Source organism: Lachnoanaerobaculum saburreum DSM 3986 (assembly GCF_000185385.1).
Classification (GTDB): domain Bacteria; phylum Bacillota; class Clostridia; order Lachnospirales; family Lachnospiraceae; genus Lachnoanaerobaculum; species Lachnoanaerobaculum saburreum.
On record NZ_GL622296.1, the window covers coordinates 1,669,478 to 1,727,148 of the forward strand.

The 57,671-nt window shown below is 35.4% G+C and carries 43 protein-coding genes, 1 pseudogene and 2 CRISPR repeat arrays; of the genes and pseudogenes, 39 read left to right on the top strand and 5 right to left on the bottom strand.

Going from position 1 to position 57,671, the window contains the following annotated elements:
• From HMPREF0381_RS15995 to HMPREF0381_RS07745, 9 genes are read left to right on the top strand one after another with little or no spacing between them, the layout of a single operon-like run.
• Positions 1 to 72, top strand: a complete 72-nt coding sequence (locus HMPREF0381_RS15995) for a CRISPR-associated endoribonuclease Cas6 (protein ID WP_408610949.1) — start codon at positions 1 to 3, stop codon at positions 70 to 72.
• Between the two features lie 49 nt (positions 73 to 121).
• Complete coding sequence (locus tag HMPREF0381_RS07710; protein ID WP_008751390.1) at positions 122 to 1,678, top strand: TM1812 family CRISPR-associated protein; 1,557 nt, start codon at positions 122 to 124, stop codon at positions 1,676 to 1,678.
• A gap of 28 nt (positions 1,679 to 1,706) precedes the next feature.
• On the top strand, positions 1,707 to 3,437 hold the full coding sequence (locus HMPREF0381_RS07715; protein ID WP_008751391.1) for a hypothetical protein: 1,731 nt from the start codon (positions 1,707 to 1,709) through the stop codon (positions 3,435 to 3,437).
• Positions 3,427 to 5,718: an RAMP superfamily CRISPR-associated protein gene (locus tag HMPREF0381_RS07720; RefSeq protein WP_242824407.1), complete on the top strand. Its 2,292-nt coding sequence runs from the start codon at positions 3,427 to 3,429 to the stop codon at positions 5,716 to 5,718. The genes HMPREF0381_RS07715 and HMPREF0381_RS07720 overlap by 11 nt, the downstream gene beginning before the upstream one ends.
• Before the next feature lie 13 nt (positions 5,719 to 5,731).
• Entirely contained in the window at positions 5,732 to 7,207 is a 1,476-nt protein-coding gene (locus HMPREF0381_RS07725) for an RAMP superfamily CRISPR-associated protein (RefSeq protein ID WP_008751393.1), read from the top strand.
• Positions 7,182 to 7,718, top strand: coding sequence for a type III-D CRISPR-associated protein Csx19 (csx19, locus tag HMPREF0381_RS07730; protein WP_008751394.1), 537 nt, complete (start codon positions 7,182 to 7,184; stop codon positions 7,716 to 7,718). Before HMPREF0381_RS07725 ends, csx19 begins: the two co-directional genes overlap by 26 nt.
• 2 nt (positions 7,719 to 7,720) lie before the next feature.
• Positions 7,721 to 9,631 (top strand): TIGR03986 family type III CRISPR-associated RAMP protein, encoded by a 1,911-nt coding sequence (locus HMPREF0381_RS07735; protein WP_008751395.1) that lies wholly within the window; start codon positions 7,721 to 7,723, stop codon positions 9,629 to 9,631.
• A 35-nt stretch (positions 9,632 to 9,666) separates the two neighbouring features.
• Positions 9,667 to 11,229, top strand: coding sequence for a TM1812 family CRISPR-associated protein (locus HMPREF0381_RS07740; protein WP_242824408.1), 1,563 nt, complete (start codon positions 9,667 to 9,669; stop codon positions 11,227 to 11,229).
• Positions 11,230 to 11,242: 13 nt separating this feature from the next.
• A complete protein-coding gene (locus HMPREF0381_RS07745; protein ID WP_008751397.1) occupies positions 11,243 to 11,548 on the top strand; it encodes a type II toxin-antitoxin system RelB/DinJ family antitoxin in 306 nt (101 codons plus the stop codon).
• 96 nt (positions 11,549 to 11,644) lie between these two features.
• Positions 11,645 to 12,520: a CRISPR direct-repeat array (repeat unit 30 nt; unit sequence GTTTCCATTCCTTATAGGTAAGGTACTTAC).
• Positions 12,521 to 12,971: 451 nt separating this feature from the next.
• On the opposite strand, the gene cas1b is transcribed toward HMPREF0381_RS07745, so the two are convergent.
• The 3 genes from cas1b to HMPREF0381_RS07760 all read right to left on the bottom strand — a co-directional run bounded on the left by cas1b (position 12,972) and on the right by HMPREF0381_RS07760 (position 17,100).
• A complete protein-coding gene (gene cas1b, locus HMPREF0381_RS07750) occupies positions 12,972 to 14,891 on the bottom strand; it encodes a type I-B CRISPR-associated endonuclease Cas1b (RefSeq protein WP_008751399.1) in 1,920 nt (639 codons plus the stop codon).
• A gap of 8 nt (positions 14,892 to 14,899) precedes the next feature.
• Positions 14,900 to 15,160 carry a CRISPR-associated endonuclease Cas2 gene (gene cas2, locus HMPREF0381_RS07755; RefSeq protein ID WP_008751400.1) on the bottom strand — a complete coding sequence of 87 codons (261 nt, stop codon included), beginning with the start codon at positions 15,158 to 15,160 and terminating at the stop codon, positions 14,900 to 14,902.
• A 51-nt stretch (positions 15,161 to 15,211) separates the two neighbouring features.
• Positions 15,212 to 16,229: direct repeats of the CRISPR family, unit length 30 nt; unit sequence GTTTCCATTCCTTATAGGTAAGGTACTTAC.
• A gap of 460 nt (positions 16,230 to 16,689) precedes the next feature.
• Positions 16,690 to 17,100: a PaaI family thioesterase gene (locus HMPREF0381_RS07760; protein WP_008751402.1), complete on the bottom strand. Its 411-nt coding sequence runs from the start codon at positions 17,098 to 17,100 to the stop codon at positions 16,690 to 16,692.
• A 341-nt stretch (positions 17,101 to 17,441) separates the two neighbouring features.
• Here HMPREF0381_RS07760 and HMPREF0381_RS07765 point away from each other — a divergent pair, with 341 nt between their 5' ends.
• From HMPREF0381_RS07765 to HMPREF0381_RS07880, 24 genes are all read left to right on the top strand, one after another.
• Positions 17,442 to 19,232, top strand: coding sequence for a DNA-directed RNA polymerase subunit alpha C-terminal domain-containing protein (locus tag HMPREF0381_RS07765; RefSeq protein WP_008751403.1), 1,791 nt, complete (start codon positions 17,442 to 17,444; stop codon positions 19,230 to 19,232).
• A gap of 147 nt (positions 19,233 to 19,379) precedes the next feature.
• Positions 19,380 to 20,381 carry a rod shape-determining protein gene (mreB, locus tag HMPREF0381_RS07770; RefSeq protein ID WP_008752892.1) on the top strand — a complete coding sequence of 334 codons (1,002 nt, stop codon included), beginning with the start codon at positions 19,380 to 19,382 and terminating at the stop codon, positions 20,379 to 20,381.
• A gap of 1 nt (position 20,382) precedes the next feature.
• On the top strand, positions 20,383 to 22,617 hold the full coding sequence (gene recD2 / locus HMPREF0381_RS07775; RefSeq protein ID WP_008751405.1) for an SF1B family DNA helicase RecD2: 2,235 nt from the start codon (positions 20,383 to 20,385) through the stop codon (positions 22,615 to 22,617).
• Positions 22,592 to 23,335 carry a ComF family protein gene (locus tag HMPREF0381_RS07780; protein ID WP_008751406.1) on the top strand — a complete coding sequence of 248 codons (744 nt, stop codon included), beginning with the start codon at positions 22,592 to 22,594 and terminating at the stop codon, positions 23,333 to 23,335. The genes recD2 and HMPREF0381_RS07780 overlap by 26 nt, the downstream gene beginning before the upstream one ends.
• Positions 23,336 to 23,399: 64 nt before the next feature.
• Complete coding sequence (locus HMPREF0381_RS07785; RefSeq protein ID WP_008751407.1) at positions 23,400 to 23,993, top strand: YciI family protein; 594 nt, start codon at positions 23,400 to 23,402, stop codon at positions 23,991 to 23,993.
• A 106-nt stretch (positions 23,994 to 24,099) separates the two neighbouring features.
• A complete protein-coding gene (pyrH, locus tag HMPREF0381_RS07790; protein WP_008751408.1) occupies positions 24,100 to 24,798 on the top strand; it encodes a UMP kinase in 699 nt (232 codons plus the stop codon).
• 44 nt (positions 24,799 to 24,842) lie between these two features.
• On the top strand, positions 24,843 to 25,397 hold the full coding sequence (frr, locus tag HMPREF0381_RS07795; protein WP_008751409.1) for a ribosome recycling factor: 555 nt from the start codon (positions 24,843 to 24,845) through the stop codon (positions 25,395 to 25,397).
• A gap of 95 nt (positions 25,398 to 25,492) precedes the next feature.
• Entirely contained in the window at positions 25,493 to 26,200 is a 708-nt protein-coding gene (locus HMPREF0381_RS07800; RefSeq protein WP_008751410.1) for an isoprenyl transferase, read from the top strand.
• Positions 26,200 to 27,000 (top strand): phosphatidate cytidylyltransferase, encoded by an 801-nt coding sequence (locus tag HMPREF0381_RS07805; protein ID WP_008751411.1) that lies wholly within the window; start codon positions 26,200 to 26,202, stop codon positions 26,998 to 27,000. Before HMPREF0381_RS07800 ends, HMPREF0381_RS07805 begins: the two co-directional genes overlap by 1 nt.
• Positions 27,001 to 27,004: 4 nt before the next feature.
• Positions 27,005 to 28,144, top strand: coding sequence for a 1-deoxy-D-xylulose-5-phosphate reductoisomerase (gene dxr, locus HMPREF0381_RS07810; protein ID WP_040461287.1), 1,140 nt, complete (start codon positions 27,005 to 27,007; stop codon positions 28,142 to 28,144).
• Entirely contained in the window at positions 28,141 to 29,178 is a 1,038-nt protein-coding gene (gene rseP, locus HMPREF0381_RS07815) for an RIP metalloprotease RseP (RefSeq protein ID WP_008751413.1), read from the top strand. Before dxr ends, rseP begins: the two co-directional genes overlap by 4 nt.
• Positions 29,175 to 30,233 (top strand): flavodoxin-dependent (E)-4-hydroxy-3-methylbut-2-enyl-diphosphate synthase, encoded by a 1,059-nt coding sequence (gene ispG, locus HMPREF0381_RS07820; RefSeq protein ID WP_008751414.1) that lies wholly within the window; start codon positions 29,175 to 29,177, stop codon positions 30,231 to 30,233. Before rseP ends, ispG begins: the two co-directional genes overlap by 4 nt.
• Before the next feature lies 1 nt (position 30,234).
• Complete coding sequence (locus tag HMPREF0381_RS07825) at positions 30,235 to 34,686, top strand: PolC-type DNA polymerase III (RefSeq protein ID WP_008751415.1); 4,452 nt, start codon at positions 30,235 to 30,237, stop codon at positions 34,684 to 34,686.
• A gap of 28 nt (positions 34,687 to 34,714) precedes the next feature.
• A complete protein-coding gene (locus HMPREF0381_RS07830; protein ID WP_008751416.1) occupies positions 34,715 to 35,623 on the top strand; it encodes a hypothetical protein in 909 nt (302 codons plus the stop codon).
• Between the two features lie 327 nt (positions 35,624 to 35,950).
• Positions 35,951 to 37,057, top strand: a complete 1,107-nt coding sequence (locus HMPREF0381_RS07835) for a glycerol dehydrogenase (protein WP_008751417.1) — start codon at positions 35,951 to 35,953, stop codon at positions 37,055 to 37,057.
• 155 nt (positions 37,058 to 37,212) lie between these two features.
• Complete coding sequence (gene ung / locus HMPREF0381_RS07840) at positions 37,213 to 37,890, top strand: uracil-DNA glycosylase (protein WP_008751418.1); 678 nt, start codon at positions 37,213 to 37,215, stop codon at positions 37,888 to 37,890.
• A 25-nt stretch (positions 37,891 to 37,915) separates the two neighbouring features.
• Positions 37,916 to 38,749 (top strand): undecaprenyl-diphosphate phosphatase, encoded by an 834-nt coding sequence (locus tag HMPREF0381_RS07845; protein ID WP_008751419.1) that lies wholly within the window; start codon positions 37,916 to 37,918, stop codon positions 38,747 to 38,749.
• Positions 38,750 to 38,870: 121 nt separating this feature from the next.
• Positions 38,871 to 40,586 (top strand): ABC transporter ATP-binding protein, encoded by a 1,716-nt coding sequence (locus HMPREF0381_RS07850; RefSeq protein ID WP_040461289.1) that lies wholly within the window; start codon positions 38,871 to 38,873, stop codon positions 40,584 to 40,586.
• Between the two features lie 11 nt (positions 40,587 to 40,597).
• On the top strand, positions 40,598 to 42,328 hold the full coding sequence (locus tag HMPREF0381_RS07855) for an ABC transporter ATP-binding protein (RefSeq protein ID WP_008751421.1): 1,731 nt from the start codon (positions 40,598 to 40,600) through the stop codon (positions 42,326 to 42,328).
• 14 nt (positions 42,329 to 42,342) lie between these two features.
• Entirely contained in the window at positions 42,343 to 44,208 is a 1,866-nt protein-coding gene (locus HMPREF0381_RS07860; protein WP_008751422.1) for a TIGR03960 family B12-binding radical SAM protein, read from the top strand.
• Positions 44,198 to 44,917, top strand: coding sequence for a TIGR03936 family radical SAM-associated protein (locus HMPREF0381_RS07865; protein WP_242824447.1), 720 nt, complete (start codon positions 44,198 to 44,200; stop codon positions 44,915 to 44,917). The genes HMPREF0381_RS07860 and HMPREF0381_RS07865 overlap by 11 nt, the downstream gene beginning before the upstream one ends.
• Positions 44,892 to 45,923, top strand: coding sequence for a ribonuclease E/G (locus HMPREF0381_RS07870; protein ID WP_008751424.1), 1,032 nt, complete (start codon positions 44,892 to 44,894; stop codon positions 45,921 to 45,923). Before HMPREF0381_RS07865 ends, HMPREF0381_RS07870 begins: the two co-directional genes overlap by 26 nt.
• Before the next feature lie 100 nt (positions 45,924 to 46,023).
• On the top strand, positions 46,024 to 47,088 hold the full coding sequence (locus HMPREF0381_RS07875) for an FAD:protein FMN transferase (RefSeq protein ID WP_008751425.1): 1,065 nt from the start codon (positions 46,024 to 46,026) through the stop codon (positions 47,086 to 47,088).
• Between the two features lie 82 nt (positions 47,089 to 47,170).
• On the top strand, positions 47,171 to 47,965 hold the full coding sequence (locus tag HMPREF0381_RS07880; RefSeq protein WP_008751426.1) for an SseB family protein: 795 nt from the start codon (positions 47,171 to 47,173) through the stop codon (positions 47,963 to 47,965).
• A 115-nt stretch (positions 47,966 to 48,080) separates the two neighbouring features.
• Here the strand turns inward: HMPREF0381_RS07880 and HMPREF0381_RS07885 are convergent, their stop codons facing one another.
• Complete coding sequence (locus HMPREF0381_RS07885; RefSeq protein WP_008751427.1) at positions 48,081 to 49,442, bottom strand: citrate/2-methylcitrate synthase; 1,362 nt, start codon at positions 49,440 to 49,442, stop codon at positions 48,081 to 48,083.
• 229 nt (positions 49,443 to 49,671) lie between these two features.
• Here HMPREF0381_RS07885 and HMPREF0381_RS07890 point away from each other — a divergent pair, with 229 nt between their 5' ends.
• From HMPREF0381_RS07890 to HMPREF0381_RS07915, 6 genes are all read left to right on the top strand, one after another.
• A complete protein-coding gene (locus HMPREF0381_RS07890) occupies positions 49,672 to 50,781 on the top strand; it encodes a substrate-binding domain-containing protein (protein WP_008751428.1) in 1,110 nt (369 codons plus the stop codon).
• A 66-nt stretch (positions 50,782 to 50,847) separates the two neighbouring features.
• Positions 50,848 to 52,356 (top strand): sugar ABC transporter ATP-binding protein, encoded by a 1,509-nt coding sequence (locus HMPREF0381_RS07895; protein WP_008751429.1) that lies wholly within the window; start codon positions 50,848 to 50,850, stop codon positions 52,354 to 52,356.
• A gap of 11 nt (positions 52,357 to 52,367) precedes the next feature.
• Entirely contained in the window at positions 52,368 to 53,354 is a 987-nt protein-coding gene (locus HMPREF0381_RS07900) for a galactose/methyl galactoside ABC transporter permease MglC (protein WP_008751430.1), read from the top strand.
• Between the two features lie 124 nt (positions 53,355 to 53,478).
• Positions 53,479 to 53,655 carry a type II toxin-antitoxin system Phd/YefM family antitoxin gene (locus HMPREF0381_RS07905; protein ID WP_008751431.1) on the top strand — a complete coding sequence of 59 codons (177 nt, stop codon included), beginning with the start codon at positions 53,479 to 53,481 and terminating at the stop codon, positions 53,653 to 53,655.
• A 410-nt stretch (positions 53,656 to 54,065) separates the two neighbouring features.
• A complete protein-coding gene (locus tag HMPREF0381_RS07910) occupies positions 54,066 to 55,850 on the top strand; it encodes an FtsX-like permease family protein (RefSeq protein WP_242824410.1) in 1,785 nt (594 codons plus the stop codon).
• 9 nt (positions 55,851 to 55,859) lie between these two features.
• Complete coding sequence (locus HMPREF0381_RS07915) at positions 55,860 to 56,630, top strand: ABC transporter ATP-binding protein (RefSeq protein WP_040461292.1); 771 nt, start codon at positions 55,860 to 55,862, stop codon at positions 56,628 to 56,630.
• A 30-nt stretch (positions 56,631 to 56,660) separates the two neighbouring features.
• Here HMPREF0381_RS07915 and istA read toward each other — a convergent pair.
• A pseudogene (gene istA, locus HMPREF0381_RS15910) lies at positions 56,661 to 57,597 on the bottom strand (IS21 family transposase); the annotation flags it as partial.
• Positions 57,598 to 57,671: the final 74 nt, after the last annotated feature.

Below are 57,671 nucleotides of genomic sequence, written 5' to 3' on the forward strand. Positions count from 1 at the left end.
TTGCAGTTTTTATACGATACAGGTTTGGGGTCGAGGAACTCTCAGGGATTTGGGATGTTTGAGCAGGTCTGAGGTAAGTATGAAATTATAATATTGACAAATAATAAGGAGTAAATAATTTATGAAAAGTATTATATTGTTGGCTATGAGTATATTAAATCAAAATATGAACTTAAATAAAGAAGGTATGCAATTTTTAGTTGAAGATGATTCCGGTTTAGAAATAAAAGACTGTCGCTCACAGCTGGAACCTGTTGTTAGGTATTTTCTGAAGGATAAAGAGTGTACAGATGAGGTGGATATACTTATGCTTTGTACAAGACCAACATTAGAAGAGTTTATACCTAATGATAAATCAAAATATGTAAATAAGAAAGGTATAGAGTTGGATAAAGTCAGTGCTGTAAGCTTCTTAAAAGAACGAATAGAAGAATGTTCTGAGAAGAAATGTAAAAAAATTGTATATAAAGTTTTTCCTTTATATAGAGAAGAAGGGGAAGTACCTGTAGGATTGGATGCTGAGATAGTTTTAGATAAAAATAGTTATGAACCTGATTATCTTTACGGTATGAGAAGTGTTATTACAGAAATAAGACATGCGGTTAATGAAAATAATAAAGAGGAAAAATCAACACCTTTTTATATTGTATCACATGGTGGCTTGAGAGATGTTGTTCTTTCGTTGAATGCTATTATATCTTTGATGGATGGTGAAGGAATAAGACCCGGTAAAATATGTGGAACTAACACATCAAATCATACTATTGAGGATCAAAGGGCTTCTTTTGATATATTCCGCTTTGTTTCAGGTATGCAAGATTTTTTAAATGTTGGAAGTGTAGAAACACTACAAAATTATTACAAAGAGTCTGTTTATTTATATAGTTCAGATAAAGAAGATGCTGAAGAATTTAATAAGAAGCTTTTGGATGCAATGAATAAAGTTTCAATAGGTGTTCAATATAGTAATCCTGAAAGCTATATTTCCGGGTTAGATGATTTGAAAAAGGTATTGGATACAGATGTTGATGATAAGTTTGAAAAGACAAGTCTGGGAATTTTCAAGGATACAATTAAAAAAGATTTTGGAGTATTGCTGGATCCGGAAAAACGTACAGAAGTTGATATGGTGGAAAGGTGTATTAATAAGAAACAGTATCAGCAGGCACTTACATTTTTGGAATCTGCATTTCCTGAGTTCTATAGAAAAAATAATATTATTTCATTTTCTTCAGATCCGGGAATTAATATAGAAAAATTTAACAATTTTTTCAAAAAGCATATACACTTAAAAGACAGAGACAAATCACCTAACAAGATTATTGAAGATTTTTTTACCGAATTAGAAAAAAGAGATGAGCCTAATGGAGTGTTAAATGACAGTGACGATTGGAAGGAAAATCTGGAGGAAGAATTGAATAAACACTTGGAGTATATGGAAAAAGTAAATAGTAGTAATGACTCAGACTCCAAAATTGTAATTGGTTCAATTTATAGTTTTACAACAGATATTTTCCCTGTCTTTAAAATGCATAAAGTGTTAAAAGAGATTAGAAATATATTTAGCCATGGAAAAGTAGAGAATAGACCTAATATAACTAAACTTGATAAATATATGCGAGCTTATTTAAAAGCTTTGAGAAATCTTGTAGAAAAAAGCAAAGTAGAAAAGTTTTAAAGTAGGTTATGTTAGAAAAGGAGGAAATATGGCGGAAAATGGTTATGTACTATGTATGTATGACATACGAGGAAAGCAGGAATTTATTTATAAGAGTTCAAAATTAAAGGAGATTGTGGGAGCTTCTTTAATAATTAGAGATTTATTTGAAGATTACTTATATGATGCCGCAAAGACATGTAGAGATGAGATGAATAAGGAGTCTAAAGTTAAGGAAGAATATAAAGATAAGGATGCTATTTTTAAGTATGATCCAAATAAAGAAAAACTTGATAGATTCAGCTTCGAAAAATTTGAAGATAGGATGAACGGTAATCAGTATATCGGTGAGATTGTCTATGACGGCGGTGGAAATTTTTTGATGCTTTATAAGAATAAAGAAGCAATGAAAAATACCACAGAGATTTTTACAAAGAAAATTCTTAAAGAGATAGGAACTTTAAAAGTAGTTGCCACATATATCGGAAATATTAGAGAAGATAACTACCATAGTGATGGTACTAAGGATCCGGGAGACTATGAGAAGCTGTATCAAAAGCACAGATTTCGTGAAAGTACTGCACTTTATACACAGCCATATGGAAGTTTGCCTATAGTACAGACATCTCCGGTATCATCAATGCCTCTGACATATATGTACGATCATGCGCCGAAAGATATCAGTGCTTCCGAAAAGTCATATTTTAAATGTTCTACAGAGACTAATGCCAAGCTGAAAAAATATTGGGAAGAAGCTAAGGATCATGGTGACGAGATGGGTGAGACGATATTAGACAATATCGTGGCTGAGACCAAGGGTGAAGACAGCATGCTGGCAATATTTTATATTGACGGAAATGCTATGGGTGCAAAGGTACAGGCATGCTTACATGGAAAGAAAAATTATGACGACTGCGTAAATTTACTTAGAGAATTTTCTAAGAAAATACAGAAAACTTTTATTGATGACAGAAAGAAGGATATGTTAAAAGAAGATAAGGATAAAAAGCATTATAGAAGCAGAATCCTAATCGGAGCCGGAGATGAGATGACTATTATATGTAGAGCCGACGAATCTTATGAGATTATAAAAGAATATCTTTCAAAGATACCTTCACCATATTCATCATGTGCCGGAGCGGCTATTTTCCACAGTCATACACCATTCTCAGATGCATACCGTATTGCTGAGCAGTGTTGTGAAGATACCTGCAAAAATTATATGAAGGAAAATGGCTTGACATTGGCCAATCTTATGGACTTTGAGTACTGTCAGGGCGGAATAGGCTTTAAGTTAAGTGATATTCGCAAAGAAAATGGAGATGATGATAATTCAAGACCTTGGTTGGTGGAAAGTAATGATAAAAAAAAGACATCTTATCACTATAAACCTGTAAAAAATAAAAACTTGCCGCCTTGGGAAAAAGGAAAAGCAACAGAAGAGGCTGATAATAAAAAAATAATAGAAAAACTGAAAGAGGATAAGCTCCTTACATTGGGCGATGTTGAAGATTTTCATAAAAATCTTTCATTTCTTGGCAGAAGCAATATTAAAGGTTTGGCAATCCCTGTATCGCTTTCAGAATCAGCACTAAGAACAGAGCTTAGACGAATTATAGCTCATATGTCCAAAGATAAAAAGGAAAGCATGGGATTTAAATCAGATATTGAGAGTGTTGAGTATTTTATAAATAATAAGAAACTCCTAAAGGATCTTGTACGTATGTATGATACAGGGTATGGAAAGGCAAAAGAAGAGGAGGAAGAAAATGCAGAATAAGAAACAAGGTGAAATACATATTACACTGTACTCTGATCTATGTTCGGGAAACGGATATTCATACTATGGAACTATTGACTCCGAGGCGGAGTATGATGATTTCGGACTTCCTTTTATACCGGCAAGAAGACTGAAGGGGTGTTTAAGAGAATGTGCGAGGCTTTTAAGAGACGCGGGATTATGGGAAGAATCTACAGATCCTTTAAATTACCTGTTTGGAGTAAGCGGCGATGACTCTACAAAGGGTATCAGAATTGAGAATGCGTATATATCAGGTTATGAACATATAAAAGTGGGTTTGAAACTTCTACAAGAGAACAAAGAAATTAAAAAATATATATCACCTGATGAAGTACTGGATCTTTTTTCCGATGTAAAGGCGCAAACAAGGATGGAAAACGGTGTTGCGGATGACAATTCACTTAGATTTACAAGAACTATCCATCAATTTTCACCTTTTAATAAAGAAAACAGACTTGAGTTCATTGCAAAGGTAGAATACCCGGATGGTCAAGAAGATAAATTAAAACAGATTTGTAAGGCACTTCGTCATATAGGTATGAATAGAAATCGTGGACTTGGATGTGTAAAATGCGAGTTTAAGGCGGAGGATAAAGCAGCCGATACAAAAGATGATATTAAAATTGTTGAAAATGTGGAAATAAATAAAGATTTAAATCAAAAACTTAATTTTACTGTATTTTTTGAAAACCTTGGTCCATTGATAATCAGTGGAGATGATAAAAATACTACATTAAAGTATATTTCAGGTAAGTCTGTGTTGGGGGCTTTGGCAGGAAGCTATCTTAGTATAGAGGGTAACAGTGCAGATGATGAAGAGTTTGTTCGTTTGTTTTTAAGCGGAGATACCATATATTCAGATTTTAATATTTCAGATGGGGAACATATTTTTTATCCGGCACCTTCATTTATAAACAAGATGAAAAAAAGCAAGAAATATGTAAACAGCTTAAAGTATTCAGAGAATCAAGGTTATAGCAGTGATGACTATAATCCTGCAAACGGAAATCAACCAAAGAAATTAAAAGGCAAATATATATACCTTGAAAAATTAAATAAGTCCGGTGCTTTGAATATTTTAGATTGTGAGCCAAAGCAAAGGGTCATCTATCACCATAGAAGAGGTAATGATGCCCTGCTGTATTCACAGACTGCATTGAAAGAAGGACAAATCTTTGCAGGAAATATTATATGCGGCAGAAGGGATTATGAACTTATTTTGAACCTTTTGAGAAAAACAAATTTCAGTTTCGGAAAGTCAAAAACTGCGCAGTATGGAAAATGCCGTATTATATCGATAAATACCGACATAATCAATGATTTTAATGTAAAGAAAGATGAGTTGATATATGTTTCATTGGCCTCAAGAGGCATTTTTCAAGATAAATATGGATATACACAGGAGCCTAAGAAAGTATATAAAATTATTGGAGAGCAGCTTGGCTTATTAAATGAAAAAGCGGATGAATATATTCAAATAGGAGAGACTGATTACCCGTTCTGTTCCATACAGCCTGCAATGATATATGGTTATTTGGGTGTTTGGAATCTTAGAAAAGCTCCTATTGCAGGAATAGAATCAGGTTCTACATTTGTATATAAAGCAGCGCAAGATGTCTGTATCAAAAAATACTACGTAGGAGAACGAAATTTAGAGGGCTTCGGAAAGGTCAGTATTTATAAAGGAGATGAACTTCCATACGAATTAAAAGTGGATAATGAAGATAATAAATCTACAAAAGATAATAATGAGCTTTCTAATGTTAATGATGAGGTCAAAGAGATATTAAAACAGAGCTTATACAAAGTACTTTACCAAAATATACTTGAAGACATGCTTGTAAAAATGGATAAAGACGATTCAAAGTTTATCATGTCTCCATCTACTATAGGGCGTGTAAATCTTATGGTGAAAGAAACTTTACCTGACAGTGAATCGGTTGCAAATGAGAAATATATTGATTTTGCAAAACGTATTGTATCTATAAAGCGTGATACGGAAAGAAACGAGATCGGAAAAGTTGCAGAGAGATTCTTCGGGACAAAGCTACCTGATAAAAATGATTTAGGCAGCTTGGATATTAAAAAGATACTTGGAGCAAACACGGATAAGTATAATGAATCGGAAAAATGCAGAATATATAGCTTGTTATGCCAACTGACGGATGAGAAAAAAGTTAATTCGCATATTCTTAGTTGGTGGGGTAACTTAATGCTTGAGTTGTTGGCAGATCAAAAGTATTTGAAAAAATTTAATTAGCAGGAGCAGTGAAATGGGGAAAATTATAAAAAAACATTATTTAAAAATAACCTTTCAACTTGACTCTCCTTTATGTATCGGCAGTGGAAGAAATGATATCACAGATCAGGATATTTTACGTGATGCGAGGGGGATTCCTTATATTCCGGGAAGTGCTGTAGCCGGAGTACTTAGAGAAGCCTGTCAAGAGATTATGGATGATAAGGCGTGGAAGTATTACTTTGGATATTCATCAACTAATACAGGAAATAAAGTTAAGAGTGACGATGATATTATAGAGAGTCAAATTATATTTTATGATGCCACTTTAGTAGGAGATAATAAAGATAAGGACGGAAATCCTAAATACCGTATTTCTCAAAGGGACGGTGTTGCCCTAAATGAGTATAAAAGTGCAAAAAAACAGGCGAAATTTGACCGGGAAATTTTGGAAGGTGATTGTAAATTTCAAACTTTTATAGAGATATCCGAGGAACAATCGGATGTAAATGAAAAGGTAAAAGCGGATGAAGTACTGACAAATATTGCAAAAATCTGGAAAGAAACGGATATCAGATTCGGTGCAAAGACTACCAGGGGATTCGGTAAAATATGTAATGTAGAAATCATCGGAAAAAACTTTGATTTTACTTTGAAAGATGAAATAAGCAGTTGGCTGGACTTTGATATTTTTGAAGAAAACTCTTGGAAAAACGCTATATTATATAAGGATATGCTTAATACTTTAATGAAAGATAGTATATGGGCTCTAAAAGATAATAATAAGCTTTCATTAAAACTCAGATTGGAAGGAGGACTTTCTATAAGAAGGTACAGTACAGAGTGTAGTGATGAAGAATCTTCTCCTGATCAAGAGCAGCTGACAACTGTAAAGTTTGATAAGAACGGATCGGAAGAGGTGGCGGTTATTCCCGGTACTACTTGGGCAGGAGCTATCGGGCATAGAATGGAGGAGCTGATTGATTGCAGTAAGGTCAAAGAAGTTGAAAGAGGTAAAGGTGATATACAAAAGTATTATTACTTCGGTACTGTAAACAGTAAAGTGAAAGAGAAGTCACTTATTTATTTTAGTGAAAGCAAACTGACAGGCGGGCAGTTTAAAAAAATGTCAAGAAATGCTATCGACAGATTCCTTGGAAGTACTGCAGAAGGCGCATTGTTTACAGAGAAAATATACATAGGTGGGGAGACTACATTGGATATCAGTTTTGGAGATCCGTATAATACAGCTGTAGTATATTCAGATGATTTTATCAATGCTTTGGCAGCCACATTGACCGACCTCCATGAAGGATATTTGGCAGTCGGAGGTGCAACATCTGTGGGAAGAGGTATTTTTTCCATACTAAAAATAAACGGAGTGAAACTGAATGAATGTAAGCTTGAGGGTGAAACAAACTCTGTAGTATTTGACAAACTATATGAGACTTTGAAAGCGTTGATTGGAAAAAAGGAGACAGAGAATGGAACACATAAATGTCAAAAATAATGATATAGAAAAAGTGTTAAATGAGATAAATGAAGACTTTCCTGATGCTACAGGCAGTACATTCTTTGTTGCACAGTATACGGATAAATTTGATGTAGGTATTTGGAATAAAGATATTATTAAAAATGTGAATAAGCTGTTGGAACTTCGTGTTTTTGACAAGAACAAAGAATGGAAGCTATTTAGAAGTGATATAGGAAAAGATTTCAGCTATAGATTTCAAGGAGAAGATGATAATAAAGGAGAAGGCGTGGACTACTTTGATGAAATTCAACTTCTTGACATTGATACAAAAAGGTCATCAAAGGATTCAAGGAAAATGTGTACTATGGCTGGGGGAAAATATAACCTTCCAAAAGATATATCAGACTTGGATAGGGCAGCTATTAGGGTACGCCACTACTTTGGAGTAGACAATGAATCAGGTCAGGCGTTTATACGAGATTACCGTTTAGTTGACTTTGAAAGTGCTGATAAAAGGGACTATAGTAAGGATTTGAAAGGAGTGTAATAATGAGATATAAATTTAGTAATAACAATTATTTTATCAATCCATATACATTTGTAGAAGGAGAAGAAACAAAAAAATATGAAGGTATGACTAAAAAGGGAAGTAATACCGGAGTATTCACTTGTCGCATATATCCCAAAACTCCAATATTAGTACTGGATCCTTTTGATAAGGAGGTGTTCAGAGAAAGTATTTCTACAAGTGATAGTGGTGAAGAAATAAAAACTGAACATTATTCTTATAAATTCTTACATATAGGAGATGAGAAAAATATAAAACCTATCATCCCGGGAAGTTCTATAAGAGGTCCTCTTCGCAATATGTATGAAACACTGACAGACTCTTGTTATGCCACAGCTAGTACTGATCAATATATTACAGCCAGACCTAAAAAGGCATTTGAACCGGCACTTTTAAAAAAGAACGGAAATATATGGGAACTCTATTCAGCTACAAGATATAAATTCCAAATAGATGAATATTTTACTGCAATTGGAGAACATTTGGATTCAAAAATTTCTTCAATGACATATAAAGCTGCTGTAGGAAATTATGGTAAAGATGTTAGATTCAATCCACATACTGTAACAACAACTGTTAATAATCGAGAAATTACACAGTATTTTGCCACAGATATCGGTAGTAGTACAGCGGTGAAAGAAGGATATTACTATGTAGGAGAATATATTTCAAATAAAAAATACGAGAGTATATTTGTTAAAAAAAATGAAATAAAAAATATAACTCCAAATAGTATAAAACAAGCTTTTGATGCATTAAAGGATACTTTAAAAGTATATAGGGATGAAAAAGTCAATCAAAAGTTTGTTAAATCAATCGTAAAGTGGAATGCAGATCAACATGGAGGGTATGCAAATGTAGATTTGGATGCTTTTGAAAAAAATGGTGGAGTATTACCGATTTGGTATAAGGAAGTCAATGGGAAATATTATTTTTCTCTTGCAAGTATAGGTCGTTTTAAATACTATACGCCAATAGACAGTATTCTTAAAAAGAAAAATAAGATGCCATGTGCAGATTTAAAAAAGCTTTGCAAAGCTTGCAGTTTGTTCGGTATGGTAGGAAATGAGGAAGGACTGGGTAGCAGTATACGAATTACAGATGCTATATTTGAAGGTAATATTTCTGATTCAATTAAGGAATATAATCTTAATGAACTGCGTACACCTCACCCGTCATATTTACCTTTCTATGCCAAAACTGATAATTATTTATCCGGTTATGATGATCCTAAATGTAATATCAGAGGTAGAAAGTTTTATTGGCATTTTAAACCTGACTACAATAAATTAAAAAATCTACCTGAAGATAAAGTAGATACAAAGATGTGTGGAATAGATAAAGGTAGCTTTACTTTTAAAGTGTACTTTGAAAATATTACAGACGAACAACTTGCTGAGCTTGCAACACTTCTTTGTCTCGGGGAAAATGATAAAAACGGAAAACGTTGTTATAAGTTGGGGCATGGAAAGCCTTTGGGATTCGGAAGTGCGAAGATAGTAGTTGATAATATTCAGATAAGAGATTTTAAATCAAAAGAACATAAGTATATAATTAAATCATGTTCTAACTTAGGAAATGATATAAAGGGGTGGGATTTGTTTAGTGATAATAAATTTGATGTTCCTTTAACTAATATATATAAATCCTTAGATAATATAAGTAAGATATTGGATTTTGAATTAAACGGTAATGCGGAAGTGAAATATCCAAATGTAATAAATAAAAGCAATAAACCTGAAAGAGACCTAAAGGATAATGAGTTGTCATCAGCACAGTGGTTTTCTAAAAACTGGATGTTTGGAAGAAGGGATGCTATACCGACATATACATTGCCGGATTATAAAGATGAAAATCAGAGCTTGAAATCAGTAGAATTTCGCAATGATTAAACAAATTTTTATGATGTAATAGAGGGGGATATATTATGTCATCCACAATACTTATGGCTGTCAGCACATTTAACGGTAGAAATCACCCTAGAATGGAAAATGGAGATCAATTTCAAGGTGTAGGAAACGATGGAAAAGATATTATTATTGATGACTGTAAATCTCAAGGAGAAAGTATAGTTCGTTATTTTTTGAAGCGAATGCCTCCGGAAGATGAGGTGAATATTATAATGCTGTGCAGCAGGAAAACCTTAGAAATGGATGAAAAGAATGGGGATGATGGTAATGGCAAGATTCATAGTGCAGTATCGTATCTGAAGGAAAGAATTGATAAATCACCTGAAAAAGGAAAACATAAAATAAACTATCAGGTGATAAAACTATATAAGAATCAACTTCCAACTGAACATAGACTTCAGGAAGCAGATACTATTGATCCGTCTATTCCTTTGATACCGGCATCTAGGGAAGAGGAATGTTATTTTCCGGATGATGAATTGGGAGCTATTGCAATGGCAGCTGAGTTTATACGCAGTCAAAAGAATCAGGAAAAAAGATCTTTCAGATTATATATTGATACTCATGGAGGACTAAGGGATGTAGTAATTGCTCTAGGTGCAGTTATCTCATTGTTATCAGTGGGAGAAGCAATAAGACCAAAGATGATAATGGGTATAAATATGGCTTCAGGAAGAATAGAAGACCAAAGTGCTTCATTTAATATTTTCAGTTTTTTCTCAGGTATTAATGATTTTTTGCATTTTGGCAATGCGGATGTATTATCAGAATACTTTGACAGCAAAAATGAGTTTTCATATCTAACAGGAGCAGATCCGGCTGTACAAAAGATAGCAAAGCAAACCATAGAGCATATGAAAAAGATTTCTTTGGGTGCACAGATGTCTGATCCTAAAGCATTTATTGAGGGTTTGAAAGAACTTGGAAACGAATTTCAAACCGGTGTAAGTGAAGATGGAAAGAGTATATTGAAAGGTACATCACTGGGAATCTTTGAGCAAAAAATAAAAGATGAATATGGTGATCTGCTAAAAGCCCCAAATATTTTGGACCTTATTATCTGGTGTGTAAATAGAGGATTGATTCAACAGGCTCTTACATTTATAGAATCAATGTTGCCTTATTATTATAGAGAGAAAAAGATTTTGTATTTTGATAATGAAGAACTGAAAGGTTTTGGAGAGGATGAATACAGTGCATTTAACAGATATTTGAATAAATTTAGGTTTGAAAAGCAAGATAGAGATAAAGAACCGGCTTTTTATGTATATCAAATGGTAGAGAAGGCCGGAACAAATACAGTATCATGGGCTAAACCCGGATCTAAAACTTTACTCCATTATCGTATAGAAAATGGTTGTTTGGAAGTAAAAAGTAAATGGATTCGTAAGGATAAAACCGGGAATATCTTATTATATGATTTTATTAAAAAAGTTGTACCTCTTTTGCAAAGCCATCGTACTTTGAAGATCATTCGCAATGTATTCAATCATGGAAACCCTGATTATAGAGTTAGTCTGACAAATCTAAAAAAACTTATAATAGACTATATTTCAGATTTGAAGAAGTTAAAAAAATAGAAAGAGAGGTATTTTGAATAAGCAGGATTTAATACAGTTTAGGATTGACAGGGATTTAAAAATTGATGCTGAAGATATTTGTAATCAGCTGGGAATTGATTTATCAACAGTTCTCAGAATGTGTCTAAAACAAATGGTTGCACAAAAAGGCATACCTTTTTCAGTACATTTATCAAATCAGAGATATTTCTCTTCTGAAAATGATATAAATGATTTGAAAAGTAAGGATATAGAAAATAAATGTGAGAAAGGATTGGGAATAGACATTAGGGGAATAAACGAAGAAGTAGACAGTATCAGAAAAGAAAATAAAATATAGACAATATAAAAAGGCAGTAGTATCGAAATGGTACTACTGTCTTTTTTGTTGTTTAAAGGCAAAATAGAACCAACAGATATATCAAAATACCGGTTGGTTTTCATTCTTTATAGGTAAGGTACTTACATTCGGGAGCTTCAAAACAAAGAATCTGATATGTATAATCGTTTCAATTCCTTATAGGTAAGGTACTTACGCAGAGGCTAGAAGAAAAGATATAGAAGAGCAATTGTTTCAATTCCTTATAGGTAAGGTACTTACGAGAACTCGATAAGCATAAGAATGATAGATTTGTATCACCAGCTAATAGTTTCCATTCCTTATAGGTAAGGTACTTACCCGACAAAAGGCCGGAGATCCCAAGCAATAGACCTGAACCGAAGTTTCCATTCCTTATAGGTAAGGTACTTACTCTATAGCTGGAATAGTATTATGGATTACTTGGTGGAGGGATTTGTTTCCATTCCTTATAGGTAAGGTACTTACTCGGTTGGTAGCCGACAGCACGAGGGTGCAGCTCGTAAAAGGTTTCCATTCCTTATAGGTAAGGTACTTACATATTTTGAAAATATCAAAGCCAAGCTTAATTATAAGCACGTTTCCATTCCTTATAGGTAAGGTACTTACACAGTTATTAGAGAATACGAATCTGAGGGAATCGCAAGAGGTTTCCATTCCTTATAGGTAAGGTACTTACTTAATGGAAAAACTTTTAAAATTGATTTGATTGAGCAAAGGGCAAAAAAGTTTCCATTCCTTATAGGTAAGGTACTTACGGAAAAGTTTGTACGTTAATAAGGAGGGACGTATGGTTTCCATTCCTTATAGGTAAGGTACTTACCAAGTACTATCCAGCAGGCTTTGTCTACTTGAATTGTTTCCATTCCTTATAGGTAAGGTACTTACTAAATCAGATTGGAATCACTGCTATGCAGCTTATTCGTTTCCATTCCTTATAGGTAAGGTACTTACAACTGCATTTAAGCCGTTGTGATAGGTAAAAACTCTTGTTTTGACCTAAAACTATTGTATTACAGGCTAAAAAGTCTGTCAATCTATTTTTAAGAATGGCTTAAAATGGGACTTTTCAGGGTGTCGTGATTGTATACAATCAGTGACAGACTTTTTTTCTTTATTGCATGAAAAGAGTAATTGTAAGTATTGTTTTAAAAATAAGTATATTAAAGCAAAAATATAGCACTATTTCGAATAAAATCCGTTTAAAACAGTAAACTTATATTAAAAACACTTAACAAGAACTTATATATCAAGATATGATAAAAATTAATCAAATAATGTAATTACAAACACATACTATAGTATGAATATGTAATTACATATTTAAAAGCAAAAATAGAGGGCGACAGACTTTTTATTCTATAATGATTCGTACATAAAAAATAGGAGAAAATCAATGCCCCTGCTAGTTGTACTTAAATGGCTTGTATTTTTCATCATAGCAGACAAGCCGAAATATTTTATGAATTTCTTCACGAATTCTGGTGTCATAGGTTCGTGGCTTATTTTCTTCAGTCTGCTTTTGGTAGACTTTATTTTCAAGTTCATTTATAAAAATTTGTTTTCCTTCTTTGTTAAGATAGATTCCACCATCTTCAGTCTTTTCAAAATGTTCAGATGCATGAATCATATGACGATTTATTATAGTAAATATTGCCCGATCTACAATTAACGGTTTAAATAAATCTGCAATGTCAAGGTTTAAAGACTGATTTCTTCTATTGGTGGCATGGACAAATCCTATACGAATATCCAAAGAAGTTTTTTGAATCTCTGTAGCTATACGATTGTATAAAAATACATTTCCAAAACTTATCAATGCATTAAGAGGGTCTTTAGGAGGGCGTCTTGTTCTTTTAGTAAATTCAAATGCCGGATCACATATAATTTCATGGAAAAGGCTGTAGTACAATTGTCTGGCTCTTGCTTCTATTGTCAAAAGCATTACTATATTAGTTGCTTCATTCATTGCAGTTATATACTCTGAAAAAGAGGTGATTCCATCTTTTAGATTCTCACTTGAATGATGCCTTTCGTAATACTTAAGGTTGGAGCGCATATTGTGAAGGGAAGCTATCTCAAGCTTCCTAGCGATAAGTTTTCTCTTTTCATCATCTAAATATATTGCTGCCTGCTTCAACATTGTAAGTCCGCCATGCAGGCTTTCAGGTGGAGAAAAGGTACCTGCAAGTTCACCGTATTTATCGAAAATATTTACACAAATCTTTTTATTCCCCACATATTTAAAAAAATCCGAAGAAAATATGACGGAAGTATAGACATTCAGACTTTCTGTAGCCTCTACAGGAAGATACTTTTTTCCACGATCATTTTCAAAGAGTAGTGTAAAATCTTTTCTATTTAATATTCCATTATTGATAATGTGGTAGTTTCTATCTACTCTTTGAATAGCAGTAGTACTCCAATGTTGATATATTTGTGGCGGTGCTTTTTTCTTCTTGATTGCAAGAATCTGATGTTCCTTTTTATTTTTGGTAAAGCTGTAGCCTAGGTAATTTTGTTTAATTCCCTCATATATTCCACTTTTTTGCGGATTTATATCCATTTCCAAATCATTTTTCAAAATGTCATATACTTTTGTATAGGTTTCTTTTGCTTCTTCAAAACTTGCAAAGAACATCGCAATATCATCACAGTAGCGACAAAATGAAACATGCATTGACTCAAGTTGCGTGTCCAAAAGTGAGAGATATAAATTTCCAAGAAAAGGGCTAATGGGAGAACCTTGCAAAATCCCTTTGCTTTTTGTTTTTATCACATTCTCCTCTGATATTCTACAGTATAAAAGATTATGAAAAAGAGAGAGAAGAACATTATCATCAATAATTCGTTTCAAGATCATTTCAAGCCTATCTATAGGTATTGAGTCAAAATAATGCTTTATATCGATTATAGCGACTCTAGTTAGTCCAGTATTTAGATTGTTTGCAAAAGTTGCCACAGCCTTATCTACTCCAAGTCCGGGACGAAAGGCAAAGCTCGAGGATGAAAATATTGAATCATAATATTTTTCCAAGGAAGTTGCAAGGCAACGCAAGACAAGGCGGTCAATACTGTTAAAGGAAGATATAGAACGCCTTTTTCCTGTATAATTTACGATTTCATAGATTTGAACAATTCCGGGTTTGTACTTTCCTTTTCGCAGTAAAGAAAGATATCGCTCTCCATTAATATTCCAATCATCTCTTAATTCAGAAAGATAGAGCCCGTCTATTCCACAAGTATCTTTCTTTGTGGAAAGATGGTCTAGAGCCTCTTCAATCTGTTCGGAAATAAAAATATCTTCCATCGTAAGCTTTTTCATAAGATATCTCAGATGATGTTCCCATGGTACACCTGTTTTCCAATGCTTTCTTTTTTGGAATATCGAAGTGTTTCCAGAGAATAGATATTAATGCAGTCCTCGGAAACGTTCACGATTCTTTTTAGTTCTTCTTTTAGGTGTTTTAATCGTCCTGGTGTAATAAGCCCTTCGAACACTGAACGTTGCTCATGTGTAAGGTATTTTCGGATGGTTTTCATCACCTTGGGATCTCGCTTAGCCTTAACATCATATGTGATAATGACGAACATCTCTTCCTCCTTGTATTTTGATTTTAGTATTCCAACCTGGTGAATATAGGTTGTAGTACTCCTTATAGGTAAGGTACTTACAACTCATCATAGCCATATACCATTTGCTATACTAGTTTCCATTCCTTATAGGTAAGGTACTTACAGGCCTGGATCTTCGCTGGGGCGTCTGGACTTGGAAAAGTTTCCATTCCTTATAGGTAAGGTACTTACCTGAAGCGGGACGATAATGTCGCCGTGGAAGTGGGTTTCCATTCCTTATAGGTAAGGTACTTACCTTGTTCTCGCAAGGGCGATCCCGTGAACAACGGAGTTTCCATTCCTTATAGGTAAGGTACTTACAAAACCACTCGCCGGACTCAAGTACACAGTTAAATTCGTTATACCGTTTCCATTCCTTATAGGTAAGGTACTTACGAATCAGAAAATGCAATCAATAATGTACAGCTTAATTCATTAGTTTCCATTCCTTATAGGTAAGGTACTTACTGTAATAAAGACTGACAGTGATAAAGCAATTGTGTATTGTGATGGCAGGTTTCCATTCCTTATAGGTAAGGTACTTACGATGCTCTGTTGATACCACCTCCCATAGAGTACATAGGTTTCCATTCCTTATAGGTAAGGTACTTACCCTCCAAACAATGGTTTTAGTAATCTTGGTTCAAAAAAATACATGATGTTTCCATTCCTTATAGGTAAGGTACTTACAAACACTTCCTCTCAAGAGCAAGGAGATCAGACCGAGCAGGCTCGTTTCCATTCCTTATAGGTAAGGTACTTACTTCGCACTGGCTGATGGAATGTTTGCGGAGGCAGGTAACGTTTCCATTCCTTATAGGTAAGGTACTTACGCTCTCAGTAGTTATTTTGCATATTTACCAACAAGACTTGGATTTGTTTCCATTCCTTATAGGTAAGGTACTTACGGAGAAACTGACCAATATTTTGATGAAGGTATGGGTGGATGGGTTTCGTTTCCATTCCTTATAGGTAAGGTACTTACGGATCAGTCTCATCAGAATGTGACGGTCGACCAGTTTCCATTCCTTATAGGTAAGGTACTTACAACTGCATTTAAGCCGTTGTAATATGGGAAAGCCCTCGCTTTGTGCTAAATTTATTGTAGTACAGGTGAAAAAGTCTGTCAATCTATTTTTAAGAATGGCTTAAAATGGTGCTTTTAAGTCTGTCACTGATTGTATACAATCAGTGACAGACTTTTTGATCTTAATGAGCAAAAGTGCTCTTTGTAAATATTGTATAATAAATGCAGTATTTAAAATTATATAATATACTTTTTTGAAGTAAAATATGCTTAAAATATTAAATCTACATCCGAAATAGCTCTACAGAGGTTTTGTATCATATTATTATAAAAAATAAGATAAAGAAGAACATGCAATATACATGCATAACCCATACCATAATATGTGTTTGTAATACATATCCGTAAAGTAAAAGTAGAGATTGACAGACTTTTTCACTAAATATATATAAATGGCATGAGTATATGAAGTTCATACATTTTATATTTCTATAGGCTTCCCAAGCGACATAAATGAAAATATACCTACTGCAAGCTCGACATCGTCCTGATCTTTTACAGATATACTGTAGACAGAGATTTTCTTTCCTTTCTTTATTTCTGTGGCTGTAGCATAAAGCTCTTTTGTATTTATCCCTGCACGCAGATAATGAAAGTTTCCATCTATTGTAGTAACATGTATTCCATAGGAACTTGCAGCGGCACCACCTACAATATCAGCAATAGTATAAAGACAACCTCCGTGTAATGAACTTATTGGGTTTAAAAATTCTTTTTTGACTTTCATTGTGGCTTTGGCATAGCCGTTTGAAAGCTCGGTAAGTTCTATACCAAGCAATTTTGCAAAGTTGTTGTTCATATTTCGAAATGATTTCAATTTTTCAAAATCCATGATTGATTCTCCTTAAATTTATTCTAATGATTATATAACAAAATATATTATATAAAAAGTACCTCTTGTATTAACGCTAGATTTGTGCTAGCATAAGTAGGTGAAGTTTACTTGGTTTATTTTTTAGCCATTGTTTTTGAGAAGAGTCGTATTACCTAGGGGGTAGTGCGTCAATTTTAAAAGCAATGGCTTTTTGCTGTGCTTTTTTGTACCTTGAAAATCAAATCCGCAGATGCAAATGATGGTAGACCGGGGAAGTATGCGATGACAGACAGTGAGCATGCCAAGGAATAGTCATTGTAGACTGCGACTTTAATAAAACAAAAAAGTGAGGTGTAGCAATGAGTAAAACAAATGAAATACGTATGGAATATTTATCTTCAACATCATTTGTATATACAGGTGCATTTAATGGTGAAGTTTATGGTGTAATTGACAGGCTTATGGCTTATTTGATGTATTTAAAAGAAGGTGAGACTCTTGGAATTGAAATAATAATGCAAGCGAATGAACCTAATAAAAACTATATATATTTAGATTCAGATAAAGAAACTTGTATAGATGAGTTTGATTGGATTTTTAGTCATTATGCAAAGGTGATTCCAGATAAATATATTTTAGCAAATAAGGATAATGCAGAGGATAGAGTAAGATATAGACTTGTTGTTGATGAAAGTATGTGTATGACATATAGAGAAGATGATCTAATATACAAAATGTGCAAATCAGAATATTTTGAAGAGATGTGTAAGGAAATAGGCAATATCGGCGGTCATATCAGTGTGATTATGAAGGCAACTGACATGAATAATCATAGTATTGGAAGTATCGTCTTTGATTTTCCACAAAAAATATCCAAAAAATTGAAATCTCTTATAACTATGATTTTTCGTGACTCTGTTTTGGAAGAAGCAGTTGATGATGTAATAGAAAATAATATAGATAAAAAAAGATTTGGAGATTATGTCATTATGCTTTTAAAAACACTTGAAATGCAGCAAAAGGTGGATGAAGACTCTATTGACAACCTAGAACTTGGCGTTCGTTCCTATAATGTTTTAAAAAGAGCAAATATAATATCAATAAAGAAGCTACTTAAGATGTCTGATGATGAACTACTAAAAATCAGAAATCTTGGTAAGAGACAAGTTGCAGAGATTAGAACACAGCTTATTGAAAAAAATTATGTAAGCTCATATGAGGATGATTTTTTTGAGGATGTAGACCCACTTGAATCAATACAAATTCCAGAAGATAGCTGTGAAGATATAGAGGATAAGCACAAATATATGGGTGAATTACAGGCTTTAGTGGGTATAAAAGCCGCAAAGGATCAGGTGAAAAAGATTTTGGCATTTGCAAAGATGAGAAAAGTTATGGAAGAAAAGGGAGAACAATTAGATCCGATAACTTTAAGTATGGAGTTTGTCGGAAATCCGGGTACTGCAAAAACCACTGTGGCAAGGATTGTGGCAGGAGTGCTAAAAGAAATTGGTATTATAACGACAGGAGAGTTCATAGAGGTGGGAAGAGCCGATCTTGTAGCACAGTATGTGGGTCAAACAGCCCCGATGGTGCAAAATGTATTCAAAAGTGCTAAGGGAGGTGTGCTCTTTATAGATGAGGCGTATTCTCTTTTAGAAGAAGAAAGGGGAAGATTTGGTGATGAAGCCATCAATGTTATAGTTCAGGAAATGGAGAATAATAGAAAGGATACAGTTGTAATATTTGCAGGTTATCCAAAGGAGATGAAAGAATTCTTTCTAAGAAATCCGGGGCTTAGATCTCGTGTGCCATTTACTGTAAAATTTGATGATTATTCTACAGATGAATTAGTGAATATCTGTGAGTTAGAAGCAAGTAAAAGAGGATTTTTGATAGATATAAATGCAAAGGATAAGATAAGAGAAATGTGCGATAACTCTATAAAGGCTGTTGAGAATGGAAATGGAAGATTTTGTAGAAATCTTATAGAAAATTCTATTCTTAATTTTGCACTAAGAAATTATGGTGATGGTGAAGTAAATGGTGGTGTCAAGTATGTACTTAAAAAGGAAGATTTTTTTGATATCAATGTTTTTAATAGCAAAGATAATCAAACTCCAATAGGTTTTCATGTCTTTTCTTCGTAAGTCTTATATCAGCAGTGGTTTTACATAGAAATATATTTTTTCTTTATAAATTATTTCTAAATATTGATATTGGCTAAATTGATTATTTGTTGTAGAATAGAAGATAATGTATTAAATATAATTTTTGAGAGTAGTTTGGAGGAGAATATGTTTGGGTTTACATCCAATGATATCGGTATAGATCTTGGGACAGCCAGCATCTTGGTTTATATCAAGGGAAAAGGTGTTGTATTAAAAGAGCCAAGTGTTGTTGCTATAGATAGAGAGAACGGAAAAATACAGGCAATCGGTGAAGAGGCAAGGCTTATGATAGGTAGGACACCTGGAAATATAGTGGCTGTAAGACCTCTTCGTCAAGGTGTTATATCTGACTATACTATTACAGAAAAGATGCTCAAATATTTTATAGATAAATCAGTGGGCAAAAGGACATTTAGAAAACCGAGAATAGCGGTATGTATACCGTCAGGTGCTACAGAAGTAGAGAAAAAAGCTGTAGAGGATGCTACATATTCAGCAGGCGCAAGAGAAGTAAAGATTATTGAGGAACCTGTAGCGGCAGCTATAGGTGCCGGAATCGATATTTCAAAAGCGGTAGGAAATATGATAGTTGATATCGGTGGCGGTACGGCTGATATTGCTGTTATCTCACTTGGCGGAACTGTAGTAAGCACATCAATAAAGATAGCAGGTGATGATTTTGATGAAGCTATAGTCAGATATATGAGAAAGAAACATAATCTTTTGATTGGCGAAAGAACAGCTGAGGACATTAAGATTAATATCGGTGCGGCATATAGAAGACCTGAAGTACTCTCTATGGAAGTAAAGGGAAGGAACCTTGTAACAGGTCTGCCAAAGACTATAGAAGTAAACTCGGACGAGACTCTTGAAGCACTCCGTGAGCCGGCAATGCAAATCGTAGATTCGGTTCACAATGTTTTGGAGAGAACACCGCCTGAACTTGCAGCTGATGTATATGAGAGAGGTATTGTGTTAACCGGTGGAGGTGCATTGCTTTCAGGTCTTGATTCACTTATTGAGGAGAAAACAGGTATCAATACAGTTATAGCCGACAATCCTTTGACAGCCGTTGCAATCGGTACAGGTAAGTTTATTGAAGGTGTAAAGGGAGAATCAAAAAAATAATATGCAGACAGTATCAGGCTATATTGAAAAAATCATTTATAGAAATGAAAATAATGGCTATACTGTACTTAGTGTAGAGAGTGACGATGACAGTTATGTCTTTGTAGGCACTTTCAACTATATTGCTGAGGGCGAATTTATAAAGGCAAAAGGAAATATGAAGCTGCATCCAAACTATGGAGAGCAGCTTTTTGTTGATGAATATGAAATAACAGAGCCGCAGGAGCTTGACAGTATTGGGAAGTATCTGGCATCTTCCGCAATAAAGGGAGTTGGTGAGGCACTGGCAAAGAGAATCATCAAAAAGTTCAAGCTGGACACTCTAAGAGTAATGGAAGAAGAGCCTGAAAGACTTGTGGAAGTAAAAGGAGTAAGTGCTAAGCTTGCCAAGTCTATAAGTGAACAAATACAGGAAAAGAAGTCAATGCGTGATGCCATGATTTATTTGCAAAAGTTCGGCATCAGTATGAAGCTTGCCGCAAAGATATACTTGGAATACGGTAGCAAAGTCTACAATATTATTGAAACCAATCCGTATCGATTGGCAGATGATATTGACGGTATCGGCTTTAAGATTGCAGATGATATTGCAAACAAGGTGGGAGTTACGGCGGATTCAAAGTTTCGTGCTATTGCAGGAATAGAATACATATTGTCAAATGCCATGCTCTCAGGTCATCTTTATTTGCCGGACGGCATACTGCAAAATGAGTTTTTAGAGTTGTTCGGAGAAAATATATTTGACTTTAATTCACTACTGGCTGAAATGCAGATAGAAAAAAGAATTGTAGTAAGGAAAGATACAGAAAATAATGTATATCTTGCACAGTCCTATTATACGGAACTGGCTGTTGCAAAGATGCTTGTAGATATTAATATAAAGGCAAAGTATGATTCAAATAAGGTAGAAGAAAAAATCCTGAATATAGAAGAAAAAGAAGGTATTGTTTTAGACGATTTGCAAAGGCAGGCGGTAATTGAATCTATAAGCAGCGGTTTGATAATAATTACAGGAGGTCCTGGAACCGGTAAGACCACCACTATAAATACTATTATAAAATACTTTGAAAGTGAGGGAGAGAGCATATCTTTAGCCGCACCTACCGGAAGAGCTGCAAAGAGAATGTCGGAGGCGACTTCCTATGAAGCTAAAACTATTCACAGACTGCTTGAAATCACTCCAAACAGCAGTGAGATATCAAAAAATATCGGAACACATTTTGAAAGAAATGAGGACAATCCGCTTGAGGCGGATATAATTATCATAGATGAGGTCAGTATGGTGGATATTTTCCTGATGAACGCTCTTTTAAAGGCGGTAGCTGTAGGAACCAGACTTATTTTGGTGGGAGATATAAATCAGCTTCCAAGTGTTGGTCCGGGGACTGTACTGAAAGATTTGATAGAGTCGGATTGCTTCAATGTAGTGAGACTGAATAAAATCTACAGGCAGTCGGACAGGAGTGATATTGTAATAAATGCACATAAGATAATGACAAATGAAGAGATTGATCTGTCAAAAAAGAGCAATGACTTTATTTTTATTAAGCAGAGCAATCCGGACAATGTGACAGGTTCAGTCATATCGCTGGTTCGTGATAAGCTGCCTGACTATGTAAATGCCACAAGCAATGAACTTCAGATAATGACACCTATGAGAAAGGGTCTGCTGGGTGTGGAAGCTTTAAACTCATTTTTGCAAAGAAGCCTAAATCCTTCAAGTAAACAAAAAAAAGAAAAAGAGTATGATACAGCAGTATTTCGAGAAGGCGACAAGGTGATGCAGATAAAAAATAATTACCAAAAAGAGTGGTTTGTATACAATGATAAGCATATACCTACAGATAAGGGATTTGGAGTTTACAATGGTGATATCGGTACTATAAAAGAAATAGACATGCTTTCAGAGAGTTTTACACTTTGTTTTGATGACGGAAGGGTATGTGAATATGAGTTTTCAGAGTTTAATGAAATAGAACTTGCCTATGCCATCACAGTACATAAGTCACAGGGAAGCGAGTATCCGGCAGTAATCATACCCATATACAAAGGACCTGCCATGCTTATGAACAGAAATCTTATCTATACAGCCATTACCAGAGCTAAAAAATGTGTGGTACTGGTAGGTATACCTGAAGTCTTTTATGCAATGGTGGAAAATACAAAGGAGATGGCAAGATATACGGGACTGAAAAAAAGAATAAAGGAGCTTGCAGCACTGTCTAAGGAGGAATGAGATTTTTAAGGCAATAGGTGATAAGATAATTGATGCTGTTTTTCCAAGGAGATGCCCTGTATGTGGAGAAATTGTGAGAGAAAAAGGGCATCTGATCTGCAAGAGTTGTATAGGAGGGCTTCCGTTTGTAAAATCACCCTACTGCATAAGATGTGGGAAGGAGATAATCTCATCGGATGATGCCTACTGTGATGACTGTAAATGTGAAAGAGAGTTTGTATCAGGAAGAGCTCTTTGCAATTATACCGATAATATGGCTCATATTATACTTAAAATAAAATACGGCAATAAAAGAGAGTATATTGAAGGATTTGCAAAGCTTTTAACAATTAGATATAAGAAGTTTATAGAAGCCGCAAATATTGATTGTATTATTCCCGTTCCTCTTCATAGTTCAAAACAAAGGCAAAGAGGATTCAATCAATCAGAGATACTTGCAAGGTGCTTGTCAAAGTATTTGAATATTCCTGTATATACAAAATATTTATACAGAGTAAAAAAGACAAAGGATCAAAAGGGGCTTAATCGTAATGAAAGGCTTCACAATCTTGACAATGCATTTGTAGTAAAAGGATTTTCGAAAGAGGTCAAAAATGTTTTGATTGTAGATGATGTATATACCACAGGTACTACTATAGAAAAATGTGCAAAAATCTTAAAAGATGCGGGAGCAAATGAAGTTTATTTTTTAACCATATGTACAGGCGGCATAAATTAGTAGTAAAATATCCATAGGTTAGTAGTTTTAGACCTGATAATTTACTTTTTGGAGGACATATTTTATGAAGAAGAGTTTGTATCTGTTATCACTTATGATTTTAATGCTGTCTGCTTGTGGAAATAAACAGGCAGATATGGGAACATCTGCAAAAGTAGAAGACAGCACTGTAAAGACTTCACAAAATGACGGTAACAATACAGAAGACGGGCAAAGAGTCGATAAGGATTTTGGAAGCTTTGTTGTAGCTGACGGATTTGGTGAAGCTAAGGAGCAGTCAGGAGGCGGAAGATATTTTTATGTGGTAAAGGGACATGAACATGATGCGAGACCCAATAATATCTCAATAAATGAGGGACATCAAAATTATAATCTGGATGAAAGTGAGAAGTTTGCGCAGTCTACCACATGGCAGTTAAATATGCAGATAAAGCAATCAGGTATAGATGCTACGGTTACCGGTTCATCAGGCAAAACCGATGCAGGCGATATAATGTATATTTTTGATATAAAAATGAACGGCAGTGATGAGATAGACCGACAATATTATATATTAAGAGATAAGAAGTTTGTTATGGTATTTATGTCAAACTTTGACGGTGATGAATCTGTAAATAAGGCGGCAAAGCTTATGGCAAAGAGCTTTAAGTGGAAATAAGTTCTTTACTTTCATGTTAACTTTAAAGGGTTTATTTTGACATTGTATAAGTATTTTCCCTATGGTATACTTGACACATGATTTCAAGTAAAGGATAGAGGAATCTATGCAAAATAAAAGAGTAATGTTAAAACTAAGCGGTGAAGCCCTGGCAAAACCGGAGGGCGGCTACAATGAAGACAAGGTAAGGGATATTGCAAAGCAGTTAAAGCCGTCACTTGCCAAAGGCACTGATATAGGTATAGTGATTGGCGGCGGTAACTACTGGAGAGGCAGAAGTTCTGAAGCAATAGACAGAACTAAGGCTGACCAGATAGGAATGCTTGCAACTGTTATGAACTGTATCTATGTATCCGAGATATTTCGTTCGGAAGGTATTGATACGGCTGTATTCTCGGCATTTGCCTGTGGAGATATGGCTGAAGTGTTCTCAAAGGACAGAGTAAATGAGAGATTTGCGCAAGGAAAGGTTGTATTCTTTGGCGGAGGTACAGGTCATCCTTATTTTTCTACAGATACAGGTATAGTTTTAAGAGCTGTTGAGATGGATGTAGATATAATACTTTTGGCAAAGTCTATTGACGGAGTATATACTGCCGATCCTAAGCTTGACCCCGATGCGAAAAAGTATGATAAACTTACTATTAAAGAGGTCATTGACAAAAGACTTGCTGTGGTAGATTTGACGGCATCTGTGATGTGCCTTGAAAATAAGATGCCGCTTGCAGTATTTGATTTGAATGAAGAAAATTCAATAAAGAATGCACTTGACGGTAAGATAAACGGAACAATTGTGACAGTATAAGCTTGGCTTATGTATATATTTAAACATAATATTAAGGAGAATTTATGCAAGATAGTATCAAAAAGTTTGAAGATAAGATGACAAAATCTATTGATGTTTTGCTTGAGGAATATGCCTCTATCAGAGCCGGTAGAGCAAATCCGCATGTACTTGACAGAATCAAAGTGGAGTACTACGGTACACCTACACCGATTCAGCAAGTAGGTAATATTTCAGTTCCCGAACCAAGAATTATACAGATTTCACCATGGGAGAAGTCTCTTTTAAAGGAGATTGAAAAGGCTATAAATATGTCGGATCTCGGTATCAATCCTACAAATGACGGTTCATGTATCAGACTTGTTTTTCCTGAACTTACAGAGGAAAGAAGAAAAGAACTTGTAAAAGATGTAAAGAAAAAGGGTGAGGCATGTAAGGTTGCTGTCAGAAATATAAGGCGTGATGCCATAGATGCTGTAAAGAAACTTGAAAAGGCCGGAGAATTTACAGAGGATGATGTAAAGGACGGTGAAAATAAAATACAAAAAATCACAGATAAAGCTATTGAAAGAGTAGATAAGGCTATTGAAGACAAATCAAAGGAAATATTAACAGTTTAATTAGCCGACTTTATATAGTAGAGGCATAGGTTTCCAGAGTTTGAGAAGGTGGGCTTCCACCTTCTTGTTTTATAGTTTAAAGTGAATGGAGTACAATGGAAAACTTAGTTATACCGAAAAGTATTGCCATAATACTGGATGGCAATGGAAGATGGGCAAAAAAAAGAAATTTGCCAAGAGCAATGGGACATAAGGCAGGATGTGAGACACTTGAAAAAACTGTAGAAGACTGTGTACGTCTGGGTGTGGAATGCCTGACAGTATATGCTTTTTCTACTGAGAACTGGAAGAGGTCCGCAATTGAAGTAGGTGCACTTATGAAGCTACTTAGATTTTATATGGTCAAGCTTATTGATGTTGCCAATAGAAATAATGTAAAGGCGGTGATGATAGGTGATGAGAGCAGGTTTGAACCTGATATAAGAAATGGAATAAGAAAGTTAACAGAAGCTACAAAAAACAATACCGGAATGGTATTTGCCTTTGCTATAAACTATGGCGGTAGAGATGAGATAAAAAGAGCGGTTGAAAATATAGTAGATGATGTGGAATCCGGCAAACTTTCAAAAGAGAATATAAGTGAAGAACTTATATCATCCTACCTTGATACAAATGATTTACCTGATCCTGATTTGCTTATCCGTACAAGCGGCGAGCTTAGAGTGTCAAACTTCTTACTTTGGCAGATAGCCTATAGTGAGTTTTATATTACAGATACACTGTGGCCTGATTTTGACAAGGAAGAGCTTTTAAAGGCTATAGAAAGCTATAGTCACAGGCAGAGAAGATTTGGAGGTCGTTAATGTTTTTTACAAGGCTGATAAGTGGAATAGGACTTTTGACAGTTGCTATACTTGCTTTTTATATCGGCAGCGTTCCGCTTATACTGTTATCTGTACTGGTTTCAGTCATAGGACTGTTTGAGTTTTACAGGGCTCTGGGCTTGGAAAAGAAAAATATTGCATATTTGGGATATATCTATTCTTTGATATATTATTGCTTAGTATATTTTAAGCTGAATCAATATATTTTCTTTTCAGTAATAGCCTTTTTATCAGTTATATTTGCAATATATGTATTTACATTTCCAAAGTATAAGACTGAAGAGATTTCACTTATATTTATAGGTGTAATGTATATTCCGGTACTGTTTTCATATGTATACAATACCAGAACATATGATGACGGCAAATATCTGGCTTGGCTTATACTGATATCCAGCTGGGGCTCCGACACCTGTGCTTATGTAGTCGGATCTCTTATAGGAAAGCATAAGATAGCACCCATACTTAGTCCTAAGAAATCTGTAGAAGGAAGTATAGGAGGGGTTATAGGGGCCGCTATAATAGGCGGTATAGTCGGGTTTATGTTGTCTAAGCATTTTATAAACACCTTTTCACCGGTATTTACCTGTGCCGCCTCCTGTGCAATCGGTTCGGTTATATCACAGGTGGGAGATGCACTTGCTTCCGCTATAAAGAGAAATCACTATATAAAAGATTATGGAAATTTGATTCCGGGGCATGGCGGTATACTTGACAGATTTGACAGTATGATTTTTACCGCCCCTGCAATCTTTTTTGCAATATATTTTTTGGGATAAGGTAATGAAAAGAATATCTATTTTAGGATCCACAGGATCCATAGGAACACAGACACTTGATATAGTAAGATTAAATGATGATGTAAGTGTGGAGGCGCTTTCTGCACATAAAAATATAGACCTGCTTGAAAAACAGATAAGAGAGTTTAGGCCGAAGGTAGCCACCATATGGGAAGAAGCTGATGCAAAACTTCTTTCAGACAGGATAAAAGATACTGATACCAAAGTGTGCTTCGGTATGGAAGGTCTGACAGAAGCGGCAACGATAGAGGGGGCCGATATTGTGGTAACCGCTGTAGTAGGTATGATTGGTATAGAGCCGACGATTGCAGCTATAAAAGCCAAAAAGGATATTGCGCTGGCAAATAAAGAGACCTTAGTCTGTGCAGGACATATTATAATGCCGCTTGCAAAAAAAATGAATATAAATATCTACCCTGTTGACTCTGAACACAGTGCAATCTTTCAATGTTTGGATAAGAACAATCCTATAAAGAAGATTTTACTTACAGCTTCAGGCGGACCGTTTAGAGGTTATACTAAAGAACAATTGCAAAAAGTGACTTTAGAGGATGCACTGAAGCATCCGAACTGGAGTATGGGCAAAAAAATCACCGTCGATTCCGCTACAATGGTGAATAAGGGGCTTGAGATAATAGAGGCTTCACATCTTTTCGGTGTAGACATAGATAATATAGAGGTGGTAATTCAAAAAGAGTCCATTATCCATTCCATGGTGGAATTTAAGGACAACGGCATAATTGCACAGCTTGGTACCCCTGATATGAGGCTTCCCATTTCATATGCATTATTTTATCCGGAAAGAAGATATATATCAGATGAAAGAGTTAACTTTTTCAAGTTAAATTCACTGAACTTTTCAAAACCGGATTTAGATGTGTTTGAAGGATTAAGGCTTGCCATAACAGCAGGTAAGGAGGGCGGCAGCGCTCCTACCGTTTTGAATGCCGCCAATGAGTGGGCGGTTGAAAAATTTTTAAAAAAGAAAATACGTTTTATTGATATACCTTACCTTATAGGTAAGGCATTGGATGCTCATAAGTTCACAAAAAATCCATCAATTTCTGATATTCTTTTACTGAGAAAGTGGACTGAGGAGTATCTGGAAAGGATAAAGATTTGAATATAATTATAGCACTTGTTATTTTTGGGGTAATAGTATTGATACATGAATTCGGACATTTTTTGTTTGCCAAGCTCTCAGGTGTAAAGGTAGTGGAATTTTCTGTGGGTATGGGACCAAGACTCTTTTCGATAAACGGAAAAGAAACCAAGTATTCACTTAAGCTTTTACCGCTTGGCGGTTCATGTCAGATGTATGGAGAAGATGAGGACGAGGATGAGCAGGGAAGTTTCAATTCCGCCCCGCTTATAGGCAGGATTGCAACTATAGCGGCAGGGCCTGTCTTTAACTTTATATTGGCATTTTTTGTTGCCATATTTATAGTTAGCAATGTGGGAGTGGATAAGCCTGTTATAAGCAATCTGATGGACGGACTTCCTGCACAAAGTTCGGGACTTCAAAAGGGTGATGAGATAAAGAAGATAAACGGTAAAAATGTTGACTTTTACAGAGATTTGTCCACCTATCTTTTTTTGCATCAAGGAAAGGATATCACACTTACAGTTAAAAGAAACGGAAATGAAGAGAAGAGTATTACAATAACTCCCGTATACAATGAAAAATATTCACAATATATGATCGGTATTGAAAGTTCCGGTTATCAGAAACTGAAAAACCCGATAGAGGTATTAAAGTATTCTGTATTAGAGGTTAAATATACTGTTTCTACAACCATCGATTCGCTTTTGTATCTGCTTCATGGTAAGGCAAATGCAAATGAAATAAGCGGTCCTGTAGGTATTGTTTCTATGATTGGAAATACTGTAAATGAGTCAAAGCCATACGGTATATTTGTGGTGTTGCTGTCACTGTCACAGATGGTACTGTTATTAAGTGCAAACCTCGGTGTGATGAACCTTTTACCTTTGCCTGCACTTGACGGCGGCAGACTTATATTTTTGTTTTTAGAGGCCATATTCAGAAGACCTTTAAACAGAAAGGTGGAAGGATATATTCATTTGGCAGGTTTCGCACTCTTGATGATTTTAATGGTTTTTGTAATGTTCAATGATATAAGAAGAATAATATTATGAGAAAGAAAACGAGATTAGTACAAATAGGAGATAAAAAAATAGGAGCCGGTAATCCTATACTTATACAGTCTATGTGTAATACAAAGACTGAGGATGTAGATGCTACCGTAAAACAGATACTAAGACTTGAGGATGCGGGCTGTGATATTATAAGAGTTGCGGTGCCAAGCAGTGAAGCGGCTTTGGCTATAGCAAAGATAAAAAAACAGATACATATTCCACTTGTGGCGGATATTCACTTTGACTACAGATTGGCACTTGAGGCTATAAAGTCAGGTTGTGATAAGATAAGGATAAATCCCGGAAATATCGGAAGTAAAGAGAGGATAAAAGCGGTTGTAGATGCCTGTAAGGAAAGAAATCTTCCGATAAGAGTAGGTGTGAATTCAGGTTCATTAGAGAAAAATCTTATTGAAAAATACGGTGGTGTGACTGCAAAGGGCATTGTAGAATCTGCACTTGATAAGGTGAAGATAATAGAGGATATGGACTACAACAATCTGGTTATCAGTATAAAATCTTCAGATGTTTTGATGTGTGTAAAGGCACATGAACTTATCTCAAAAGAAACGGATTATCCGCTTCATGTAGGCATTACAGAATCAGGTACTGTAAAAAGAGGTATGATAAAGTCATCTCTTGGACTTGGTATTATTTTGTATCAGGGAATCGGTGACACAGTTAGAGTTTCATTAACAGGTGACCCTGTGGAGGAAATTTTTGCCGGAAAACTCATTCTAAATAATCTGGGTCTTAGAAACGGCGGTATTGAAGTGGTATCATGCCCTACCTGCGGCAGAACCAATATTGACCTTATAGGACTTGCAGGTAAGGTTGAAAAATTGGTGGAAAATTATGATCTGAATATAAAAGTGGCGGTTATGGGTTGTGTAGTCAACGGCCCCGGAGAAGCTAAGGAAGCCGATATAGGGATTGCAGGCGGTATAGGTGAAGGACTGCTTATAAAAAAAGGTAAGGTAGTAAAAAAACTGCCTGAGGATAAGCTTTTATCCGCTTTAAAAGAGGAACTGGATATGTTGTCAAAAGAGGCATAGAATGGTAAAAAAGTTCAAAGATGTTTTCCAAAGTTTAGAATGTTCACCGCATATTGATGAGCTTTTAAACTTTGTTTCTGTTGAAAAGGTAACGGCAAGCAGTGATATGACATTGATAAAGGTAAATATCATTGCAGAAAGAATAATAGAGAAAAAAACTATTCTGGAACTTGAAGCACTTATAAAAGATAAGATGTTTCCAAAAAAGAATATTAAAATAAAAATATTTGAAAAATTCAAGCTTTCAAGTCAGTATACTCCACAAAATCTGTTTGAAGCATATAAGGAGAGTATATTATTTGAAATAAAAAATTATAAAATATCAGAGTATGTGATTTTAAACAACTCCACTATCAGTTTTGACGGTACATATATGGATATGACAGTTGAAAAAAATCCTCTGAATGAAAGTGTTATAGATGAACTTGTAAGAATACTTGAAAAAATCTTCAATGAAAGATGCGGGATACTTTGTACAGTCAGACATAAGTTTATTGCAAGAAAGGAAAAAAGTAAGGAGATAGAGTTTGCCACAAGGATTGTCAAAAAGAAGTCCGACAAAACTGAATTTGTAGGTGGCGGCAGTACGACATGGGAAAGTGGCGACAAAGAGAGTTCTGTTAAAAATATTGCTAAAGGTAATAACTCTGATAAAAAGAATTTTAATAAAAAAGGCTTTGATAAAAAAGGTTTTGATAAAAAAGGTTTTGATAAAAAAGGCTTTATACCGAAGTTTACAAAGACAAATAATCCGGACGTAATATTCGGAAGAGATTTTGATGACAATTTTATAAAACTTGCCGACCTTGTAGGTGAAATAGGCGAGGTTATTGTAAGAGGTAAGATAATAGAAGTTGACAGCAGATATCTTGAAAGAAGCGACTCCACACTTTATATTTTTGCAATTACAGACTTCAGTGATTCTATTTATGTAAAGATGTTTGTTCGCAGTGAGCAACTTGATGTTATCAAAGAAAATATAGTAAAGGGGAACTATGTAAAGATAAACGGACTTGCACTGGTTGATAAGTTTGACAGCGAGCTGACTGTATCATCTGTAAAGGGTATAAAAAAATGTGAAAAGTTTGAGGAAAATATCCGTGTAGACAATGAACCTGTAAAGAGAGTGGAGCTTCACTGTCACACTAAAATGAGTGATTTTGACGGGGTTTCTTCTGCTACAGATATTATCAATCAGGCAAAGAACTGGGGAATGGATGCTATAGCCATTACAGACCATGGAAATATACAGGCATTTACAGAAGCAAGTCATGTAAAGAATCCGCCAAAGATTATATATGGTGTTGAAGGGTATCTGGTAGACGACTTAAAGGAGCTTGTAAGCAATCCGGCCGATAAGACATTGGATGACGGTTTTATAGTATTTGATATCGAGACCACAGGGTTTTCCGCAAAAAATGATGCTATTACGGAGATTGGTGCCGTAAAGGTGGTAAACGGTGAGATAGTGGACAGATTTTCCACCTTTGTCAATCCGAAAAGACCTATACCGTTCAGGATTGAGGAGCTGACACATATAAGTGATGCAATGGTGGTTAATGCCCCTGTGATAGAGGAGATCTTACCGAAATTTTTAGACTTTTGTGAGGATTATACTATAGTAGCTCACAATGCAGGTTTTGATACGGGATTTATCAGAGAGAATGCCAAGAGGATAAATGCAGAATATAATCCGTCAATTATAGATACTGTAGCAATGGCGAGATTACTTTTACCTGATCTTAACAGATTTAAACTTGATACCGTATGTAAGGCGTTAAATATCTCACTTGAGGGTCACCACAGAGCGGTAAATGATGCCGAGGCTACAGCAGAGATTTGGGTGGAGTTTATAAAAAGGCTTAAGGCTAAAGGAATCAATAAGCTTTCCGATGTGGCAAGTCTTGGCGAAACCAATGCGGATATTGTAAAGAAAACCAAGTACAACCATGTCATTATCCTCGCTAAGAATGATATAGGCAGAATAAATTTATATAAGTTGATTTCACTTTCGCATATTGATTTCTTTAATAAAAGACCCAGAATACCCAAGTCAATCCTTGCAAAGATGAGAGAAGGACTTATTATAGGCAGTGCATGTGAACAGGGTGAGGTATATAAGGCGATATTGGATGATGCAACTGATGCCGAACTGAACAGGATTGTATCTTTTTATGATTATCTTGAAATACAGCCTATAGGCAACAATATGTTTTTAATTGATGATGAACAAAATGATATTCACTCAAAAGAGGATTTGCAGGATATAAACAGGAGAATAGCAGAGCTTGGAGATATATATGATAAGCCTGTAGTTGCCACCTGTGATGTGCATTTTTTAAACCCTGAAGATGAGATATACAGGAGAATTATCTTCTACGGCAAGGGCTATAAGGATGCCGATATACAGCCTCCACTATATCTTCGTACCACTAAAGAAATGCTTGATGAGTTTGAGTATCTCGGCAGTGAAAAGGCGTATGAGGTTGTAGTCACAAATACAAGAATGATTGCGGATATGGTGGAGGTTATATCACCGGTTCGCCCTGATAAATGTCCTCCCGTTATTGAAAACTCGGATGAGGACCTTACCGCTGCCTGCTATAAAAAGGCACATGAACAGTATGGCAAAAATCTGCCTAAGATAGTTGAGGACAGACTGAAAAAAGAACTGAACTCCATTATTTCAAACGGTTTTGCCGTTATGTACATTATTGCAAAAAAGCTTGTAGAAAAAAGTAATGAAGACGGTTATCTGGTAGGCTCAAGAGGTTCCGTAGGTTCTTCCTTTGCCGCATATACTTCAGGAATTACAGAGGTAAACCCGCTGCCTGCACATTATTATTGTGACTGCAAGTATGTGGACTTTGATTCTCCTGAAGTGAAGGCATTTGCAGGAAGAGCGGGCTGTGATATGCCTGATAAAATCTGTCCGAAATGCGGCAAAAAGCTTAAAAAAGACGGCTTTGATATACCTTTTGAGACCTTCCTCGGATTTAAAGGTGATAAAGAGCCTGATATAGACCTTAACTTTTCAGGAGAATATCAACCGAATGCACATGCCTATACTGAGGTAATCTTCGGTAAGGGACATACATACAGAGCCGGAACTGTCGGAACACTTGCAAATAAAACGGCTTACGGATATGTAAAGCATTACTTTGATGATAAGAATGAAAATAAGAGAAAATGTGAAGTAAACAGGCTTGCAACAGGCTGTGAGGGTGTAAGAAGGACTACAGGCCAGCATCCCGGCGGTATTATAGTACTGCCGCATGGTGAGGAAATATATACTTTCACTCCGGTACAAAGACCTGCAAATGATATGACCACAAATATTATTACAACTCATTTTGACTACCATGCTATTGACCACAACCTTTTAAAACTTGATATACTGGGGCATCAGGACCCTACTATGATAAGGATGCTTCAAGATCTTACAGGCATTGATCCTGTAAAGGATATTCCTCTTGATTCAAAGGAGACTATGAGTCTTTTCCAAAATACTAAAGCTCTTGGAATTGAACCTAAGGATATACTTGACTGTCCTCTTGGAGCACTTGGTGTTCCTGAGTTCGGTACCGATTTTGCTATGCAGATGTTGCTTGATACCAAGCCGGAGGGACTGTCAGATCTTGTGCGTATAGCGGGACTTGCACATGGTACGGATGTTTGGCTCGGCAATGCACAAACTCTTATATTGGAAGGCAAGGCAACCATCAGGACTGCTATCTGTACCAGAGATGATATTATGATTTATCTTATAGAAAAGGGACTTGATGAAGGCGAGTCATTTAAGATAATGGAGAGTGTCAGAAAGGGTAAGGGACTGACTGATGAGTGGGTGGAACATATGGAGGAAAAAGGTGTGCCTGACTGGTATATCTGGTCATGTAAGAAGATTAAGTATATGTTCCCAAAGGCACATGCCGCCGCCTATGTTATGATGGCATGGCGAATAGCCTACTGTAAGATTTTTTATCCGCTTGCATATTATACCGCATATTATACTATCAGAGCCACAGGCTTTAACTACTCTCTTATGTGTATGGGCAGGGAAAAGCTTGAGTACAATATATCAGAGTATAGGAAAAAGACTGATGCTACAGCTAAGGATGCCGATACTTTACGTGATATGAGGATTGTACAGGAGATGTATGCCAGAGGTTTTGAGTTTGCAAAAATTGACCTCTTTAAAGTACATCCTACCAAGTTCCAAATCATGGATAACGGAAAGATAATGCCTTCGCTTTCAAGTATTGACGGTCTGGGTGAAACTGCCGCCACATCAATAGTAAATGCCACCAAAGCAGGGCCTTTCATTTCAAAAGATGATTTTATGTCCAGAGCCAAGGTCGGAAAGAGTACCTGTGAACTGTTAGACAGCTTGAACTTACTTGGAGACCTGCCTGAGAGTAACCAGATATCGTTTTTTGATTTGATGGGGTAGGAGAATATAATGTAAGGGACGATATGATATGGAAAATGAAAACAGTACTTATAATCAAAATACACAGAGTGATAATACACAACAAAATTTTTTTACTAAAATTTTGACTAATGTCAAATCTTTTATTGAACTTTTACCAATTGCATCAATATTGTTATCATTAGTAGTGGGTTTTATTGCACTCAGAGATGAGATTTTAGCGAATATAAAAAGTATGTGGTATGGAATACCAAGTTATTATTTTGTGAACTCTAATTTGTTGAAAATTTTAATGGTATTTATTTTTTTAATAGCTGTTTTTATATGTGTTTATCCTATTATAAAAGTAGAATTTTTTAAAAAACAATCCAAGTTTATGGATTTTATACCACTTATTATGTTATGCGGGATTGTACTTATGCTATATATGGATATTTCTGTTTTATCTTATGATAGTGTTGGATTAAGCGGAAATTTAATTACAAATTGGAACCCTCTATATTTTAGAGTTGCGATAATAGCTATAGGTATTATTGTTACACTTATTTTGGTAGCTGCATTACCTGAATCCATTACCTATATATTTCCCGGAACTTTAATGTATACTTTTCCAAGATTTCGTTACAGTGTTGTTTTTAATTTAAAGAAAATTAAGATGCTAATTTTTATTTTATGGGCATGTTTTGTGCTTTCACTTCTTTGTTACTATATGATCTTTTTGTGTATAAAAAATATTGAGAGTAATACAACCTATGAATTAGTAACTAATACAGAGAACAATACATATGATGTTGTAATAACTAATTATGATAATAATCTGGTGGTAATGAAGGGCTATTCAAAAGGAAATACTCTTTTTATTTGTAAAAATGATGGCTATAGAGTTATAGAGCGAAGTGGTGATCAAAACATTAAGTTCTTAAACTTTGAAAAAGTTGAGTTCTTATTAAGAGAATAGAGTATTAACAACTATCAGTAGGCAAACTATATGTGTGAAGTTATAGATATTATGGTAAATAAAGGTAGAGAAGATGGGCTTGAAACCGGTAGGCAATAAGGTACTGAACTTGAAAATAAAATAAACAAACTTACTTATTAATTAATCCATATAGCAAAATATACTGAATGGAATTTGTAATAAGAATCGTAAAGACTTGATATAATTATGTAAGAATTAGTAGTTTAAAAAGATATACTTTGTGGTATAATAATCTTCGGTAATTAGTGTTAAATCTTCAATATTCTTCCATAGAATTTGAATATTTTCTGTACAAAGGAGGCTTTTATGAAACGTTTGAGAATGATGCGTGCACCATTAAAGTATGTTCAAGGAAAGGGAGCTTTGCTTCAGTTCCACAAGGAAATGGAATACATGGGAAAGAGATGGCTGTTTGTATGTTCAAACAGTGGATATAAATCCTGCCATGATGATTTGGAGAAGAGTTTTGACAGTAAAGATGATTATCGCAGATACGAGATTTTTGGCGGATTATCCAGTGTCAGTGAGATAAAGAAAATGCAGAATATCGTTGAAAGCGACAAGATTGATGTTGTTGTTGCGGTAGGTGGAGGTTCTGCCGTAGATGCAGCCAAGGCAACGGCATACTACACAGGTAAAAGTATAGTAATAATACCTACAGTTGCAGCTACCGATGCACCATGTACAGGACTGTCCGTTATCTATAATGATGACGGAAGTTTCAATCAATATCTTTTCTATCCACATAATCCGGATGCAATACTTGTAGACAGTGATGTAATAGCAAAGGCACCGGTTAAGTTCTTGATTGCCGGAATGGGAGACGCTCTTGGAACATACTTTGAAGGCAGAGCTTCACTTCGTACAGAATCACCGAGTCTTGAAGGCGGAGGAATAACCAGAGCAGGTATGGCTATTGCAAAGGCTTGTTATGATACTCTAAGAAGTTATGGAAAAGCGGCAGTAACAGCCTGTGAAAATAATGTTGTGACTCCTGCACTTGATGCGGTTATTGAGGCGGTAGTTTACATGTCGGGTGTAGGTGCCGACAATGTAGACTGTGCGGCACCACATTCATTTTACAATGGAGTTACATCTCTTGGAGGTCATGAAGCATACCATGGTAACTGTGTAGCATTCGGTACATTAATTCAGCTCTCACTTGAATGTGCGGATAAGTCGGAATTTGAAGATATACAGGATTTTTGCTTAGAGATCGGACTGCCTATCACCTTATCTGAGCTTGGTAACTTTACAGATGAGGATCTTCATACAATATCTAAAAATGCCTGTGCAAAGGGTGAGACCATACATAATCTTGCAGGTGATGTGACTCCTGATGAACTCTACTGTGCTATAATAGCAACAGATGCACTTGGAAGAAAGAGACTGAATAAAGAAAACAGAGCATAAGAGTTATATAACCGGACGGTATTTATTCCCTTGTATACCTTTATCAGCTATGATAAAATAGACCATGTGCTTTAAGTATATGGTCTGTTTTTATGTAAGTCACTTTTAAGACAGAGCATATGTTTAGCTGAATTTACAACAGATAGAGGATTTATATGAGTGAATTGAGTGGAGAGTGGAAGAAAGTATTGGAACCGGAGTTTAAAAAGCCGTACTATAAGGATTTGTACAATTTTGTGAGACAGGAATACGCTACACATATTATATATCCGCCGGCTGATAAGTTATTTGAGGCATTGCATCTTACACCGCTGTCAGAGATAAAAGTGGTTATATTGGGGCAGGATCCTTACCATGGTGAAAATCAGGCACATGGACTTTCTTTTTCAGTACCGCCCTCACAAAGAAGGATTCCGCCTTCACTTGTGAATATATATAAAGAACTGGCAGATGATATAGGCACATATATACCCAACAACGGAAACCTTGTAAAGTGGTCAAAGCAGGGTGTACTTATGTTAAATACAATACTTACAGTCAGAGCTCATTCACCGTTTTCACATCAGGGTAAGGGTTGGGAGCAGTTCACAGATGCCATAATAAAGATAATAAATGCTACAGACAGACCAATAGTATTTATGTTGTGGGGCAGTGCCGCAATAGCAAAGAAAAAGATGCTCGATAATCCGAAACATTTGATTTTGACTACGGTGCATCCAAGCCCTCTTTCGGCATATAAAGGATTTTTCGGATGTAAGCATTTTTCAAAAGCAAATGAATTTTTAAGTAAGAATAATATTGTGCCGATTGACTGGCAGATAGAAAATATATAATTATCCGGGCATAGAAAGGAACAGCATGAATATATTAGAGATACTGAAGGTTATAATTATCGGTATTGTAGAGGGTATTACAGAGTGGCTGCCGATAAGTTCCACAGGACATATTATCTTTATAGAGCAGTTATTTAACTTTAATGTGAGTGAAAATTTTAAAGATATGTTTGACGTGGTAATACAGTTGGGAGCTATTTTAGCAGTAGCTGTAGTGTATTTTAAAAAACTTAATCCTTTTAACAAAGGGCGAAACAAAAAAAAGATGTATCTTACTATTGAGCTTTGGAAAAAAATAATTGTAGCATGTTTGCCTGCCGCTATGCTTGGATTATTGATAAATGATTGGGTGAAGGAGCATTTGCTTAACGGTTTTGTTATATCTATGGCACTTATTATTTACGGCATATTATTTATAATGATAGAAAACTCCAATAAAAACAGAGCATACAGCATTAAAAGTGTGTATTCAATAAATTATCAGACAGCACTGTTTATCGGTTTTTTTCAGGTTCTGGCACTTATTCCCGGAACTTCAAGATCGGGTGCAACCATAATAGGAGCGATGATTTTAGGTGTATCCAGATCTGTATCGGTAGAGTTTTCATTCTTTTTAAGTATCCCGATAATGTTCGGTGCAAGCCTTCTAAAACTTGTAAAGTTCGGATTACACTACAGTATGGCAGAGATTGTCTATCTACTGCTTGGAATGACTGTTGCATTCTTTGTATCTGTTTTCTCTATAGGCTTTTTGTTGAATTGGATAAAGAAAAATAATTTCAAGTTTTTCGGTTACTATAGAATAGTATTCGGGCTTATAATACTTGTGTGGTATTTTACATCCTCTTTGCCAAAGTAGCCAAAAATATATAGACATATATTTATATGAAACTTCTCATTATAAATATATGTCTTTTTTCTTTACATTAATCTAAAAAAGCATTATCATAAAGTATTGTATGCAGATAGTTAGGAGGAATATGCTTAGGTTAGCTCGTTATTTAAAGGAATATAAATTAGAGTCTGCACTTGCACCGTTATTTAAGCTTTTGGAAGCGACCTTTGAACTTTTGGTTCCGATAGTTATAGCAAGAATAATTGATATCGGTATTGCAGGCGGAGATTCAAACTATATCATAAAAATGGGTGTATTACTTGTGACACTGGCAGTGATAGGACTTACATCCGCTATTATTGCACAGTATTTTAGTGCAAAAGCTGCTACAGGCTTTGGAACAAAACTCAGAGATGACCTGTTTGCTCATATTTTAGGTTTCTCACATGCAGAGATAGATGTGCTTGGAAGAGATACATTGGTAACCAGAGTGACCAATGACAGTGATCAGGTACAAAACGGTATAAACAGATTTTTCAGACTTGTACTGAGGTCACCGTTTATAGTGGCAGGCGCATTTATAATGTCTTTTAATATAGACCCGAGGATGTCAATGATTGCACTGACTGTAATAGCGGTGCTTGCAATAACAGTTGCACTTATAATGTCAAAGAGTATAAGACTTTATAGAAATGTACAAAAAAAGCTTGACAGAGTACTTGGAAAGACCGGAGAGAATCTTACAGGTATCAGAGTTATTCGTGCTTTTTCAAAGGAAAGCAGTGAGGTGGCTGAATATGAAAATGCTACAAAAGATCTGTATAATGATCAGGTTTTGGTAGGCGATATATCAGCACTGCTGAATCCTCTGACATATGTAGTTGTAAACCTTGGTATTGTAGCAATACTTAAAGCAGGTGCGGTACAGGTAAATATCGGAAATCTTACTACAGGTCAGGTAGTGGCTTTAATCAATTATATGTCACAAATCTTAGTCGAATTGGTAAAGTTTGCAAATCTTATTATACTTTTATCAAAGGCAAGTGCCTGTGCTAAAAGAATAAATGAGATTTTTGATATTAAATGTTCTCTAAAAGGCGGAAGTAAAGAACTTGATTTATCTGACTGTAACGGAGATATAATTACCTTTGAAAATGTAGGCTTTGCATATCCGAAAGCAAAGGAAGAGGCCTTGTCCGATATTTCACTTTCTATAAAAAAGGGGGAAACTATAGGAATTATAGGCGGTACAGGTTCAGGTAAGAGTTCACTTATAAATCTGATACCCAGATTTTATGATATCAACAGGGGCAGTATAAAGTTAGCCGGTAAGGATATAAAAGAGTACAGCTTGGACTCTATCAGAAAGAATGTGGCTTTAGTAGAACAAAAGTCAAGACTTTTTAGAGGAAATATAAGAGATAATCTGCTTTGGGGCAATGAAAATGCAGATGACGGAGAACTTTTTGAAGCTGCTCAAACCGCTCAAGCTATGGATGTAATAAATTCAAAAGAAAGAAGGCTTGATTCAGAGGTTGCAATGTATGGCAACAATTTCTCAGGCGGTCAGAAGCAGAGACTTTCTATTGCCAGAAGTCTGGTCAAAAAGGCAGGTATACTGATACTGGATGATTCATCATCCGCACTTGACTATGCTACAGATTCAAAACTCAGAAAGGCCATAAGACAGATAAAGGATATCACTACAATTATTGTGAGCCAGAGAATAGTCTCCATAAAAAATGCCGACAGAATAGTGGTATTGGATGACGGTAAGATAGTAGGTATCGGTAATCATGAAGAGCTTTTAGAGAATAATCCTATATATAGGGAAATATATAATTCACAGGTTATGTCTTAAGGAGAATTCAAATGAAAAATAATAAAAATACATTAAAAAGAATTTTGAATCTTTTAAGTCCATACAAATTAAAAACGGTAATCAGCCTTTTATTGGCAGTGATTATTGTACTTACTACATTATACTTACCTATACTTACAGGTAGAGCGGTAGATACTATTGTTTCAAAGGGCAATGTAGACTTTATAAAGCTTTCAGATATTGTAATTATGATGGTTATTATGATGGCGGTTACAGCCGCTTCACAGTGGTGTATGACTGCCATAAACAACGGTGTAGCCTACCATATGGTCAGAGATATCAGAAATCAGGCATTCAGAAAGCTTATGAAACTGCCTATATCATATGTTGATTCAAACAGTCATGGCGAGATTATAAATAAAGTAATCAATGATGTAGATCAGTTTTCAGAAGGTCTTTTGATGGGATTTGCACAGTTTTTTACCGGAGCATTGACTATAGTACTTACCGTTATCATACTGTTTACAATAAATGTATATGTCACATTGGTTGTATTACTTGTTACACCGCTTGCAGTACTTGTAGCGGGTTTTATTGCAAAGAATACCTATAAATATTTTAAGTCACAGTCTGAGAGGCGGGCAAAGATGACGGGAATAGTGGATGAGATGATTGCAGGACTTAGTACAGTAAAGAATTTCACTATGGAGGACAGGGTAGAAACTAAGTTTAAGGAAGCGGATGAGGCACTTAGAGAAGCCGGACAAAATGCAATTTTTATTTCCGCTACAGCTTTTCCTGCAACCAGATTTGTAAATGCACTTGTATATGCAGGCGTTGCCGTTGCAGGTGCCCTGCTTTCCATTACAGGAAGGATGAGTGTAGGTCAGTTGGCTTCAGTGCTAAGCTATGCTACACAGTATACAAAGCCGTTTAATGAGATATCAGGTGTGGTAACAGAACTTCAAAATTCATTTGCATGTGCTGCAAGAGTATTTGCATTGATAGATGAAGAAGAGATATTGCCTGATAAGGATCCGAATAATTATTTAAAGGATGTGGACGGAAATGTGGAGGTTACACATGTTTACTTCTCCTATGATAAATCAAAGAAGCTTATAGAGGACTTGAACTTGGACGTAAAGGCCGGACAGAGAATTGCAATAGTCGGGCCTACAGGAAGCGGAAAGTCAACTATTATAAATCTTTTAATGCGTTTTTATGATGTAGACAGTGGAAGTATAAAGATTGAGGGTAAGGATATCAATGATATTACAAGAAAATCCATAAGAGAAAACTTCGGTATGGTTTTACAGGAGACTTGGCTAAAGAATGCATCTGTCAGAGATAATATTGCTTTCGGAAAACCGGATGCAAGCTTGGAAGATGTAAAGAGAGCTGCAAAAGAAGCATATGCGGACAGCTTTATTAAAAGATTACCTGACGGTTATGATACAATTGTCAGTGAGGGCGGCGAAAATCTGTCGGCAGGTCAAAGACAGCTTTTATGTATTGCCAGAATAATGCTTGAAATCCCTCCGATGTTGATACTTGATGAGGCAACTTCAAGTATTGATACTATGACTGAAGCAAGAATAAGTAAGGCGTTTGACAAGATGATGATTGGAAGAACAAGTTTTGTAGTGGCACACAGACTTTCAACTATAAGGAATGCGGATATGATACTTGTACTTAAGGACGGACATATAATAGAGCAGGGCAACCATAAGGAACTTATGGATATGAAGGGATTCTATTACGAACTGAACAATGCGGTTTAAAGAAAGAGGAATATATGAGAAAATTGGCACTAAGCGATGATATACTGCTTAGCGTTGACAAGCCGGCAAGATATATTGGTGGTGAGTTAAATTCAAGAGATAAAAATTTAGATGATGTTGATATAAGATTTGTGATGTGCTTTCCTGATGTATATGAAATTGGAATGAGCCATATCGGAATACAGATTCTATACGATATGTTAAACAGGAGAGAAGACACATTCTGTGAGAGATTATTTTCACCATGGGTGGATCTTGACAAGATATTAAGAGAGAAAAATATACCGCTTTTCTCATTGGAGAGTCAGGAAGCTGTAAAGGATGCGGATTTTCTCGGTATCACATTGCAGTATGAGATGTGCTATACAAATATTTTACAAGTACTTGAGTTATCACAGATACCGATATATGCAAATGATAGGGGAGAAGAATTCCCTATTGTTATAGGTGGCGGTCCATGCGCCTATAACCCGGAGCCTTTGGCACCTTTTTTTGATATTTTCTATATTGGAGAAGGTGAGGTGGTATATGATAAACTGCTTGACCTTTACAAGGAATGTAAAAAGAATAATCTTTCAAAGAATGAGTTTTTATTAAAAGCGGCACAGATAGACGGAATGTATATCCCGAAGTTTTATGATGTGACATATAAGCCTGACGGTACAATAGATAAATTTACACCTAAGTATGATAAAGTCCCAAGTGTTATTCATAGAGTGGTTGTCCAAAATATGGACACGGTTTCATATCTTTCAAAGCCTGTAGTACCTTTTATTAAGGTTACTCAGGACAGAGTGGTGCTTGAAATAATGAGAGGCTGTATCAGAGGTTGCAGATTCTGTCAGGCAGGGAATGTATACAGACCGCAGAGAGAACATTCACTTGAATATCTTATAAATTATGCAAAGACAATGCTTGATATCACAGGAGCGGAAGAAATTTCACTCAGCTCTCTCAGTTCAAGTGACTACAGCCAACTTGGAAAACTTCTGGAGTTTTTACTTGAATATACTAAGGAGAGAGGTATCAATATCTCTTTGCCTTCACTTAGAATAGATGCATTTTCACTTGATGTGATGAGTAAAGTACAGGATGTAAAGAAAAGCTCACTTACCTTTGCACCTGAAGCAGGTACACAAAGACTGAGAGATGTTATAAATAAAGGGATTACTGAAGAAGATATATTAAACGGATCTATGGAGGCGTTTAAGGGCGGATGGAATAAAGTCAAGCTTTATTTTATGCTTGGACTTCCTACAGAAACAGATGAGGATGTAAAGGGTATACCAAAACTTTGTGAGAAAATTGCAAAGAATTACTATTCAATACCGAAGGATCAAAGAGTAGGTAAGATTTCCATCACTGCAAGCTCATCATTTTTTGTGCCGAAGCCGTTTACACCCTTCCAGTGGGCAAAGATGGAGACAAGAGATGAATACTTGAGAAGAGCACATTTAGTTAAGGATACTATGAGACAGCAGCTCAATCAAAAAAGTATGAAATATCAATACCATGATGCCGAGGTCACACTGCTTGAGGGACTTATGGCAAGAGGTGACAGAAAAATTGCCGATGTTATTGTAAGTGCTTATAAAAACAGTGCAATGTATGATTCATGGTCAGATCGGTTCAGTATGGAATACTGGAATAAAGCGTATGAAGAAACAGGAATCGACCCCGACTTTTATACTCTTAGAGAAAGAGAGATTGATGAAGTATTTCCATGGGATTTTATAGACTGTGGTATTACAAAGAGTTTCCTTATCAGAGAGTGGAATACGGCACATAAGGATAAGATTACGCCGAATTGCAGACAGCAATGTATGGGTTGCGGTGCAAGAAAGTATAACGGAGGTGTTTGTCTTGAAAGTGCGAATTAAGTTTGAAAAGACAGATCATATGCGTTTTATCGGACATTTGGATTTGATGAGATATTTTCAAAAAGCTATGAGAAGGGCGGATATTCCGATAAAATACAGCGAAGGTTTTTCACCACATCAGATAATGTCATTTGGCGCACCCCTAAGTATGGGAGTATCGGGACTTGGTGAATATATGGATATTGAGCTGAAAGATGAAAGTCATATTTCTTCAAAAGAGGCTATAGACAGACTGAATTCTGTGATGTGTACAGGTATGAAGATTACAAAATTTCTGCAAATACCTGATGACTCAAAGCCTGCTATGGCACTTATGGATACCGCGGATTTTAGGGCGGAGTTTAAAGAGCATATATCACAGGAAAAAATAAAGAAGGCTGTAGATAAACTGCTTTCACGGGAGTCAATTTTTCTTACAAAGGTGTCAAAGAAAAAAAAGAAAAATGAGTACGGCAAGTTTGTGGAAGTGGAGACTACAAATGTAACGGATATTAAGCCTTTTATATATAAGCTTGAAGCTGTAGAAAACGGTGTATTTATGCATTTATCTCAGGGAAGTACCAACAATATAAAACCTGCCTTTGTAATGGATTTTTTGGAGGAAGAGGGTCTTGAAGGTGCAAAAAGAAATAAATACTGTTTATATAGGCTTGATATGTATACAAATGAAGGGAAGGCCTTAGATGAGTACGGCTGTGAAATTATCTAAACTTCTTATTACAGAATATAGAGGTAAGCTTTTTGCCATATCATATGATGGAGATAGAGCCAATGAGATAGAGTATATTGAAAACAATTCTTTACTTGGCAGTATTCATATAGGAAGAGTTAAAAAGATATCTAAGAATATAAATGCGGCATTTGTAGAGATAGAATACAATAAAGAGCGTCAGATTGTATACTTTGATATGGATGATTTTAAATATCTTATTTTTGCGGATGAAAAAGAGCATCCGGTGCTTTATGAGGGTGATGATATTGTGATAAGGATATCAAAGCTTCCTATAAAAAATAAGCTTGCAGGTGCAACTGCCGATATATCAGATGTGAGCGGTGAAGTACTTGATAATATAAAAGCAAGGAAAAATTATATCAAGTCACCATGTATGTTATATGCCGGGGAAAATGATTATATTGAGATAATAAAAGACAGATTAAAATATTCCGCATTTGATATAGTTACAGATATTAAAGAAATCTATGACGGAACAGTAAGCTTTTTATCACAAAATTATAGCGAGGCGGTTGATAGGGTCAGATTTTATGACGATACTATGATTACACTGAATAAGCTGTACTCTATAGACACATTATTTGAGAGTGCTGTTAATAAAAAAGTCTGGCTAAATGACGGCGGCTATCTTTTTATAGAATCCACCGAAGCCTTGACAGTTATTGATGTAAATACCGGAAAGAATGTTCAGAAAAAGGATGCTTCCGCAATCAAGTTAAATACCAATCTTGAAGCGATAAAAGAAAGTGCAAGACAAATGCGTCTAAGAAATATTTCCGGTATTATTATAATTGACCTGATAAATACCACAGATAAGTCACAAATAGACCTTATATATCATACTATGAAAGATTATCTGAAAGAGGACAGGCTGAATGCTGTAGCGATAGATATAACAAAGCTTTGTCTCTTTGAGATAACCAGAAGAAAAAGAAAGCCAAGCCTGCTTGAGGTGATGAAAAAGCAGGGCTATTACAGTTGACGAATTTTAGGTTATATAATATGATGTTAAAGTTAAAAGTTATATAGACCTAACCGATAAAATCATATAACTAAAATATTGAAAAAGCCAGGAGATTATTTTGAAGAATTTTAATAAGAAGACTGTAATAGCTGTACTTGTAGTAATTGTAGTACTTGTAATTATAGCAATTGTCGGTAAGAACGGCAGTATGAGATCCGTTGCAAACAACTTTGACTTGTCACTTGATAAAAACAGTGATGAACCGTTGACAGATACAACATTTGCACTTGATACATTTATCACTGTGACAATATATCATGGCGGTGATGAAACTGTACTTAAAGATTCACTTGATTTTATAAGAAAATATGAGACGGTATTTTCAGCGACCAATCCGGATGCCGAACTTTATAAGTTGAATCATAGAGAAAAGGGTGTTATGAGTGTTAAGACAAGTGAGGATCTTGCCTACTTAATAGATAAGTCATTATATTACAGTAAAATATCAAACGGTGCCTTTGATATTACTACGCAGCCGCTTAAAGAACTTTGGGATTTTAATACGGAGACTCCAAAATTGCCGAGTGAAGAGAGTATAAAGGAAGCCCTGCCGAAGGTAGACTACAAAAAGGTAAGTGTAGAGGGAGATACCGTAAAATTTACCTCAGACGATACAATGATTGACCTTGGTGCCATTGCAAAGGGATATATAGCTGATAAGACCAAGGAATTTTTAGTCGGTAAGGGTGTAGACAGTGCTATAATAAATCTGGGCGGAAATGTACTGTGTATAGGTAAGAAGCCGAACGGACAAAATTTTACTATAGGACTTCAAAAACCGTATGCAGACAGAAATGAGACTGTGGCACTACTTAAAGTAAATGATGAATCAGTGGTGTCATCAGGAGTATATGAGAGGCATTTTGTAATAGACGGCAAGAATTATCACCATATCTTAAACCCGAAGACAGGATATCCATATGATAACGGACTTATTGAGGTGAGTATACTTACAAAGTCATCTACAGATGCAGATGCACTTTCGACTACATGCTTTTCACTTGGAGTGGAAGAAGGTATTAAGCTGTTAAACAGTATACCTGATACCTATGGGTACTTTATTTTATCAGATTACAGCATAGTATATTCAGACGGTGCAAAGGAGCAACTGGCCGGTTCATAATCATTTTTAAATATATTGTAAATTGACTTTAATAAGTGAAAAGTATATATTAGTGTCAAGAAAAATATTTTTGGAGATAAAAATGGACAGAAGAGAAGTACTTTCAACCATCCCGAAGGCGGTCAATCTTTATATAATTCATTCAGAATTTACAAGATTGCCATACATTGAGTGTGATGATAAAACCTTTGATGATGTGGCATTTTTCTTTGATATAAAGGAAAATGCAGATAAAAAATCAAAAGAATTACTTGAAAAGAAACAAAAGAATACTGTAGTAGAGCTTAATCAGGAAGGCATACTTAGAGCATTTACACATCTTGTTATAGCAGGAGTGGATGCCATAAAGTATAACTGTCAGGGTGAGGATTATGTAATTCAGCTTAATGAGATTGTAAAGCTTTCAGATTTCAGCGATTTGCCACCTGAAAAAAGACCTGTAGAGAATAGAACCTTACAACTTACAATGCTTTATTTTGCACAGGAGATTAGAGCAAATATTGACAATCCGAATACACCTGAGATACATGATATGGAAGAGGAGATGATGGTCAATATCCTTAAGGCAAGATTTTTGGTTCCTGTAAGAGAGGTGGAAGTAGAAGGACAGACTCAGATGCAGATGCTTATGATAAAGCTTGGTGAAAACGGTGGCAGTATGATACCTGTATTTACAGACAATATAGAGTTTGACAAGATGCCGAATGATGAGACAGTCAAAAAGACTATCATTGACGCAAAAAGCCTTGTCAACTTCCCGCTTACACCGGAGTGTGACGGCTTCCTTATCAACCCTATGGGAGTGAGCCTGCCGCTTAATGCAGGTATAGTAAATAATTTAAAGAATATGGAGATAGCACCGGCAGATAAAGAATAATTCGGTTAAGGTGTTGTTTTAAAAATTAGCCCCATGTAGCGATGTATATGCTATATGGGGCGATTTTATTTTTATTGCTATAATTTTTTATTAACGAATATTGCAATTGCCTGATTTATTTTCTGTCTTTCATCTCAACATATTCTTCATGCTCTTTTACAGCCATATATGCAGGTCTTATAATCTTGTCGGTATTGATAAGCTCTTCAATTCTGTGAGCGCTCCAACCTACTATTCTTGAGCAGGCAAATATAGGAGTATACAGCTCGGTAGGTAAGTCAAGCATGCCGTAGACAAAGCCGCTGTAAAAATCTATATTTGCACTGACACCCTTGTAGATATGTCTTTCGGCTCCGATAACTTCAGGAGCAAGCCTTTCCACAGCACTGTAAAGTTTAAAATCGTTGTCTCTGTGCTTTGCATGGGCAAGCTGTTGTACATATTGCTTAAAAATATTTGCACGAGGATCTGAAAGTGAATATACGGCATGACCCATACCGTATATAAGCCCGGATTTATCAAATGCTTCTTTTCGAAGCAGTTTTAAAAGGTATGTTTTTATCTCCTCATCATCATTTATATCATGAATATTTTTTTTCATATCCTTGAACATTTCCACTACCTTTATATTGGCTCCACCATGTTTAGGTCCCTTCAATGAACCCAGTGCGGCAGCGATAGCCGAGTAGGTATCCGTACCTGATGAAGTAACCACATGAGTTGTAAAGGTGGAGTTGTTACCGCCGCCATGCTCCATATGTAAAACCATTGCCAGATCAAGCACTCTTGCTTCAAGATTTGTATACTTTCTGTCCTCTCTAAGCATCATAAGAATATTTTCGGCTGTAGAAAGCTCATTTGAAGGTCGATGTATATACATACTCTTATCTCTGATATAGTGGTTGTATGCGTGATAACCGTATACACACATCATCGGAAAAGTGGCTATAAGATTGATACACTGTCTGAGGACATTTGCAAGTGAAGTATCATCTGCTCTGGTATCATAGGCATATAGCGTAAGCACCGACCTTGATAGTGTATTCATCATATCCTTGCTTGGAGCTTTCATTATTACATCTCTTGTAAAGTTTTTCGGTAATGTCCTTTGTTCACCAAGTAAGGTTCTGAAAGATTTCAGTTGTGCTTCATTTGGAAGACTTCCAAAGAGCATCAGATACGCTACTTCTTCAAATCCGAATCTCTCTTCTTTAAGAAAGCCGTCCGTAATCTCATGTATATCAATACCCTGATATCTTAATTCACCGTCACAGGGAATTTTTTCACCGTTTACCTTTTTGAATGAAGTAATCTCTGAAATTCTTGTAAGACCGGCTCTTACTCCTTCTCCCTGTAGATTCCTCAGTCCTCTCTGCACATCATATTCCTTGTACAAAGCTTGGTTGATGGATAAATTTGAGAGACATTTGGCTGTCAAGTCCTCTATTTCCTTTGTTATCTTTTGATTGTATCCCATAGTTGCCTCCTTCTATATAAGTATATGATGATTTTGTAAACAGCAATTATCATCAATTGCTTATAATTGTACAACTTTTTTGCAAATAATAAAATCAAAATTTATTAGGAATTATTTTTTATTTAGCAAAAATTTTAATAAAAACCGTAAAAAAATCTATGTAAAATAATCGTAATCAATATTAATATATGCTTACAAAGTAAATGAACAAGATAAAGGGAGGAAAACAATGAGATTGTTCAAAAAAGTATTAGCGGTATCGGTAGCATCTATGTGTGCTGTTTCATTAGCAGCATGTGGAGGCGGCAAAAGTGCGGAAACCACAGCAGCTGTAAGCAGTGAGTCAAAGGAAGAATCTAAAACAGGTGAGAGTGTTTCAAAGGCGGTAGCCGACACAGGTAAGGACGCAAAGGATATCAAAGTAGGAATTTCAATTTACAAGTTTGATGACAACTTTATGACACTTTATCGTAATAAGCTGGTTAGATATCTCACAGAAGATTGCGGTATTCCGAAAGATAATATAGTAGTTCAGGATGGTAAGAATGATCAGGCTGAACAGACAAACCAGATTAACAACTTTATTGCAACAAAGGTTGATGTTATGATTCTTAACCTCGTACAGTCATCTTCAGCACCTACAGTTACAGATCTTGCTAAGGAAGCAGGAATCCCTATAGTTTATATTAACCGTGAGCCGGATGAGACAGAAGAGTCAAGATGGGCTTCTGACGGTATCAAGGCTACATATGTAGGTGCTGATGCTCGTCAGTCAGGAACATTCCAAGGTGAAGAGATTGCAGAACTTGACAACAAGGGAGATATTAACGGTGACGGAACAGTTAAGTATATAATGATTCAGGGTGATCCTGAAAATATTGATGCACAGTACAGAACAGAGTACTCGGTTAAAGCACTTACCGAAAAGAGCGGGTTAAAGGCTGAAGAGCTTCTTATCCAAAGAGGAGATTGGGATCAGGCTAAGGGACAACAGATTGCGCAGGATGCTCTTACACAGTATGGAAAAGATATTGAAGTTATCTTCTGTAATAATGATGCAATGGCACTTGGCGCGCTTCAGGCTATCAATGCGGCAGGTAGAAAGGTTGGAGAGGATATTTATATAGTAGGTGTTGATGCACTTGCAGAGGCCGTTCAGAATGTATCTGAAGGAAAGATGACAGGTACAGTATTTAACGACTTTATCAGTCAGGCACAGGCGGCAGCAAAGGCGGCTATATCATTTACCAATGATGAGAAGGTGGATACAAAGATTCCTGTAGACTATGTTAAGGTTACAAAAGATAATGCGGCAGATATTTTAAAACTTGTAAAATAATAAATCAACTTATGTGAACATCTTTCGGGTGTGCAATTGCACACCCGATTTTTGAAAGGAGCAAGGATGTCAGAGTACAGATTGGAAATGAGAGGGGTATCAAAAAGTTTCCCGGGTGTAAAAGCACTTGACAATATCCATCTTAATGTAAGACCAGGCAGCGTACATGCTCTTATGGGTGAAAACGGAGCGGGCAAATCCACACTTATGAAATGTCTGTTTGGAATATATACACCGGATACCGGAGAGGTCTATGTAGACGGAGAAAAAATGAATATACTAAATCCCGATGATGCACTTCATAAGGGACTTGCGATGGTTCATCAGGAGTTGCAGCCTGTACCTGCAAGGTCAATTGCGGAAAATATGTTTCTGGGAAGATATCCTACAATCAATTTCGGACCGCTAAAGGTAATAGACCATAAGAAGATGGAGAGTGAAGCCGCTAAATGGCTGAAAGAAGTAAAACTTAATGTGAATCCTAATGAATTACTTCAGACATTGTCTATTTCACAGATGCAGTCTGTAGAGATAGCAAAGGCTGTTTCAATGGGAGCAAAAATCATCATTTTGGATGAACCGACATCATCACTTACAGAAAATGAGGTAAGCGGACTATTTAAGATAATAAGAGAATTAAGACAAAAGGGCGTATCTCTTATATATATCTCACATAAGATGGCGGAAATAAGAGAAATAGCAGATGATATAACAATAATGAGAGACGGTACCTATGTGGGAACGTGGGAAGTAAAGAATATCAGTGACAGTGAAATAATAAAACAGATGGTAGGTAGAGAACTTTCAAATATCTATCCGCCAAAGAATAACATAGAAAAAGGTGAAGTTATACTTAAGGTGGATAACCTTACAAGTATACATGAAAATATATTCAGAAACTGCTCATTTGAACTTAGAAGAGGTGAGATACTCGGCTTTGGAGGGCTTGTAGGCGCAGGCAGAAGCGAGCTTATGGAAGCCGTATTCGGACTCAGAAGTATTAAATCCGGAAAAGTATATATGAAGGGAAAGGAGCAGACCATTTCAAGACCGAAAGACGCTATAAAGGACGGTCTTGGAATGATTACAGAGGATAGAAGAGGTACAGGAATACTTGGTTGCCTTTCAATAGCGGATAATGTGGCCATTTCCTCACTTAATAACTATCTTATAGCAGGTATTGCTTTGGATGACGGTAAAATAAAAAAGGTGGTGGATGAGAATGTAAGCAAGCTCAGTATAAAGACTCCAAGCAATAAGACTCTTATACAGTCATTATCAGGAGGAAACCAGCAAAAGGTAATTATTGCAAGATGGCTTGCCAATAATCCGGATGTGCTTATAATGGATGAGCCTACAAGAGGTATAGATATAGGTGCAAAGTATGAAATATATCAGATAATGATAAATTTAGCAAAACAGGGGAAAGGCATCATAATGATTTCTTCCGAGATGCCTGAACTTATCGGAATGTCAGATAGAATAATTGTTATGTGCAATGGCGAAATCACAGGTGAAGTTTCAGAAGATGAAGCAACACAGGAAAATATTATGTCATTGGCAACAAGATTTTAGGAGGAGTACTGATGAATACAAAATCTTTAGATATAAAGAAATTGTTGCTTGATAACGGTATAATAATAGTTCTACTTTTGCTTGTATTATTCACGGGTATTATGAAGGACAATTTCTTTTCAGCAAATAACTTGAAAAATGTTTTGGTAAATGTGGCACCGAGAGTCATAATAGCCTTTGGCGTATCAGCCTGTCTTATAACAAAGGGTACAGACCTTTCAGCAGGTCGTCTTGTAGGACTTTCAGCATGTATTGCAGGTACTCTTTTACAAAATAAAGACTATGCAAACAAGATGTTCCCAAATCTTGGGGATATGAATATCTTTTTAGTACTTTTGATTTCAGTTGCAATATGTGCTGTATTCGGATTTGTTAACGGTGTAGTTGTAGCACATCTGAACGTGCCTGCATTTATCGGAACTCTCGGAATGCAGCTTATAGTATACGGTGTATGTCTTGTTTATACAAAGGCGGAGCCTATCGGAGGGTACAGAACAGCTTATACAACAGTAGCTACAGGTAATTTCCTTAAAATACCTTATCTTTTTATCTATGCACTTGTTATCGGACTTATCATGTGGTTTGTATTTAACAAGACAAGGCATGGTAAATATATGTATGCAATAGGTGGTAACGAAGCGGCAGCAGAAGTTTCAGGTGTCAATGTTAAGAAGACAAAGATTATCATCTATACATCCGCAGCGGTACTATATGCAATTGCCGGTTTCTTACTTGGTGCAAAATCAGGCGGTTCATCTGTAAATATGGGTGCTTCATATGAGCTTGAGGCAATCGCTGCTTGTACTATCGGCGGTGTGTCTGTAAACGGCGGTATCGGTAGAATATCAGGTTGTGTAATCGGTGTTTTGGTATTTGAGCTTTTGAAATCATCAATGCAATTCCTCGGAATCAAGCCGGACTTCCAGTTTATAGTACAGGGTGTTATCATCGTTGTCGCTATAGCGCTTGATATAAGAAAATATATACAGAAGAAGTAATTGATTAAAATATAAAACTCCATTTACACCCCTTATATGTATGATATTCATATAAGGGGTGTTTTTAAACAGGTATTGACACCTCCTACATGTACACTATAATGTACATATAGGAGGTAGCTTTGTGATCAATACAAATATAACAAATTTTAGAAAAGATATTTTTGGATTATTAGAACAGACTGTAAAATACAACGAGCCGATAAATGTAAAAACTAAGGACGGAAATGCGGTTATTATAAGTGAGGAAGACTACAACGGTTTGATGGAGACATTATATTCATCTCAATTCCCGGTATGAAAGAAAAGGTTGTTGAAGGTTTGAAGACTTCTGTAGAGGATTGTATACCTGAGGATCAGGTGGAGTGGTAATGTACTCTATTGTTTATACTAAAAAAGCGGGTGGAAGTTGCAAATCAGGTTGTAATAATACATGTAAGTCTTCCTATAAAGGCTCTTGCTTTACGAGTTGTAAAAATAGTTGCAGATTCTCAGCTACGAGAAGATAGCTTTAAGCAATATGATTATATATTATTAGATACATAATAATATTTTATATAATATAATAAGTTTTGCAGAAGAAGAGGAATTATGCTATATACATTAATATTAAAAAATATGAAATCAAAGTATAAAGATTATATATTCTATTTGGTAAGTTCGGTGATAGCAGTAGCAGAATATATCATTATATCAAGTTATTTGAATGCTATGAGAGAAGTTGTAAAAATAGAAAATATTAAAATTATGAACAATGAGATTAGCACACTCAAATGGATTTCTTATGTATTCCTGTTTATTTCGTTATGCTTTATTATTTATACATTTTTAAACTACACAAAAAAGAAAAGCAGAGATTATGCTATTTTTATTATTTTAGGACAGAAAAAATCAAATTTATTCAAATGTATAATAATTGAACTTCTTGCCACATATATTGTATCCATGATTTTGGGGAGCATGATTGGGGCGTCTTTTTACCATGGAAGTATATACCTTTTTAAAAAAGTGTTTTTATATGAATTTCCGATGGTTATATATCCAATAAAAAGCTATATTTTCATTTATATGATATATTTTGCTTTATATTTTATATCTGCTCTTTGTATTTATATTAAGATAAGAAAAATGAAATTAAATGATTTGCTTATAGAGGAACAAAGAGCAGATACATTAGCTAAAAAAGGCTGGTATAGATTTGTATTTGGAATTATTTTGTCGATACTTTCTTTGTATGTTATTTTAATTCAACAAGGAGGTGTAATTTTACGAACATTTTCTTCCATATTGTTAATTTCTATAGGGCTATATTTTATTTTTGTATCTATGGCATTTCCTATACTACAATTATTAAGAGGAGAAACAAAGTTATATTATAAAAATTTTTTATTTATAAATAATTTTGTCTTTCGATTCAATAAATTTAGTAAGATTATATATTTTTCATTATTAAGTGGAATAATCCTACTTGTTTTCATAGGAGTAAATATTTATAATAACATATATGCAAATACAGTAGAAAGCTATCAAATGATGTACCCAAATGACTTTGTTATAGAGAGCTATTCTGTGCCAAATACCTTGATTGAAAGCCTGAAAAATTCAAAAATTCCTATGGATATATCTGCACTGGAGGTTTCGGAAATAAAAAATAACCAAAATAAAAATATAGGGGATATAAGATGTGTAGATATTGAACGCTATAATACCTTTCGCAATAAAAATTGGACTCTGAAGAGTGGAGAGATAATAGGGATTTGTTTGAAATTGGAGGAAGATTTTGAGGCGTTAAATGGAGAGAGTTTTATATCGATTTACACTATAGACGGACAACAATTTGACTATAGTATTAAAAGCAGATATTGGGAAAATATATTTGGAGTATTTGAAAACTATGGAAATGAATATATGTTTTTGATGAATCACAGAGACTATGAGGATATCAGCAGACATGGACAGAATAAACATATTATATTTGTAAATGCAAAAGAGCATGGAGATCAAAATCGTATTAAACAAGTACTGAATGATTACGAACAACAAGATGAAATGAAAGTAAGAATATATGAAAAGGATAAATATGTAGAAATAAATAGAAATGTAATACTTTGTATGCTTATTGTCTTCGTATTGGTAGCCATTGTAATCACTATCTTTAAGAATAGTGCAATCTATATAAATACATTTAGTCAGATAGATTATTTGTCGGAAAAATACAAGGCGTATTATATTATGGGCATGAACAAGAAGACTATTGCTAATACTGCCACAAGAGAACTTCAATTGCCTTTTATGATTCCTGTGATATTAGCAGGTATATTATCCATGATGTATCTTTATATACTATCCGGTGTTGGTGTCAATATGGTAGAGCAGAGAATTCAGATTTGCACTTTTTTTGCAATATTTATAGTTGGATATTTAACATTGGAATATATTTACTATAAAATACTTAAAAAACAATTTATTTCTTATATTTTAAGGCGATTAGGATAGGTGGGATATATGAACGAAGTTATAAAGGCTGTTGATTTAACCAAAATATATAGTAAGGAAGATAAGAAGAAAAAGGAAAAAATATCTGTTAATTTAAATCAAGTCTTAAATGGTGTCAGTTTAGAGGTATATCATGGGGACTTTATTAGCATTATGGGAAAATCAGGTTGTGGAAAAACTACTTTATTAAAAATACTTGGAGGAATTGAAGAGGCAACTACCGGAAGAGCAATTGTCGGAGATATTAATTTAAGTAGTTGTTCTGATGAAAAATTATCGGATGTTAGACAAAAAATAGTGGGATTTGTGTTTCAAGAATTTTATCTGGTAGATAGTCTGACTTTAAAAGAGAATATTCTATTACCTTTATATATAAGTAATAAGCCATATAGAGAGATTGAATCATTAATATTAGAAAATGCAAAAAGGTTTGAGATTGATAAAATTTTAGACAAATATCCAACAGAAGTATCAGGTGGTGAAAAACAAAGAACTGCAATATGTAGAGCAATTATAAACGAACCTAAGATAATATTAGCAGATGAACCTACCGGGAATTTAGATAGCATCAATTCTGAAATTGTAATAAAATATTTTGAAAGATTAAACTTAGAAGAAAATCGCACTATTTTAATGGTAACACATGATCCGACAATAGCAAGTTATAGTAAAAAAGTGTTATTAATGAAAGATGGGGCTATAGTAAAACAAATTGAAAAAGAAAATGGAGAAGATAAAAAAAAATTTATACAGAGAATTGTAGAGATAATGGACTATTGATGATATTCATCGATGATGAATTAAGTTCATTTTGATGTATTCATACGGAACTGAGGATAGCATTCCATCCACAGATATGTGATATATTGAACTGGACGGTGGCTGTCTTCCAGTCACTCAATTCAAAGTGGGTAGCAGGTAATGGCACAAGTAATGACTTTTCATCTTCAAGGAATAAGTCCAACCGGCTGCCCTCTTTCTTTTGAAAGAGCCTTCGATTGAACTGTTCCAGTTTTTCTCTGATTGCACGATTTAATTCGGTAAGAGAAAAGAACTGTTCATTCCGGAGTGCTACTGTTATCCAGGTAGAAATATTTCCTACCATTCCTTCAGCATTCGGCTTATCCTTTGGTGTCCTGACACGGGCAGGGATGATAGCTGTGCCATAGTGTTCAGCCATTTCCTGATAAGTTTCGTTGATCTGCCGGTCTTTCCAACCACCATTGTGAACAACTGCTGTCTTGTAGTTATCTGGTACGAGGATTCCGGCAACACCGCCAAAGAACTCGTACATATGGATATGAGCAGTGATCCATGATTTCTGCTTCATAGCCAGAACGGCTTCTATATACGCATACTGGCTGTAAGCCATTACACATACGAATATGTAAGCCTTTAAGATTTCACCGGTATCCGGGTCGATGATTGTTGCAGGATCCCCTGCCTAGTCAACTTCAACCTGCTCACCAGGTTTGCGATTGATGTGCATGGTAGCACGTCGTTTCTGCTCATCCTGCTGGATGTGATAGCAGAATTGAGAATACATGAGCGGCTCATCGCTGTTGGCACGGCAGTCCTCCATGTATTCAGTCCACAGGAGCTTTTTAATGACTCCGTTGCGGAGCAGTTCTTTGTGGATGTAGTCGTAGTCCGGCATACGCTTTTGAGAGCGGTCACATTGTTTTGAATAAAACAATCCTTCAAGAACTTCATCCGTTTGATTGTCTTCCAACGACCAAGAGATATCTTCAAGTTAATCTTCTAAAATATTTAATGAAATAAATGGGGGAGAGCCCCTCTCCCAAATATTTTTTTGAAACT

Excerpts from the sequence above, each read along its gene's own strand:
- HMPREF0381_RS07710 (WP_008751390.1), top strand. The coding sequence starts at position 122 with ATGAAAAGTATTATATTGTTGGCTATGAGTATATTAAATCAAAATATG.
- HMPREF0381_RS07715 (WP_008751391.1), top strand. The coding sequence starts at position 1,707 with ATGGCGGAAAATGGTTATGTACTATGTATGTATGACATACGAGGAAAG.
- HMPREF0381_RS07720 (WP_242824407.1), top strand. The coding sequence starts at position 3,427 with ATGCAGAATAAGAAACAAGGTGAAATACATATTACACTGTACTCTGAT.
- HMPREF0381_RS07725 (WP_008751393.1), top strand. The coding sequence starts at position 5,732 with ATGGGGAAAATTATAAAAAAACATTATTTAAAAATAACCTTTCAACTT.
- csx19 (WP_008751394.1), top strand. The coding sequence starts at position 7,182 with ATGGAACACATAAATGTCAAAAATAATGATATAGAAAAAGTGTTAAAT.
- HMPREF0381_RS07735 (WP_008751395.1), top strand. The coding sequence starts at position 7,721 with ATGAGATATAAATTTAGTAATAACAATTATTTTATCAATCCATATACA.
- HMPREF0381_RS07740 (WP_242824408.1), top strand. The coding sequence starts at position 9,667 with ATGTCATCCACAATACTTATGGCTGTCAGCACATTTAACGGTAGAAAT.
- cas1b (WP_008751399.1), bottom strand. The coding sequence starts at position 14,891 with ATGAAAAAGCTTACGATGGAAGATATTTTTATTTCCGAACAGATTGAA.
- cas2 (WP_008751400.1), bottom strand. The coding sequence starts at position 15,160 with ATGTTCGTCATTATCACATATGATGTTAAGGCTAAGCGAGATCCCAAG.
- HMPREF0381_RS07760 (WP_008751402.1), bottom strand. The coding sequence starts at position 17,100 with ATGGATTTTGAAAAATTGAAATCATTTCGAAATATGAACAACAACTTT.
- HMPREF0381_RS07765 (WP_008751403.1), top strand. The coding sequence starts at position 17,442 with ATGAGTAAAACAAATGAAATACGTATGGAATATTTATCTTCAACATCA.
- mreB (WP_008752892.1), top strand. The coding sequence starts at position 19,380 with ATGTTTGGGTTTACATCCAATGATATCGGTATAGATCTTGGGACAGCC.
- recD2 (WP_008751405.1), top strand. The coding sequence starts at position 20,383 with ATGCAGACAGTATCAGGCTATATTGAAAAAATCATTTATAGAAATGAA.
- HMPREF0381_RS07785 (WP_008751407.1), top strand. The coding sequence starts at position 23,400 with ATGAAGAAGAGTTTGTATCTGTTATCACTTATGATTTTAATGCTGTCT.
- pyrH (WP_008751408.1), top strand. The coding sequence starts at position 24,100 with ATGCAAAATAAAAGAGTAATGTTAAAACTAAGCGGTGAAGCCCTGGCA.
- frr (WP_008751409.1), top strand. The coding sequence starts at position 24,843 with ATGCAAGATAGTATCAAAAAGTTTGAAGATAAGATGACAAAATCTATT.
- HMPREF0381_RS07800 (WP_008751410.1), top strand. The coding sequence starts at position 25,493 with ATGGAAAACTTAGTTATACCGAAAAGTATTGCCATAATACTGGATGGC.
- HMPREF0381_RS07805 (WP_008751411.1), top strand. The coding sequence starts at position 26,200 with ATGTTTTTTACAAGGCTGATAAGTGGAATAGGACTTTTGACAGTTGCT.
- dxr (WP_040461287.1), top strand. The coding sequence starts at position 27,005 with ATGAAAAGAATATCTATTTTAGGATCCACAGGATCCATAGGAACACAG.
- ispG (WP_008751414.1), top strand. The coding sequence starts at position 29,175 with ATGAGAAAGAAAACGAGATTAGTACAAATAGGAGATAAAAAAATAGGA.
- HMPREF0381_RS07825 (WP_008751415.1), top strand. The coding sequence starts at position 30,235 with ATGGTAAAAAAGTTCAAAGATGTTTTCCAAAGTTTAGAATGTTCACCG.
- HMPREF0381_RS07830 (WP_008751416.1), top strand. The coding sequence starts at position 34,715 with ATGGAAAATGAAAACAGTACTTATAATCAAAATACACAGAGTGATAAT.
- HMPREF0381_RS07835 (WP_008751417.1), top strand. The coding sequence starts at position 35,951 with ATGAAACGTTTGAGAATGATGCGTGCACCATTAAAGTATGTTCAAGGA.
- ung (WP_008751418.1), top strand. The coding sequence starts at position 37,213 with ATGAGTGAATTGAGTGGAGAGTGGAAGAAAGTATTGGAACCGGAGTTT.
- HMPREF0381_RS07845 (WP_008751419.1), top strand. The coding sequence starts at position 37,916 with ATGAATATATTAGAGATACTGAAGGTTATAATTATCGGTATTGTAGAG.
- HMPREF0381_RS07850 (WP_040461289.1), top strand. The coding sequence starts at position 38,871 with ATGCTTAGGTTAGCTCGTTATTTAAAGGAATATAAATTAGAGTCTGCA.
- HMPREF0381_RS07855 (WP_008751421.1), top strand. The coding sequence starts at position 40,598 with ATGAAAAATAATAAAAATACATTAAAAAGAATTTTGAATCTTTTAAGT.
- HMPREF0381_RS07860 (WP_008751422.1), top strand. The coding sequence starts at position 42,343 with ATGAGAAAATTGGCACTAAGCGATGATATACTGCTTAGCGTTGACAAG.
- HMPREF0381_RS07870 (WP_008751424.1), top strand. The coding sequence starts at position 44,892 with ATGAGTACGGCTGTGAAATTATCTAAACTTCTTATTACAGAATATAGA.
- HMPREF0381_RS07880 (WP_008751426.1), top strand. The coding sequence starts at position 47,171 with ATGGACAGAAGAGAAGTACTTTCAACCATCCCGAAGGCGGTCAATCTT.
- HMPREF0381_RS07885 (WP_008751427.1), bottom strand. The coding sequence starts at position 49,442 with ATGGGATACAATCAAAAGATAACAAAGGAAATAGAGGACTTGACAGCC.
- HMPREF0381_RS07890 (WP_008751428.1), top strand. The coding sequence starts at position 49,672 with ATGAGATTGTTCAAAAAAGTATTAGCGGTATCGGTAGCATCTATGTGT.
- HMPREF0381_RS07895 (WP_008751429.1), top strand. The coding sequence starts at position 50,848 with ATGTCAGAGTACAGATTGGAAATGAGAGGGGTATCAAAAAGTTTCCCG.
- HMPREF0381_RS07900 (WP_008751430.1), top strand. The coding sequence starts at position 52,368 with ATGAATACAAAATCTTTAGATATAAAGAAATTGTTGCTTGATAACGGT.
- HMPREF0381_RS07910 (WP_242824410.1), top strand. The coding sequence starts at position 54,066 with ATGAGAGAAGTTGTAAAAATAGAAAATATTAAAATTATGAACAATGAG.
- HMPREF0381_RS07915 (WP_040461292.1), top strand. The coding sequence starts at position 55,860 with ATGAACGAAGTTATAAAGGCTGTTGATTTAACCAAAATATATAGTAAG.